Source organism: Advenella sp. RU8 (assembly GCF_048381675.1).
Taxonomy (GTDB): Bacteria; Pseudomonadota; Gammaproteobacteria; order Burkholderiales; family Burkholderiaceae_B; genus Advenella.
On record NZ_JBLWIS010000003.1, the window covers coordinates 1 to 56,547 of the forward strand.

Consider the following 56,547-nt stretch of genomic DNA (forward strand, 5'->3'; position numbering starts at 1 on the left):
TAGCGTGGGAACGAGTAGACTAGCTTGCTGGCCCATTCCGGTGGTTGAGCGAAATAGTACTTATAGCAGGAAGATACTGGCTAATCCCAGAAAGATGAAAAAACCCAGGGAGTCGGTTACAAAAGTTAGCAAGACAGAAGAACCCATGGCTGGATCTTTGCCGAATTTATCCCTGATAATCGGAATAAGTACGCCAAGGGTGGCACCAATCAGCATATTGCTGACCATGGCTGCGGCCATGACAAGGGCGATTTTGAATGAGCCAGAAATGGCCCAGGCAAAGCCGGCAGCCACAAGGCTGCCAATGAAGCCGACCAAAATGGTCACAATACATTCCCGTTTAAGCAGGGCCGTAAAGTTTTTGGAGGTAATGCGTCCGACGGCCAAGGCCCGGATGACCAGCGTCATGGTTTGGTTGCCTGAATTGCCGCCAATCCCCGCAACAATCGACATCAGGAAAGCCAGAATGACAATCTGGCTGACCGTTCCTTCAAACTGTGAGGCGATAACGGCGGCAATAGATGCCGTACATAAATTGATCAGCAACCACGGAGAGCGGTTTTTAAGGGCTTTTATGACCGGGGCGAAAATATCTTCTTCATGCAGACCGGCACGTGATAAATCCTGTTCCTGAGAGTCTTCACGAATCACATCTACCACATCGGCAATGGTGACCCGGCCAATCAGGCGGTTTTGCTTGTCGACAACCGGTGCGGAAACCAGGTCATAGCGTTCAAAGGCAGAGGCTGCCTCGTTGTCGTTATCATTGGGTTTGAGGGAAAGATAGTCGGTTTTCATGACATCTTTCACGACAATTTCAGGATCATTGACCAGTAGTTGGGAAATGCTTAAAACACCCAGGATGCGATCCTGGCGATCCACGACAAAGATCTGGTCGGTATGGTCGGGCAGTTCTTCAAGGCGCCTGAGGTAACGTAAGACCACCTCCAGGCTGACATCTTCCCGTACCCGCACCATTTCGAAATCCATGATGGCACCGACGGAGCCGTCAGGGTAGCCCATGGCCTCGAGCAGTTGTGCCCGTTCTTCACTGGTCAGGCCTTTCTGGACCTCGGCAACAATATCGGCGGGAAGGTCCGGGGCCAGGTCGGCCAGTTCGTCCGCATCAAGATCTTCGGTGGCAGCTAGGAGATCTTCACGGTTCATGGATGAAATCAGGTCTTCACGAACCCAGTCATCCACCTCAAGAAGAATATCCCCATCATACTTGGCATTGACCAGGCCCCAGATCAGGCGGCGCTGTTCGGAAGGCAATGAACCGAGAATAAAGGCAATATCAGCCGGGTGCATCTGGTTAAGCGTGTGTTCCAGCTCAACCTCATGCTGCCGTTTCAGCAGTCCTTCAATAATGGATGCCTGCTCGTCACCTTCCTCTTGCCGGCGTACAAGATTTTCTACCAGGGCATGTTTTTTCAGGAGCTCCTGTATTCTTTCAAGGGCGAGTTGGGCATCTTCGGTGTCCAGCCTTCGGGGAATGTTGACCATAATGGCTTCGGGTGTTTCTGTCTCTTTTGCTTCATTCTTCATGTTTTATTCTTTTTTAAGGGTGGGGGCGGTCAGGTGTGGCTTGAGCATGGCCATGAGTTCGGGAAAAACCTGTCGGTTGGCAGCGGCTACATAGCCTTTGACCGGCCATGGGTCAATTCCGTACATATCTTCGGCTTGTCCGCCTGCTTCACGAACCAGCAGGGTACCGGCCGCAACATCCCAGGGTGCCAGGCCCATTTCCCAGTAAGCATCGAAACGGCCGCAGGCAATCCATGCCAGGTCAAGGGCAGCGGCCCCTAGGCGGCGGATCCCACGGGTGGTGTGTATTGCGGCATCAAAGGTGGGCATGTATTGGTCGGCAAAAGAAAAATCCCGGAACGGGACACCGGTTCCCAGGATAGAGTCGGCCAATGATTGTGACGCAGAACAGTAGATGCGTTCGCCATTAAGACGTGCGCCTTCTTGGTAAATGGCCGTGAACAGTTCTTCCCTGCAAGGATCATACACCACCGCAACGATTGGCGTGTCACGGGTCAGGACCGGAGTACCGGGTTGGAGTTGGGTGCCGGCATGGGCGATCAGCCCCAGTGAAACAGCGTAATGGGGAATTCCGTGCAGGAAATTGGTCGTGCCATCAAGGGGGTCAATATACCAGGTGGCTGCCCCTGTGGGTTTGCCGCCGGTTTCTTCGGCCACAATGCCAAATTCAGGCGTAAGTTTTGTAAGGTGTTCCAGAATGGCTTCTTCTGCTTCGCGGTCGGCTTGGGAAACCAGGTCGTTGCTGGATTTATGATCGATAATCAGATCTGATCTGTTATGGGCGTATGCCTGTAAAATTGCTGCTGCGGCATGTGCTGCGGTAATGCCGGCTTCCAATGCTCTGCTAAAATCCAGATAATTTTTTGTTAACATCGTAATTCGCCCATTCAGTCCTTATAAACAGGAATTATACACAGGAGTAGCACTATGGTCTTTGGCTCCTGAAACTTAAATTTTGATTTGCCCAAACGCTTTCTTTCATGTCCTCCACTTATCCTGTTTTACGTCCTGCCAGTCTTGTCATACAAGCAAATGGCTGCCATTTGCCTGATGCAGATAATCCCGTCTCGGCCACAATGAAAAGTTTTTTCGAGCTTGATGCATGGTATTCAAGTTTCGTGTCACCTTGTTTGCAATGGCAGGGCAAGGCGCGCCACACGATTGCCCTGAACGGTACGCGATTTGCCATGCATCTGGTCTTGTTGCGTAAATACTGGCAACAGGAACCATCACGTTGCAAGCGTTTGCACCTGATTGTGTTTGAAGAGCAGCCACTCTCACGGCAGGATTTCATGCAAATGGGCGCGAGTCTGTTTCCCGAGGGTATGCAAGCGCAAATCAATGAATTGGCCAGTCACTGGCCTTGTGTACTGCCGGGTCTGCATCGGATTGACCTGGACCAGGGAAGCCTGACCATCACGCTGGCGTATGGCGAAAAAAGGCGGATGCTAAAAAACATCCATGCCTCTATTGATACCTATATTCTGGCTGATAATTGCAGTCCTGCCGTGCTGGCACAGGAAAGCTATGGTGACTGGTTGCGTTATGCTTCGCCCCAGGTTTGCGTCATTAGCCGGATGCAGGATGAAGATCTTTTGGGTCAGGCCCTGAAAACAGAAGGTTTGGTGACAGGAAAAACCAAGACCAGCCAGGACGGACGTTATTTGGCCGTGCAGGCGCGCTCTGGCCGGCCAATGCCGGTTTATATGGCCGATCAGGAAAAAACCGCCTTGGTCATCGGGGGAGGCCTTGCCGGATCAGGGGTGGCACATGCTTTGGCCCTTCGTGGCTGGCAGGTCAAGGTGATGGATCTGGCATTTGCCCATGGTAAGTCGGCGGGGCAGCAGGGGCATATTGCCGCTGCACTGACACCGTTGGTTTCGATTGATGATAATTTTCGTTCACGCTTGAGCCGTGCCGGCACTTTACGGGCGCATGCCCGTTGGCATGGGTTTCCGGCATCGGCTATCCCCGCCTGGTGTGGTACCCTCGAATTGAGCCGTAGTAAAGGCCATGCCAAAGATTTGATCGAGGCTGTCAAGGCCCTGCAATTTCCGGAAGCGTGGGTGCGGCATGTCGAACCGGCAGAGGCCTCGGCGTTGGCAGGCATCCCCATAGACAGGGACGGCGCCTATTTCTCGGCCGGAATTCTGGTTAATCCTGAAGGACTGATTCGTAGGTTGCTGGATAATGAAGCAATTGAGTGCATGGCTGCCCGGGTGGCATTCTTGCTGCGTAATGAGCAAACCCGGCAGTGGGAGTTGCTGGGGGCCGATGGCAATGTGCTGGCGCGTGGGCATACGGTTATTGTGGCATGTGGTTTGCAAACCCTTTCGATCCTGAAAGAAAGCGGCCTAATGCAGCAGACACGGCGTTCCGGTGAGGTGGTGCCGGCCATTCCCAAGCTGCATTCGCTTCATCCCATGGGGGGTGAGGTCATGCATGTGCCAGCCGGGCTTGTTAACGGCGGGCCGCGTTGCATCATTGGTGGCGAAGGTTATTTTTTACCGCCGGTTAACAACCTTTGTGTCATGGGCAGTACTTATATGCATAACCAATTGGTGCCCTGTACAAGCAAAAAAGGGCAAGAAGCCATTTTATCCAAAATGCCAGTCATGTTTTCTGCGAATCTTAACCAGGCTGTGCAGAACAATGAAATAAGCGGATGGGCGGGTATGCGTGCGGTTTTGCAGGGGCGCTTGCCGGTGATCGGGCAGCTTGATCATGCCAAAGGAATCTGGATTGCCGCTGCTTATGCTTCCCATGGGCTGACATGGTCCAGCCTTGCAGGAGACGTGATTGCTGCCCGGCTTGAAGGCGAGCCGGTGCCACTGGAACGTGATTTGCTGAAGGCGATTTCCCCCCGTTAATCTTGTCATTTCTTTTGAATTGGCTGCTTTAAAAGGGGAATAAGCCATATTTAGGGTGAATTTTCTGTTAAATCCGTGTTTTGATTTTAATTTTGGTGTAAATGAGTCAAAATAATACGTTTTATAGTGTGGGTATTTTGCGCCACACTAAGTGCAACACTTAAAAAGAACTGACGTGATCCAGCTTGATAATCTAGAATTTGTATCCGCACATTCAGCACATGCCGTTTTTGAAATGGATTCGGGCCTGAGCCTTCGCATAGAGGCACATGCCCCGGGCGTATTTCGTTTGCGATGTGGTCCAGCCGCCAAGTTGGATGATGAAAAAATGAATGCACGGGCACGGGCTCGTCAGGAGCTGCTGCTGGCCAGGCCCGAAGCAATCGGTGAAATGAGCACCGAGGCGCTCTTACCGGAAAGTGGCTGGCGCTTTGTCCAGGGGGATATTACGCTGGAACTGCATGCCAAGCCATTTCGTCTGGCCCTGTTTCGCAATGACCAGCTTCTATTAAGTACCGACAGTCAATTTATCAGCCCTTTTGTGGCCGACGTCCAGAACGGACAGCCAGAAAGCTGGGGCCTCATGCTGAGCCTGCCAGAAAATGCGCCGGTATATGGTTTGGGTGAAACCCTTGGCGACTTCAATCGTCGTGGTCAGGAAGTCGTTTCCGACTTGCCCGGCTTCAACTATTTGCCGTTGGCCTGGAACCCTCAGGGCTGGGGTCTTTATGTCAACTCACTGAATCGTGTCTTGCATGCGCCCGGTACACCCGATGAACCGGATACTTACCAACTGTATGTTGAAGACAGTGTGTTCGACCTGTTTTTGTTTGCCAGTGAACCTGCCGAAATATTCAATCAATATTCCGCATTGGCCGGTCGTGCCGGACAACCTCCGTTATGGGCCATGGGAACCTGGTTAATCCAGCAAACAGGCCAGGATATCAACGAATTAACCAGTTTGGCCAAAGCCCTGCGTGAGGACGGTATTCCGCTAGATGTCTTAAGGCTGGGCAATCCGTCCCTGATACAGTTTCAGCAGGACAAGCAGGCCCTTGAGTGGGATGTTTCACGGCTTGAAGATCCAAGGCGTTATTTTGCCCAACTGGCTGATGACCAGGGACATGCTTGTGTAACGACCTTTCCGGGTGTGCTGGCCCATACCCCCTTGTTTGCCGATCTCGAGGACCGTGGCTGGCTGCTTTGCAATGAAGAAGGGCTGGCGCAGGTGTTTGATGGTGTTCCGGCAACCGGTGGGCAGCCTTTTGGTCTGCTCGACCTGACTTATAAAGACGCCTTCCTTTTCTGGCAGGAACGTCATGCGCAACTTATTGAAGAGGGCGCCAGTGCCATTGAATGCAAACTGCCGATGGAGTTGCCCGATACAATCAGTGCCCGTAACGGAGAATCCGGTCCGCTGTTGCGTACGCTTTACCCGTTGTTGCTGAAAAAAGCCTTGTTTGAAGCGGTGTCATGTAACAAAACACCTGCGGAAGGCGTGGTATTAAGTGACAGCCTTGGCCTGGCGGCCCAGCGAACGCCCTGGAAACAGCTGGAATGCCCTGGCAATGACTGGGATGCCATGCATCAACTACTACGCAGTGCCTTGTCGGTCCAGGCCAGTGGCATAGTGACGCAGGTACATGATATTGGCAATCCTCAAGGGGTGTCGGGTCCTGTCGATCCTGAATGGTATTTGCGTTGTTTGGGACTATCGGTTTTTTCTGCCGGGTTTGCCTTGCATGCCAATCCTGCCTTGTTGCCAACCGCATTCGATGAAAATATCCAGGCAAAAATCAAAACCCTGTTCGAGTTGCGTTATCGGCTGATTCCTTATGTGCTTGGCATCATCGAAGATTCGGTAAGAACAGGCCTGCCGGTGCAGCGCATGATGCCCCTGGCTTTTCCTGATGATGTCCGGGCGCAAGAATACGATACCCAATTCATGTTCGGTCCGGCCTTATTGGTGGCGCCGGTACTTGAGCCAGGGGGTAAGGTTATTGTTTATTTACCCGAAGGCGAGTCCTGGTGGGACCTGAATACCGGCTGGCGTTATGAAGGCGGACAGTCCATCAGTCTTGAATGTGCACTGGATTCTGTGCCGGTTTTCGGGCGTGAAGGACATATGCTGTGCCTTGGCCCTGTGCTTAAACATTTGGGCGAATTCAATACGGCCCGGATACTGGATGAAGTATGGATGTTTGGCATGCCGTTGCATAACCCGGTCGTGATGCGCAATAAAATTCGTGTCATGCAAATGCAAGGGTCCAGTTATATCAAAGGCCTTGAGGGCTTGCGTATTTTGCAATCCGAAGGGCTTGAAGTAAAGCGTCGTGGTGCCGAGGTGCGCATCTCCCGGGAGCGATAAGATGGGTTTGAAAAATGCCGGTTCTGTACCGGTACTGATGTATCACCATATCACGCCGTCTTCGGGACAAATCACCACCAGCCCCGAAAATTTTGACTCACAAATGGCGGCTCTGGCTGCCAATGGCTATACAAGCCTTACTGCAGACCAGTTTGCGGGCTATCTTCGGGGTGAAAAAGTACCTGAAAAATCGGTGCTTATCACGTTTGATGACGGCTATCTGGATAACTGGGTGTATGCCCACCCGGTTTTGCAAAAACATGGCATGCATGCCGTTATGTTTCTGGTGACTGGTTGGGCAGGACAGGGTGGACTTCGTCCTGTCAACGGGTCAGGCAAGCCTTTGCCTGCCTGTCCGTCGCATCATGAATGCATGGAAATTGTCGATGTAGGCAAGGCCCATGAGATTGCCGTTCGCTGGTCCGAAGTGCGTGCCATGGAAGCGGCGGGTACGTTTGAAATTCATTGCCATACCCATACCCATACCCGTTGGGATTTGACGCAGGACGAGGCCGGAAAATGCGCCGGTATCGCTAGCGATTTACAGCAATCAAGAGCAGCCCTGCTTGAACAGTTGAACAAGAACACCCCGCATTTATGCTGGCCACAGGGCTATTTTGACGATGATTATATTCAGGCCGCCAAGGCGTTGGACTTTACCGTCTTTTATACCACTGATGCCTACGGTTTCAATGTGGCTGGCGGCAATCCGCAATATGTTTACCGGATTGCGGTTAGAAACAGGTCCGGTTCTTGGTTGATGCACAGAATTGGCATTGCCAGGAATCCGTATTGGGGCCCTTTGTATAATCGCTGGAAAAAATTCCGCAAGCAATGTCGCAGGGCCAGGGAAGCCAGGCTTGCTAACAAGGCATAAGCATCATTTTCCGCATTACCTGTTTTACATATAAGTAAAGAAAAGTAAGCTCTATATTACCAAAAGAAATATAGAGCTTACTATAATTTTGTTTGCCAAAACCGGCAAGCAGATCACAATATCGCATCATGATTCATATTAAAGATTTAAGAAAAACATATAAAACGCCCAAAGGGCTTTTTGAAGCCATAAAAAAAATAGACCTGCAGATAGAGCAGGGTGAAATTTTTGGGATTATTGGCCCCAGTGGGGCTGGTAAAAGTACACTGGTGCAGTGTATCAATTTACTGGAAAAGCCGGATTCCGGCTCTATTACCCTTAACGGACAAGTGTTGACCGGGTTGTCGGAAATCGAGTTGCGTGCACAACGCCGGCGAATTGGCATGGTGTTTCAAAGCTTCAATTTATTGTCACGTCGCACGGTTTTTAATAATGTGGCCCTGCCACTTGAAATTGCCGGTGTCAATAAGGAAGAAATCAAAAGCAGGGTAGATGAGTTGTTGAATCTGGTGGGCTTGTCTCATTTAAGCGACCGCTACCCGGCGCAGATTAGCGGAGGACAAAAGCAGCGGGTGGGGATTGCCCGTGCGCTGGCTTGCCATCCTGATGTCCTGTTAAGTGATGAGGCTACTTCTGCTTTGGACCCTGAAACAACGGCGAACATCCTGGACTTGTTGCGTGATATTAACCGCAAGACAGGCATTACGATTGTCATGATCACGCACCAGATGGAAGTGGTCAAGCAAATCTGTGATCGGGTGGCGGTATTAAGCCATGGGGCCGTTGTTGAAGTGGGGGCGACCGCCGATGTTTTTGCCAACCCCCAACATGACGTTACCCGCGCCATGGTATCTGCCGCAACAGAATCTACCTTGTCTGAAGACTCGCAGGAGATTCTGGTGGGACGCCTGAAACAATGGGTTCAGGAAAATCCGGGGCAGGATGCCGCTATTTGGGAGTTGCATTTGCATGACTCCCGGGTATCGACCGGCTTGTTTTCCGGTAAGGCCAAGGATTTGGGCGTCAGCCTTTCCTTGCTGCAGGCCAAGGTGGAAGATATCAAAGGGGTCGCTGTCGGTAAATTATATGTTCAGGTACAGGGTAGTGCGCAAGCGATCCTGAATGCCCGGCAGGCCTTGAACAACGAGGCCGGTGTTCAAATACAAGAGGTGGTGTATGAATCCGCAAATGGTTAATTTATTAATTGATGCCACACTCGAAACCCTGCTCATGGTTGGGGTTTCGGGGCTGGCGGCACTTTTTTTGGGTGTTCCCCTTGGTGTTGCCCTGATTGTCACCGACAAAGGTGGCTTGCTGCAAAACATGGCGGTTAACCGGGTATTGGGGGCAGTTATCAATGCAACCCGTTCGGTGCCCTTTATTATTTTGATGGTGGCGATTATTCCGCTTACCCGCCTGATTGCCGGTACATCGATTGGCACCGCAGCGGCGATTGTGCCCCTGGCCATTGCGGCCATTCCATTCATGGCCCGGGTGGCTGAAACCGCCATGCGTGAAGTTGACCGTGGCCTGATTACCGCTGCCAAGGCGATGGGGGCATCACCCATGCAAATTATTGTCAAGGTTTTATTGCCTGAGGCTTTGCCCGGACTGATTTCAGCCATGGTTATTACCCTGGTCAGCCTGATTGGTTATTCGGCCATGGCCGGTGCCATTGGTGGTGGTGGCCTGGGAGATCTGGGTATCCGGTATGGTTACCAGCGTTTCTTGCCTGAAGTCATGCTGATCGTGGTGGTGGTATTAATTGTTATGGTCCAGTTGATCCAAAGTGTGGGTGACTGGATATCCCGACGTTTGTCACATAAATAATCCTGAAGGATTCGAAATGAAAAAAACATTTGTTCGTCATGTCTTGGCCTTGGCATTAGGTGCAGGTCTTGTCTCAACCTCATTGGCCGCTGATAAAACACTGAAAGTGGGGGTGACAGCCGGCCCACACGCGCAGATTATGGAAGTGGTGAAGGAAGAAGCAGCCAAAAAAGGTTATAACATTGAAATCATTGAGTTCTCCGACTACGTGCAGCCTAATGTGGCCTTGGCGGCGGGCGACCTGGATGCCAATAGCTACCAACACTTGCCCTATCTGGAAAACGCAAACGCTGATCGCAATTACGGTATAGTCAGCCTGGCCAAAACGGTTGTTTTCCCAATTGGCATTTACAGTAAAAAAATCAAAAACCTGAGTGAAGTTCAGGAAGGTTCACGTTTCGCCCTGCCCAATGATCCTACCAATGGCGGACGTGCCCTGTTGTTGCTTGAGTCGCAAGGCTTGATCAAACTTGATCCTAAAGCGGGTATCAAGGCAACCCCGATTGATATAATTGAAAATCCTAAAAAACTGCGTTTCATCGAATTGGACGCCGCCCAGTTGCCACGTTCCCTGGATGATGTTGATTTTGCCGCCGTAAATACCAATTTTGCGATTGAAGCAGGCCTGACCCCCAAGAAAGATGCCATCGTATTGGAAGACGGTAATTCACCCTATGCCAATATCATTGCCGTCCGTGAAAAAGACCAGGATCGTGCCGACCTGAAGGAGTTCGTGCAGATTTATCAGTCACAGCCGGTAAAGGATTTTGTTGTGAAAAAGTACCAAGACTCTATTTTAGTTGCTTGGTAATAAAAAAATATTGACAGGCTGGAGCATATCAGTCATAATTTTATTCTTTCAGGGGCTGGTAGCTCAGTTGGTAGAGCAGCGGACTTTTAATCCGTTGGTCCCGGGTTCGAGTCCCGGCCAGCCCACCACCTGAAAGTTAAAGCTCATAATTTGTAGTTCATATTATTAGCCGCTTTATCCAAGCGGCTTTTTCATTCAGGGCTGGTAGCTCAGTTGGTAGAGCAGCGGACTTTTAATCCGTTGGTCCCGGGTTCGAGTCCCGGCCAGCCCACCAAAATTATTTTGCTTAATAAAATAAGTCGCTAACAAAAGTTAAGCGGCTTTTTTTTTGCATAAAAAATATGCGCTATGCTTTATGTGCTGAATTAAAAATTTAGGATTTTAAGGATGTGCGTGTGGCATAAGATTGTTAGCTACAAGGGGTCGGGTGGTGGGTTATTACTCTGTCTGTTCAGGGTTTTAGTCTCTGCTGACCCGCCACAAAAATCATTAAATAATGCCCTGCATAATCTACATGCGGGGCATTTTTTTATTGCCTGTTGATTTGGTGGATTAATCGTGCTCAGCAGCTAAATTTATTCCTGTGGTAGGTGCGCCAATTCCGCCTAGTATATTAGAGGCGATCGTTTGAATAATGGCTTCCTGGTTTTCCAGATTTATCCATGTGATATCTGGGTTGAGCATTTTTAATCGTGTGGGTCCTGGTTCAATGTTACTCAATAGATGGAGCAAGGCGCCTCTCGCAAACTCATAACGCCATGCTATTTCGCCAATGCTTAAGTGTGGCAGGGTTCTTTTGAGTTCATCAATGATTAGTTTGGCGTACTGATGAAAGTTTTCATAAACAAACATGGCATAAGGGCTTAAGGGATTTGTTTGTAAGTAGTGCTCAACCCGGATGAAAAGACGGCTTTGATCCGTGCCTTTTTCGGATTTGACCAATGGCCTGATCATGACATCCAGAATAACGGGTAATGGAAGCGGTGTTGAACCATATTGTTTTTTTGCCTGCAAAATCATTTCTTTTCTAGCTATGTTGGTGGGTCCCAAGATGGCTAGCAAGGCTTCGTTGATGAGGCCATCTTTAGAGCCGAAATGATAATTTATGGATGCAACGTTGGCGTTGCTATTTTCTGCAATATCCCTGACGGTTACCCCCTCTGGGCCCTTAGAGGCCAATAATATTTTTGCACTTTCCAAAATCCGTTCTTTAGTATTTTGGGTGATGCTATTTTGGTTTTTTAGTTCAAGTTTCATCTCTACTCCTTTTATTTAAAATAAACAATTGTTTAAATATTTTGTTTATTTTAACATTAAAAATATAATAAAAGCACCATAATGGTGATTTTATTTGCACCAAAATAAATCAATTTGCACCAACTTGATTAAAATTTATCTTTTAAAAACAACATATTATAAATTTTATTGAAAGATTGAATTTTATATTGACCTCCTGATTTTCAAACAATAGAATTAAACAAATGTTTATATTTTTGTTTTTTTTAGGTGTTGCCTGTCAAGAAATTGACGCGGTAATTTTTTTCAGGAGTACTTATGATTCGTCCGTTTTCTAATAGAGCTATTCGTTATAAATCCATGGTTTCAGTGTTGATATCCGTTGGATTTATGATGTCACCGGGTTTATCTCATGCGGAAACTGCTTTGCGCATTGCGACAACGATGGCTGATATTCCGCTAACAACCGGACAGCCCAGTCAAGGGGCCGAGGGGCAGCGCTTTATTGGCAATACCTTGTATGATGGTTTGGTGGGATGGGACCTGAGTAAGGCCGATGAGCCTGCTGTCCTGGTGCCCGGACTGGCGACAGACTGGTCGATTGATGATGACACCAAAACCCGCTGGACATTTAAATTGCGTGATGGTGTCAAGTTTCATGATGGATCCGATTTCACCGCGCAGGCTGTGGTATGGAACCTGGACAAGCTGTTGAACTCATCCTCACCACAATTTGACCAAGCCCAGGCTGCCCAGGCAGCAACTTATGTTGCGCCCATCAAGTCATACAAGCTCATTGATGATAAAACGGTTGAAATTGAAACTAAAGAGCCTGATGCCGTATTACCGTATTTACTTTCGCAAGTCTATATGTCCAGTCCTGCTCGTTGGAACGAGGTAGGTGGAAGCTGGGCGGAATTTGCCAAGAAGCCATCAGGTACCGGTCCATGGATGCTTGAAAAACTGGTTCCCCGCGAACGGGCTGAACTGGTTAAAAACCCCAATTATTGGAATGAAGCGCGTATTCCCAAATCAGACCGGCTTGTCATGTTCACCATGCCGGATCCAACCACACGGGTTGCCGCTTTGTTGTCCGGCAAGGTTGACTGGGTGGAAGCACCGCCTCCCGATACGGTGCCTCGTCTTGAAAAACAGGGTATGAAGATCGTGAAAAACATTTATCCGCATGTTTGGCCTTACCAGCTGAGTCATTTGGATAACTCTCCCTTTGCCGATATCAATGTACGCAAAGCAGCCAACCTGGCGATTGACCGGGAGGGGTTGGCGAGTTTTCTGGGTGGGTTGGCCCAGCCCGCTACAGGTATGGTTTATGAAGGCCATCCATGGTATGGCAATCCGACGTTCAAGATCAAGTATGACCCCGAGGAAGCCAAACGATTGCTTGCCGCTTCGGGTTATGGCCCCAAGAATCCGGTCAAGGTAAAAGTGGCCATTTCTACCGCAGGATCCGGTCAGATGCAGCCTTTGCCGATGAATGAATTCATTCAGGCCAACTGGAAGGATGTGGGTATTGATGCCGAGTTTGAGGTGATGGAGTGGGAGTCTTTGCGCGCGCACCGTCGTGCGGGAGCCGCCGCCAAGGAAAATGAAGGCATACATACCATTAACAATAGCTGGGGATTCTGGGATCCGGATATTGCTTTATTGAATACATCCTGGTCTGCCAAACCCCCTCCAGGTGGCTATAACTGGGGTCTGTTCCAAAGGGCTAATACGGATGAATTGGCCGCAAAAGCCAAGGCCGAGTTTGATCCCGCCAAGCAGGATGAGTTGCTGGCCAAGTTGCATGCTGCCATCGTTGACGAAGCGATGTGGGTCTGGGTTGTTCATGACTTGAACCCTCGGGCGCTCTCGCCCAAGGTGAAAGGTTTTGTACAGGCACAAAGCTGGTTCCAGGACTTGAGCCCGGTCTACGTTGAGTAAGTTTGTGACAGATTTTTCCGGGGGAGATAACCCTACCCCGGAAAACCTGATTTTGAATTCGGATTTTCAAAAAAGAGGTGAGGTATGTGGCGCTATCTACTGAGTCGTTTGTTTTATTTCGTGCCTATAGCAATTGGTGTTTCCCTGGTTTGTTTCGCCTTGGTGCATGTTGCTCCGGGTGATCCTATTGATGCCATTTTGCCTGACAACGCCACACCGGAACTGGTTGAACAGGTCAAGGCTGAGTACGGCTTTGATAAACCATTGCCAATGCAATATTTGATTTGGGTCGGCAATGTCATGACAGGAGACTTTGGCCGTTCCATCACCACGAATCGACCAGTACTTCAGGAGCTGATGCCCGCCATGTTCAACTCTTTGGTATTGGCGGTGGTGGCCATCTTTTTGGCCATGGTTGCCGGTGTATTGCTGGGCTGGATTGCCGGAAAAACCCAAAATCGTTTGCTTGACCGGTTTGTAAGCAGTATTGCGATTACCGGTGTTTCAGTACCCCATTACTGGCTTGGCATGGTGCTGATTATTTTCTTTTCCGTTGAGCTTGGCTGGTTACCTTCAGTGGGGATGGGATCGGGCGGATCTACAGAGTTCAATTTCAGTATGGATAGCTTTGCTCACATGATTCTTCCGGTGATTACGTTAACGGTTATTCCTACCGGCATTATCGCCCGTTCTGTCAGGGCAGCGGTTTCCGAGGTGTATCAGAAAGAATTCGTGCAGGCATTGTATGCCAAAGGTTTGAATCAACGTCGCATCATTTTGCATGTGGCCAAGAACGTGGCTCCCGTCGTGATGTCGATTATGGGCTTGCAGTTTGCGCAGTTAATGGGTGGTTCCATTCTGGTTGAGACCGTCTTTTCATGGCCGGGAACTGGATTCTTGCTCAATTCGGCCATTTTCACCAGGGATCTTCCTGTTCTGCAAGGAACGATACTGGTGCTGTCCATGTTTTTTGTAGTGGTTAATCTGCTGGTCGATCTGCTTCAGATGTCAGTAGATCCACGTGTTAAACGTAAATGAGAGGAGTGGTAATGATGAGCCAATCTATTCCATTGAATTCTGTCGCCGAACCGGCGACCAGCAGTTCGACGATTGCCAGTCCCAAGGTACCACGCAGTCCAAAAAAAGTATCACGCAGCTTCTGGGTGTCCACCCTGCGTCGCCTGAAACGGGATCCGGTGGCAATGGTCTGTGCCTTCATCCTGCTCGTATTGGTGGCACTTGCCATATTTGCGCCCTGGTTGGGACTGGATGATCCCAACAAGATGAGCATTGTAAAAAGGCTTAAACCCATCGGTACACCAGGCCATTTGCTGGGAACCGATGAGCTGGGCAGGGATATGCTTTCCCGGCTCATCTATGGTGCCCGTCTTTCCCTGTTTACGGGATTTGCACCCGTCGTGATTGCAACGCTTATTGGTGGAATGATCGGCATGATTGCGGGCTTTGCGGGTGGGCGCGTGAATATGATCATCATGCGTACGGTAGATGTTTTTTATGCCTTCCCTTCTGTTTTGCTTGCCGTGGCTATTTCCACCATCATGGGGGCCGGTATTCTGAACACGCTGGTTGCGCTGACACTGGTCTTCATTCCTTCCATCGCCAGGGTATCTGAAAGTGTGACTACGCAGATCCGCAATCAGGATTTTGTCGAGGCGGCAAGAGCGACTGGAGCACGTGGCTGGATGATCATGCGTCATCATGTATTGAATAACGTGACCGGGCCGGTCCTGATTTATGCATCAAGCCTGATCAGCGTCAGCATTGTGATGGCCTCCGGTTTGAGTTTCCTGGGGTTGGGTGTGAGTCCGCCCGATGCGGAATGGGGCTTAATGCTCAATACGCTCAGGTCTTCAATTTATGTGGCACCGATGCAGGCCATTCTTCCCGGCATCATGATTTTCGTGACGTCAATGTGTTTCAACTTGTTGAGTGACGGTTTACGTAGCGCAATGGATGTCAAGGCATAAGGAATTAACCATGAATACGATGCTGGATTATGAATATTTGGTTGACAAGGATGATCGTGGCGGGCCCGCCCAGCCATTGCTGATTGTCAATGAGTTGAAGAAATACTTTCCGATTGGTGGTCGCACGGAGTCGGGTGAGCCACAAGTTATTCATGCTGTTGATGGTGTGAGTTTCAAGGTGGCCAAAGGTGAGACGCTCGGTATCGTTGGCGAGTCCGGTTGCGGCAAATCCACGACAGCCCGCTTGCTGATGCATCTGATGAACCCGGATGACGGCGAAGTGATCTTTGATGGTGAGGAGGTGGGGGCTCCCAGCGGGATCAGTGTCCGGGAAATGCGCAAGCATGTACAAATGGTTTTTCAGGACAGCTATGCATCCCTGAATCCGCGCTTGACCATTCGGGACAGTATCGCTTTTGGTCCACAGGTCATGGGTGTATCTGCCGCAGAAGCCAAAAAAAGAGCCAGCTCAGTGCTCAAACTGGTGGGGCTGGCACCTGAAATGTTTGCCGAACGGTATCCCCATGAGCTATCAGGCGGACAGCGCCAGCGCGTCAATATTGCACGGGCATTGGCCATGGGACCACGGCTGCTCATATTGGACGAGTCTGTGTCTGCGCTGGATAAATCCGTGGAGGCACAGGTACTGAATCTGTTGCAGTCATTGAAAGAAACGCTTGGCCTGACTTATCTGTTCATTTCCCATGATTTGAATGTCATTCAGTTTTTAAGTGACCGGGTCATGGTGATGTATTTGGGGCAGGTGGTGGAAGCGGGGCCGGTTGATGAGATTTATAACACGCCACGTCATCCCTATACGGCAGCCTTGTTGTCATCCAGGCCATCCATGGATCCCCAAAAACGGGTCGTGGATCCTCCGTTAAGCGGAGATCCACCCAATCCCATTAATCCGCCCAAAGGATGTCGATTCCGTGCACGTTGCAATAAGGCGCAATTGTTATGTGAGCATGTTTCACCTGTGTTGTCCGCAGAGTCCAGTACATCCGCTCACCAGGTGGCTTGTCACTTCCCTTTGTGATCAGTCGTTATTGAATAAACCGTATTAACAAAATTAAGGGGTATTACATGAGTCATCAGCCACTGGTAAAAGTGCAGGATTTGCACGTTAGATTTGTATCTCATGAAACCGATGTTTCTGTTGTAAACGGCGTATCTTTTGATTTGAAGGCAGGTGAAGTGCTGTGTCTGCTGGGTGAATCCGGTTCAGGCAAATCCGTCACCATGCGTTCCCTGATGCGCTTATTGCCACGATCAGCCCAATTGCAGGGCGAAGTCACGATTGACGGTATTGATGTTGTCAACCTGCCGGACGATCAACTGCATACGATCCGTGGCTCTGTTATTTCAATGATTTTTCAGGAGCCGTTGACGGCATTTGATCCCGTTTTTACGATCGGGCAGCAGATTTCTGAGGCCATTCAGATCAATTTTGGCGTTGATAAGGTAGAGGCCAGAAGCAGGGCACTTGAGCTGCTGGAACTGGTGCAAATTCCTTCCGCCGCCAGAAGGCTGGATGCGTATCCGCATGAGTTGTCCGGTGGTTTACGTCAGCGTGCGATGATTGCCCTGGCTTTATCGTGTCGGCCCAAGCTGTTGCTGGCCGATGAGCCTACTACCGCACTGGATGCGACCGTACAGATCCAGGTCTTGCTCTTGCTGCGTGAGTTGCAACAGAAAATGGGTATGGCAACCATTTTTGTAACCCACGACTTGGGCGTTGCCTGCGAGGTGGCTGACAAGATAGCTGTTATGTATGGTGGTCGTTTCGTGGAAACGGGTAGCGTCGAGGACGTCTTGCTTAACCCGCAACATCCTTACACCAAAGGGCTGATGCGCTCGACCGTTCATGGTGGAAAACGTGGGGAACTGCTCAAGCCTATCGAAGGCTCACCGCCGGACTTATCCGATTTGCCGCCCGGATGCAGTTTTGCACCCCGTTGCACGCAAGCGCAAGCAGCCTGTAGTGCGCGGATACCTGACATGGTTCAGGTAGGGTCACAGCATTTTTCCCGTTGTATCCATTCATCCCAAATGCTTGCTGAAGAAACGGTGTGAATATGATATCCCAGTCTCCTGTCCCTCTCATACTGGCTTATCCATTGGCCATTGTATCCGGTTATGTTTTTTATCGTGTTGGTGTGCCTTTGCCATGGATGGTGGGGTCCATTTTCTGTATCGCGGGATTATCCATTTTTGTCGGACCTGTGCGGGTTTGGTCCTGGGGGCGACGGTTGGGACTGGGGATTGTCGGGACCTGTCTTGGGCTTTATTTTACGCCCAGCGCCCTTGAACGGCTATTGGATAACATGGGCTGGATTCTTTTGGCTGTTGTGATCAGTTATTTGTTTGCTGCAGCCGCATCTCTTTTGCTGGCAAAGATGGCCAAACTGGATCGAAGCACCGCTTTCCTGTCAAGCATACCGGGTGGTGCCGCAGAAATGAGCATGCTTGGACAGCGCTTTGGCGCCATCCCGGAAGTGATCGCTGTTTCGCAACTTTTGCGGATTGTGTTGCTGGTGTCGGTCTTGCCGTCCTTGTTGCTGGTTGATGGTTCGGTGGTCGTGAAATCTGCACATATTGTGACAGGCAAGGAATGGTTTGTTCTGGGCCTGCTGTTGTGCAGTTCGATTCTGGTTACTGCCTGGCTGGCAAGAATGGGCATGATGAATGCGTGGTTGCTCGTGCCCTTGGCCATTGGCATGGTGGTTTCTGTCTCCGGGCTTTATACATCGCCACCTCCCGGATTTCTGACGGCCGTGGCCCAGGTATTAATTGGCGTTCACATGGGGGCGATGTTCAGGCGAGACTCTTTGTTAATGGTTCGTCGGACACTGCCGAACTTGTTGCTCAATGTTTTTCTTATTACCGGTATGTGTGCATTGATCGGTGCCGCGATTGCTTTGGGTACCGGTACCACGGTTCCGACCATGATTCTGGCAACAGCGCCCGGTGGTATTGCCGACATGAGTCTTTCGGCCAAAACCCTGGGTCTGGATGTGCCCACAGTTGTGGGTTTTCATGTGGTGCGGGTCTTTGTCTTTCTTTCCATTACCCCTTATCTCTTCTTTTTTCTACAACGACTTGGGGTGCTTAAGCTAGTACCCTCAGGGCGATAACTTTGGAGTTATATATGAGCACGGAACTTTTAAATCTTACCGCTGGTGAAGCAAGCAAAATGCTTGCGGCGAAAAAAGTGTCGCCAGTCGAATTATTGGATGCCTTTCTTGGAAGAATCGATGAGGTCGATGAGAAGATTCACAGTTATATTCTGGTGACAGCGGAGCAGGCACGTGAGCATGCCCAGACAGCGGAAAAAGAGATTCTTGCGGGTGACTATAAAGGTCTTTTGCATGGTATCCCCTATGCGGTCAAGGACAACTATTTTACGAAAGGCATCCGGACATGTGTGGCTTCAAGGGTTTTGATGGATCATGTGCCAGATTTCGATTCAACCGTTATTGGCAAGCTGGATCAGGCTGGTGCCGTGATGTTGGGCAAACTGAATACCTGGGAGTATGGTACGGGAACCGGTTCCGTGCATTTTGACTTGCCCTTTGAGCCGGCACGTAACCCCTGGAATACAGACTACATCACGGGCGGCTCATCCAGCGGTTCAGGTGCTTCAGTGGCCGGCCGCACAGCCATGGTATCAATGGGATCGGATACGGGGGGGTCTGTACGTTTGCCTGCGGCAGCCTGCGGATTGCAGGGCCTGAAGCCGACCTATGGTCGTATTAGCAAGTATGGAATATTGCCTAACTGCTGGTCGCTTGATGTGGCCGGACCTTTGTGCTGGACAGTCGAGGACTGTGCGATCATGCTGCAGGCGGTTGCTGGCTATGATCCCAAGGATTCTGCATCTCTGGACGTAGCTGTGCCTGATTATATGGCAGAACTGGGCAAAGGCGTCAAAGGCCTGAAAATAGCCTACGTCAGTGATCTGGGTAACAGTAATGACTTGTTGGATATGGCCAACCGCGTGGCATTTGAACACATGATTCAGGTGTTGCGTAGCGAAGGTGCTGAATTGGTAGAAGTGAAATTGCCAACCTCGTTATCTGACTATCGTGATGCCAATGGCATTATCGGGCAGGTAGAGTCTTACTCTTTGCATGAGAAAGAGTTTCTGCAAAGTGCCCATTTGATGGGTCAGGCACTTCGTGACAAATTGACCAGTGGCTTCATGTACCGTGCCGTCGATTATGTGAATGCACAAAGAAGAAGAAAAGCATTGGCTATGGCGACCGATGAACTTATCCAAAACTATGATGCATTGATCATGCCATGTGCATTACATACGGCACCTAAATATGGTAACGATGCACATGTCAAGGCTTTTACGACCGATACGGCTTGCCCTGTTTTCAATATTTCAGGTCATCCTGCCATGAGTATTTGTACCGGATTTGATGGAAATGGATTGCCAACCAACGCGCAGATTGTTGGTAAGTGGTTGGATGAAGCCATGGTTTTGCGTGTTGGCCATGCTTTTGAACGCGCGACGGACTTTCGTAAAACACGTCCAGCGCTTTGATCTTAAATGAATCAGGAGAAAAAAATGTCTGCTTCTAACCTTGACACCCAATGGACCCCACAAGAGGTTGATGCCTATTTCAAACGATATGGTGTGGCTGTGCCAGCGGAACAACTTGAACATGTCGTGGGCTTGAGCAATGCGGCTGCACAGCTCGGACAAAGAATTGTTCGCATGCCATCCAAATTTGAGGAACCCGCCAGTATTTTCTGCCTCCCATTAATTCAAGCCAAAAGGAACGCATAATGGAACCCTATGAACTGACCGCGACACAGGCTGCCAGCCTGATTTCAAAACGTTTGTTATCTTGTGAAGAACTGGCACGTTCCACGCTTTCACGGATCATTGAGCGCGAGCCGATCATCAAGGCCTTCAGGTTTTTTGATCCTGACCAGGTCATTCGTAATGCCCGTGAGTTGGACCAGACCGCGCCAAAGAGTGAGCTGCATGGTTTGACGTTCGGTGTGAAGGACATGATTGATACCAAAGACATGCCCACCACACATAATTCACCTTTGTATTATGGTCATGAGACAAACAAGGATGCTGCCTGCGTGGCCGTTGTCCGGCACCGGGGGGCACTGATTGTCGGCAAAACAGATACGGTTGAATTCGCGTCAGGTGGACGAATGGCGGCAACGCGCAATCCCTATAACCTGGCTCATACACCGGGCGGTTCTTCATCGGGTTCGGGTGCCGCAGTCGGTGACAGGCAACTGCAATTGGCTTTTGGCACACAAACGGGCGGTTCGCATATTCGGCCGGCAGCGTTCAACGGTATTTATGGTATCAAGCCAACGCATGGGCTCGTGAGCCGGGAAGGGGCCAAACAATACTCCTATTCTCTTGACACCATCGGCTGGTATGGGCGTTGCGTCGATGATTTGATGCTGGTGGGACGCAATTTCCGGATTATGGATCTTGATGAACCTGCTCCAACCACATTGAAGGGTCTCAGGGTTGGTTTGTGTCGTAGTCCGAACTGGGCGAAGGCAGATCAATGGGGGCGCGCTGCCTTGATGCAGGCCGCCCGCTTACTGGAGGCCGAAGGCGCCATCGTTTTTGATCTTGATTTTGATGAGCGGTTCAGCAAATTGAACCACGCCCAGGAAGTGATCATGAAGAGCGAAGGCCGTGCCGCTTTCCTGCCTGAATACTATGCCGGAAATCCAGCTTTCAATGGGTATTTTGTTGATATCGTCATGAACTGCCAGGGCTTCACGAAAAAAGATCTGTTGCATTCCTATGACCTGGCGGCTGAATGCAGGGTGGCATTTGACAATTTGTTTGGTCCAGAGCTGGATGTGGTGCTGACACTGCCGGCACCCGGACAGGCACCAGAAGGATTGCATACATCTGGGGACCATGTTTTCAATGCGATGTGGACTTTACTGCATGCACCATGCGTGGCGATTCCTGTTGGTTTGGGTGATCTCGGTCTACCATTGGGTATCCAGCTGGTAGGTCCCCGCATGTCAGATGCCCGATTGCTGGAAATTGCCAAACTGTGTGCACCTGTTCTTGATCCGGAACCAGGAAAACTGAAACTGGTGAAACAGGAGGAAGCGGTCACTTTCAGTTAAGTTGCACATAGTTCATTGCGCGTAAATTCATGAATATTTAGGATGTATGATGAGTGATTTGGATATTTTTAAAATACAGAATTTTGGAAGCCGGTTGGGCTTTGGCAAAAAATCCGCCTTGCTGATTATTGACTTTCAGGTCGGTTTTTCAAAAAGCGATGTGCTGGGTGGCTACAACATTAATGATGCGATTGCCAATACCGCCCTATTATTGAAAACAGCCCGTGAAAATCAGGTGCCGGTTGCCCACGTGAGAGTGGCTACCGAATGTGATGGCAGCGACTTTCTGACGTTTGCCTTGAAGGTACCTGCCATGAAAGCGCTCACGCCGGATGCGCCTGATGCCCAGTTTGTTGAAAGTGTCAAACCGGCACCGGGCGAATTTGTTACGCTGAAAAAACACAGCTCTGCGTTTTTTGGCACCAATCTGGCCTCCTGGTTGGCCTTCAAGGGCGTAGATACGCTGTTTATCACCGGTTGTACAACAAGCGGATGCGTGCGAGCCAGTGTCAATGATGCTTCGGCCTATGGTTTGCGGCCGATGGTTGTCGTTGACTGCGTGGGTGATCGTGCACAGGGGCCGCATGAGTCGAGTTTGTTTGATATGGGGCAGAAATATGCCGATTTGCTCAGCCTGGAGGAGGCGATAGCGCACTTTGCCAGGGAAACTGAGTGCATGGAGGCCTAATGCGGTGTTAGGGAATGCAAGGCGCCCGTTTTTATATGCTGCTTGCATTCCCGTTTTTTATGTATATGCCGGTATTGAAACCTTTGTTTTTCAGTGCAGCTCCTGATCTTTTTTCAGGTGCAGGAACGCAGCGTGCACACTTAAAAATATTTTGCTTTTCATCCGCTTGCCCAAGGGGGTATTTTTCAGTCTATCCATGATAGGCCCTTTGATTTCGGCAAAATACAATTGGATGTCGCGAGTACTCAGGCTTTTTTCAAGTTGATCCAGCATTTCCAGTGCGGTGGCATCAATTTGATTGACGGCCGAGCAAACCAGCAGTACGTTTTTTACATCAGGGTCGGCATTAACAAGCCCCATGACTTTTTGTTCTACTACTGCGGCATTGGCAAAGAACAGGCTTTCATCCACTCTTAGTGCCACCAGGCCTGGTACGGTCTGCACCTCATGGCGCTGTACATTGCGGTAGTGTTCGGTATTGGGAACGCGGCCCAATACTGCCATATGTGGACGACTGCTGCGCCATACCAGCACGGCAAGAGAAAGGGCAATGCCTAACAGGATGCCTGCTTCCACGCCCAGCAAAACCACCCCTAGCAGGGTTGTCAATAAAGAAAAAGCATCGGCGCGATCATATTGCCAGGCAGTCTTAAGGCTATGCCAGTCGATAAGTGCGGTAACGGCCGAGATAATGGTAGCGGCCAATACAGCCTGGGGCAAGAAATAAAACAGCTTGGTAAAAAAGGCAATCACCACCGCCATTAGCAAGGCACTGATGATGCCGGCTAGCGGGGTATTGGCACCGGCTGAAAAGTTGACAACCGAACGCGCAAATCCGCCGGTTACCGGATAGCCACCGGAGAAAGCGCTGGCGATGTTGGCAGCACCAAGACCTATCAACTCACGGTTTGGCTTGATGCGTTGCTTGCGTTTTAGGGCCAGTGACTGTGCGACAGACACGCTTTCCACAAAGCCAACCAGGGAAACCAGCAGTGCGGGCAACCATAATGCGCTTATTGCATCCAGTCCTGGCAGGTTAAGGCTTAACGTAGGCAAGCCTTGTGGAACATGGCCGGCAATGCTGATGCCATACCGTTCATCCAATTGAAATAGATAAACGATTGATGTGAAGCCGATCACGCTGATCATGGGGGCCAGCTTTGAAAGCATGCCGGCCAGTTTGGATGAGACCCCTGCTTTTTCAAGGAATGTACTTAAGTAACGCCGTGACCACCATAAAAACAGCAGGCAGCTACTGCCTATGAGCAGGGTAGCCAGGTTGGTTTGGGGTAGATGGCGGGCAAGATCAATCAGGGTGCTAATGATGTTATTGCCCGAGACCTGGATACCTAGCAGGTGCTTGAGCTGTCCGATACTGATTAGGATGGCCGAACCGCTGATAAAGCCACTAATGACCGGATGGCTTAAAAGATGCGCCAGAAACCCCAGTCGCAATAGCCCGAACACCAGCAGCATGACACCTGAGATGAGTGCCATTTGCGTGGCCAGTTCCACATACTGTACAGAACCCTGCTGGGCAAGCGGAGCCAGCGCACTGGCTGTCATCAGGGAAACAACCGCGACCGGGCCGGTTGCCAGTGTCATGCTTGAGCCCAGCAGGGCGTAGGCAATAATGGGCAGGATACTTGCATACAGCCCCATTTCTGGCGGTAGTCCTGCCAGCATGGCATAGGCCAGGCTTTGTGGGATAAGCATGACGGTCACAATCAGTCCTGCAATCAGGTCACCTGAAAACAGGTTTCTTTTGTAGGCAGACATCCAGTCAGGCAGAAAGTCAGGCAATTTGCGGTGGGTCACGGTATGGGCGCCTTGCGGTATTAACGGGTTTTGCGGTTTTCAAAAGCAGTAAAAATAGCCATCCCTGCGATCATGGCAATCACAAACAGCAATGCCTTCCATTGGCCTGCAGCCATTGAAACCAAAGCAGGTCCAGGGCAGATGCCAGCCAGGCCCCAGCCAATGCCAAATAGCAGGCTGCCAATAACCAGACGCGGTGTAATGCTGCGGTTGGTGGGCAGGTTCATGGGATCACCCAGGCAGGCAGTCTGGCGTTTTTTGGCCGCTGTAAATGCAAACAGGCCCACCAGTACGCCACCGCCCATGACAAATGCCAGGGAAGGATCCCAAGTGCCGGTAATATCCAGGAAGCCGAGGACTTTTTCAGGGTTGGCCATGCCTGAAATGATGAGGCCCATGCCAAAGAGGAGGCCGACGATATATTCGGTGATGCGTTTCACGATGTTGATATCCTTTAATACGATGAAAACAGGGGCTTAGCCAATAATATGGCGAACCAGGTAGACCGTTGTAATGCCGCTTGCCATGAAGGCAAGGGTAGCCATGAGCGAGCGCCCGGAAAGCCGTGACAGGCCACAAATACCGTGACCACTGCTACAGCCCGAACCCATACGGGTACCAAAGCCCACCAGCAAGCCAGCCAGAATGATCAGCGGCCAGCCAGTATTGATTTCGATGGGAATGGAGCCCACGACCAGCAGATAAATTAACGGTGCTGAAAAAAGTCCAAGCAGAAAAGCGATACGCCAGTTGGTATCGCCTTTGCTGGGCTTGAGCAGGCCACCAAGTATGCCGCTTATGCCTAAAATGCGTCCATTGGCCAGAATGAAAATGGCGGCAGCAATCCCCAATAAAATGCCACCGCCCAATGAGGCCCAAGGGGTGAAATTTTGCCAGTCGATAGTCATGTGATAATTCCCATGGTAAATATTATATAAAATTATATTATATATAAAAATATAATAAAAATACAGATCAGACAGGTCGAAAATCCAAAGATCATGGATTACACTTGATCATCAATTTATAAAAAACTGAAAATTCCAGTGATAAGGAGAAGAAGCAATGTCCGTTTTACTTACCTGCGATGTGATGGATGCATTTCCTGAAAGTGCCTCTTGTGATCTTCAGTTCCAGCAATGGGGCAAGCGTAAGGCAATCAGCGGGTGGATCAGAACCCTTAAGGTTTATGAAGACAATTCCCTGGTCAGGCAGGTTCTGTCCGAAAAGTCATCAGGCGAGATTCTGGTGGTGGATGGAGGGGCTTCTTTGCATCGGGCCTTGGTCGGGGATATGATTGCCACATTGGCCATGGAAAACGGTTGGGGTGGCATTATTGTGTATGGCGCTATTCGTGACAGCGCGCAAATCAACGAGATGGATTTTTCCGTCAAGGCCCTGGGTACCAATCCTCGCAAGAGTCACAAGGCCGGGCAGGGTGTGCTGGATATTCCTGTCATGTTTGGTGGCGTTACTTTTCGGTCTGGCTGGTATGTATATAGTGATGCCGATGGTATCGTCGTAACCGAAAATCCGGTCATTATTTAGTATTTTTTTACGCCAAAGGTTTTGTGCAAACTTCATTTACTTACGGTAGCCGTAAAGGGTTTTGCATCATTCTGTTGTTATCATGATCAAGGAAATTGTTAAATGAAATTGTTTTATAAACCGGGTGCATGTTCTTTGGCACCGCACATTGTTCTGGAAGAGCTGGGCATTGGCTATGAATCTGAAAAGGTCGACCTCAAAACCAAGGTTACCGAGTCAGGAAGTGATTTTTTAACCATTAATCCAAAAGGCTATGTGCCTGCACTGCAAATGGATAATGGCGAGGTCCTGACAGAGTGCCAGGTGATTCTGGAATATTTGGGTGACCAGAACCCATCCAAAGGATTGATGCCTGAATTTGGATCTGCGGCCCGCTATCAAACCCAGGCCTGGCTGAATTTTGTGGCAACCGAGGTTCACAAGCCGTTCAGTCCTTTTTTCAACCCGGCTGCGCCACAAGCGTGGAAAGATATTTCTCTTGCCAATATTGAGAAGCGCTTGTCTTACGTTGAAACCGAGTTATCGGGTAAAGATTATTTAATGGGTGACACCTTTACCGTTGCCGATGCTTACCTGTTTACGGTACTGGGCTGGGGCAAATACATTCAACTGGATTTGGCTAAATGGCCTAACCTGACAGCCTATCAGGCAAGGGTGGCCCAGCGCCCTGCGATTATTGCAGCGCTTAAAGCAGAAGGCCTGATTTAATCCTGACAGTCAAATAAAAATGCCTGCCCGGCGAATATGCCAGGCAGGCATTTTTTTTACCTTGTCATGAAAAACAAGATCAATACATGTGCTGGCCACCGTTCATGGCAATGTTGGCACCGGTCATGAAACCGCCCAAATCACTGCAAATGAACACGATCAATGCCGCCAGTTCGGCGGGTTCACCCAAACGACCTAAGGGAATCTGGGGCAGGATCTGGCTGTCCATCACTTCTTTGGGGACCGCAGCCACCATTTCAGTATTCAGGTAGCCCGGAGAAACCGCATTAACCGTTACACCTTTGCGGGCAAACTCCAGCGCCAGGGTTTTGGTAAAACCATAAATGCCCGATTTTGCCGAAGAATAGTTGGCCTGGCCGAAAGAACCCTTGCTGCCGTTCACGGAAGAAATATTGACAATACGTCCCCATCCTGCTGACAGCATGTCTTCGCACAGGGGTTTAGTCATGTTGAACATGGAGTCCAGGTTGGTGTTCATGACTTCGTCCCATTTTTTCTTGTCCATTTTACGGAAGCTTGCGTCACGGGTAATACCGGCATTATTGATCAGGATATCAATGTGATAGCCATCATCGTGCATTTGTTTGGCACCGGCAATGCATGAGTCATAGTCGGCGACATCAACCGTATAGGCCTTGAAGTCATAGCCTTCTTCGCTTTGTTTTTTCAACCAATCAGAGTAGTCGTTGCCAGGACGCATGGTAATAAGAACGGTATGGCCTGCATCATGCAGGGCACGTGCCACGGCAGTACCCAAGCCACCGGTGCCACCGGTAACCAATGCCGTACGTTTGACTGATTTATTCACTGCTGTCATTTAAATTAACTCCAATTGATATCATTTTTCAAATACATAAACGCCGGGGGCGTCACAAAGCGATGGATAACCTTTTTCGGCATTACCCACAGGAGGAGGGGGGACCGGTTCAGTAGAGCGCTCTTTCAGCCAGTCGAACCAGCAGTTCCACCAGGAGCCTTCCTGTAACGGTGCGGTTTCATACCATTCATCCGGTCCCAGATAGGTTTGGTCTTTGGTTCGGGTCAGGACACGGAAGTGGCGGTTTTTATGGCCGGGCTCGCTGACGACACCGGCATTATGGCCTTTGTTGGTCAGGGCAAAGGTAATGTCGGTACTACACAAATGATGAATTTTGTATACCGAGCGCCATGGGGCAATATGGTCTGTCTCGGTGCCCAGACAGAAAATCGGCAGGTGAATATCGGTCAGTGAAACGGGGCGGCCATTAACGGGGTAACGGGCTTCTGACAGGTCATCATCCAGGAATAGCCTGCGCAGGTATTGTGAATGCATTTTGGCGGGCATTCGGGTACTGTCCGTATTCCAGGCCATCAGGTCATTCATGGTTGATTCTTCTCCCATCAGGAATTCCTTGATGTAGCGGGACCAGATCAGCAGGTCGGAGCGCAGCAGCAGGAATGCTCCTGCCATTTGGTCACCGGTTAAATAGCCGATATCCGCCATTTCTGCCTCTAGAATGGCTAGCTGGCTGTTATCAATAAACAGGGAAAGTTCACCAGGTTCGCTGAAATCGGTTTGGGCAGCCAGCATGGTGAGTGAAAGCAGGCGGTCATCTTTATCCCGTCCCATGGCGGCAGCGGCAATCGACAGCAGGGTTCCGCCCAGGCAATAACCGGCGGCATGCACTTTGTGTTGACCGGTAATTTGGTTGATGGCATCAAGTGCGGCAAAAAAGCCCATGGAAAGATAATCATCCATGCCCATGTTGCGCTCTTCAACCCCGGGGTTTTTCCAGGAAATGCAAAAAACGGTATAACCCTGGTCCAGCAGGTGGCGAATCATGGAGTTATGACGGGAAAGATCAAGAATATAGTATTTCATGATCCAGGCAGGGATGATCAGTATGGGTTCAGGGTGAACTTTGTCGGTTGTGGGCGTGTATTGAATCAGCTCCATGAGCTGGTTACGTAATACCACTTTACCGGGAGTGGTGGCCAATTGTTGTCCTACCTTGAAGTTTTCCAGCTTGGGATCGGGACGGCCCGTAAATTGCTGTATTGCTTGTTGCCAGGCATTCATGGCACCACGCAGCAGGTTTGCGCCTTGCTCTTCCAGTGTTTTTTGCAATACTTCGGGGTTGCTCGCCATAAAGTTTTTGGGGGAAAGCGCATCCATGATTTGTTGTGTTGACATGCGCACAATATCCAGGTGATGGGGAGTAACCCCGCGGATATCGCTGGTTGCTTCTTTCCACCACTGCTCTGTCATCAGGTAAGACAGTTGCAGCATGTTGAATGGCCAGGCTTTCCATTGTGGATGACTGAAGCGTTTGTCAATGATGGGTGGCTCGATATTCAGGTTGGTGTTGTGGCTAGGCGTTCCGGGGATGCCAACCGTTTGTGTGCGCTGTGCATATTGCGCCAGGGCCAAGCCTTGGCCGATGGCAAGGTTGATCAATTCAAGCTGTTTGCCCGGCGAGATGGCCAAGTGCCTGGACCAATCGATATAGCTAAGCAACCCTTGTACCGGTGACATGGACAGCGTGCTTCTGGCGATGGACGCCTGAAAGCGCTGGTCAAGTTGATCCATCGCGGTTTGAGGATTATAGGTGCTTTTTACCATTCAAGAGTCCTTTGGAGCAGAGGTGCTTTCGTGAGCATTTGATGACGTGTCATGAAAGCGGGATATACCTAAGTATAGGGTATTGCATTTTTATTGCGATTGCATGAATAGCGGTCATTTTATATTTTTAAATTGATCTGCATCAAAAATGTTGACATTAATAGTGATACAAATGATAATGATTCTCGTTTATTATTAAGAATAAAAAAGGAAGTCGCAAAAATGAAGTATTCAATTCGACCCCGTTACCAAGGGGTGCTGATGCTGGCCGGCTTGGTAGCCACCAGTCCATTGTTTGCACAAGTGGCAACGCAAAAGGAAAAAATCGTTACTTTGCCACAGGTAAAGGCAATAGCCACTGAATCTGAAACGCCCCGTGTGGAAAGGGTGGACCGGGAAGAATTGCAGGATGCCGATGTTGAAAGCTGGACCGATTTGGGGCAACGCTTGTCGCCAAGTGTTAATTTTAACCGTCAGAACAATAGTGTAAATATTCGGGGCCTTGATGCAAACCGCATCCGGCTTACCGAAGATGGGGTGCCATTACCCTGGTTAAGCGATGGCAGTCGTGGGGTGCAAGGAGGGCTGGAGGCGATTAACTTTGATTCCCTGTCGGCGGTTGATATTGTCAAAGGGCCGGGGGCCAATCAAACCAACGCCATGACCGCTGCGGTGGCCTTGACCAGCCTGTCTCCCAGGGATTTGCTGCCAGAAGGGCAAGATCTTGGTTTCCTGGCGAAAACCAGGTATTCGGGCTTTGATGACAGTGCGGGTGGGGATGTGGCACTGGCTGCCCGTTTAGGTGAAAAAACCCGGATGCTGTTCCAGTATGCCTATAAAAAAGGGCATGAAATTAAAAACCATGGCAGCACCGGAGGTTATGGTGACGGTAGAACCAAGGAAGATCCGGCTGATTATCACCGCAATTCGGCCTTGTTCCGGATTGAGCATGACCTGGCGCCGGGGCATCAGCTTGGCCTGGGGGCAAGCCTGTTTCGCCTTGACAGGGACATTGACAAGCTAAGCGAGCAAAATACATCTACTTATAAAATTGGCGATAACCAATATAAAGAAGAAATCAAGCGCGACCGTATCTGGCTGGATTATGAGTATCGCTCAACACAGGAATGGGCTACGCTTGACCAACTTTCCATGCTGGCTTACTGGCATAAAACCGATCTGCTTAATGAGCAAAATGCTTACCGTCAAAAAGATGCCAGGGCCAATATCATTCCCCGCGATCCGTTCAAATACGGTTTCCCGTCAGGGGAGTATTCCCGACATAATAGTGTGGCGCAAAAAGGCTGGGGTGTAAACCTGGATGCGTCGGGTTATTTGGGCGACGAGCAGTTGCGTTCACACTGGAAGGCGGGCGTCGGGTTTAACAGCGACCGTTATCGCCAGCATTCAGGCGGTGTGGATAATTGCCCAGTGGTGTCACCTACATTACCAGCACCGTTTGGTCCCCGTTCATGCGATTTTTTGCATACCAATCAGGCTGACGTGCCCAAAGTGAAAAGCAATGACTGGTTTGCATACGTCAACAATACGTTCTCGTGGGGTAATCAGCAATACAACCTGACACCGGGTCTGCGTTATGACCATTATGAGCGCAATCCATCGGCGGCCGGTGATTTTTTGAATAATTCCAACGCTGGCCTGGAACAAATAGGTAAACGAAGCGGCGGGCATTTTTCACCATCCTTGGCATTTAGCTGGAACCCCAATGACACAGTTGGTTTGTTTGCCCGTTATGCGCATGGCTTCAGGGCGCCGACCGCTTCTGAGTTATACCTGCAGTTCGGTTCTTCGTCTAATTACCTGCGCAAGGGTGAGGCTTCCCTGAAGCCCGAAACCAGCCGGGGATGGGAATTGGGTGTTGCCGTGAACACGGAGACCGCGGGTGGATCGCTTACCTTCTTTGACCAGCGCTATACAAACTTTATTGAATCGGGCGTGCCGGTTGCTGCCGATTCCATGTATGGGCAAATGATGCAAAACGGCCTGTATCCATTTGGTGTGTTTACGCATGCCAACCTTGATCGCGTTCGCATCTATGGACTGGAGGCAAGTGCTTACTGGAACATTAACAATAACTGGTATACCCGCGGTTCTGTCGCATGGACGGTGGGTAAAGACCGCAGCACGGGCGATTACCTGAATTCGGTTGCTCCGCTCAAGGCTATTCTGACCCTTGGCTACCAAAGCCAGGAATGGGGGGCTGAAGCAATTTGGACCATGGCTGCCAAACGCAATAAGGTCAAGTATCCCGATGCCAGCCCCGCGGTGGCCTATCCCGATTTCAAGGCACCCGGTTATGGCACGCTTGATCTGACGGCGCACTGGACGCCTTCTGCCGTTAAAGGTTTGCGCATTCAGGCCGGCCTGATGAATATGTTTGATAAAAAATACTGGAATGCCCTGAATGTGCCTACGGCTGGCAGCAGCCGGATTTCCCGTGACATTGACTTTTACACTGAACCGGGACGTCATGCCACGATCTCGATCAGCTACCAATACTAATAACAACGCTAACGTTAATTATTTTAAGGTGAAAATACATGAACCCGTCATTTGAATCTTTGCGCCAGCAATGTGACCGCCTGCTGGAGCAGGAACCTAAGTTGAGAATCCGTAATGTGGCGGAACGTTTGGGTGTCAGTGAAATGGAGTTGCTGGCCGCCCAATGCTGCGATGTCAATGCGGTTTATTTGGGAACCGATGTCAAGGAAATCTTCAGGCAGCTGAATACGCTTGGAGAAGTCATGGTCTTGACGCGTAATGAATGGTGCGTGCATGAACGGCACGGTTTTTTTGAGGATGTTCAGGTGGGCAAGGCTTCAATTGGCATTGTACTCGGACCGGATATCGATTTGCGGATGTTTTTTGCATGCTGGAAAACGGCATGGGCAGTCACACAGAGTGGGCGTTTGAGCATCCAGTTTTTTGATGAAACCGGTACAGCCATTCACAAGGTTTATTGCACTGAAAAAACAGACCGGCAGGCCTATGAGGCGCTGGTAGCGCGCTTTATGACGGATAGGGCAGAAATGCCGGCAGTGATGGCGCCAGAACCTACCGATAATACGCTTGCCGAACAGGCACCTATCGAGTTACGGGACAACTGGTTGAACATGAAAGATACCCATGCGTTTTTTCCTTTGCTGAAAAAATGGAATGTTTCCCGAATGACCGCCTTGCAGGCGGCGGGCGATGATTTGGCCCAGCAGGTGGATCACGATGCCGTCGAACGGATGTTGCAACTCAGTGTAGAACGGGAAATCCCGATCATGTGCTTTACCGGCAACCGGGGAATGGTGCAGATCCATTCCGGCGTGGTCCATAAATTGTTGCGTACGGGCCCTTGGTTCAATATTCTGGATGAGAAATTCAATTTGCATTTAAATACATCCGCCATCGATTCCGTGTGGGTGGTGAACAAGCCTACCACTGATGGCTGGGTGACCTCTCTGGAAGTTTATGAACAATCCGGTGAGTTGATTGTGCAGTTTTTTGGTGTACGCAAACCGGGTGTACCCGAGTTGCCAGCCTGGCGAAATCTGCTTGAATCCTTATGCAAGGAGCCCCTTGCGGCCTGATATCATGATGAAAAAAACATGCTTGTTTTTGCTGGGTCTATTATTGCTGCCCACGGCTTTTGCCAGCAATAAAGAGCGGGTCATTACCCTGGGGGGATCAGTGACTGAAATCGTGTATGAACTGGGCCTGGGTGAGCGCCTGATTGCTGATGATATTTCCAGCCTGTACCCAGAGGAAGCCACCCGCTTGCCCCGGGTGGGTTACTATCGTGCCGTACCGGTGGAAGGGGTGGTTGCCATGAAACCGGATCTTGTCCTTGCCTCTGAAAATGCAGGCCCCGCCCAGGCACTGAACAGTATCGGCAAACTGGGGGTTGAGGTTGTCAGGGTTTCCGACCATTCCAGTCTGGAATCCCTGTATGAAAGGGTGCAGCAAATTGCCCGTGTGTTATCTGTCGATGACAAAGGAGTCGCTTTGGTGGCGCGAATCAAGGCGGATGTGGCCCGGGCGCAGGCCCAGCCAGGAAAAAACCTGAAAACGGCCCTTATCATTAATCGAACCGGTAACATTCAGGCAGCTGGCAGCCAAACTGCCGCTTCTACCCTGATGTCGCTGGCCGGATTGACCAACGTGCTGGAGCAGGTACAAAAAGGTTATAAGCCAGTCTCAGCGGAAAGCTTGGTAAATTTCGGACCTGAGCTTATCATTGTCACTGAGGGTTCTGTGCAGGCCAGTGGTGGCCTGGACAAATTCATCAAGCATCCTGCCATTGCCACAACACCGGCAGCCATCAATAACCGGATAGTCGTCATGGATGATCTTCTCGCGCTGGGCCTTGGGCCGCGTGTCGCCCAGGCTATTGAACAACTTAAACTGGCATCAAATGCAGCACCGTAGTCTTTACCGAAAAAACCTGTTTTCAGTCCGTATTATTTTTGTTTTGGCCATACTGGTGCTAATCAGCCTGATCGGGTCTGGCAGCAGCGGCGCGGTTGACATCCCGTTGGCGGATATTCCCGCTTTCTTGTGGGGGCAGGTACCTGAAAGCCAGCATATGATGCAGGCCGTTTTGCTTGACATCCGCATCCCGCGGGTACTGTTCGGGCTGGTAGCGGGGGCCGCGCTGGCCTTGTCAGGCGTGGTCATGCAGGCCCTGTTCAGGAACCCGCTGGCGGAACCCGGGCTAATTGGCGTCTCGTCTGGGGCGGCCCTGGGGGCGGTATTAGTGATCGTGCTGACCAGCACCGGTTTCTGGGGGATTGCCATGGCCGCATTCATGGGCAGCCTGCTTTGTACTTGGCTGGCCTATTGGGTGGGTTGCCGTTTTCCCGGGGTGGCGGGCCTGTTACTGGCGGGCATTGCCATCAATGCCATTACCGGTAGCCTGATCGGCTTGCTTAGTTATATAGCCACCGATAACGAACTTCGCGACCTGACATTCTGGAGCATGGGGAGCCTGGCAGCCGCGTCCTGGTCAACGCTGGGCTTTATGCTGCCATGGACACTCATTCTTTCGGTTTATGCGGCCCGGCAATGGAAAGCCCTGAATGCCTTGCTGCTTGGGGAGCGGGAAGTGGAGCATCTGGGCTTTTCCATGCGGGTTTTGCGCCGTCGGCTGATTGTTTGTGTGGCCCTGTTGATTGGTCCGCTGGTGGCGGTAACGGGCGGCATTGGTTTTGTGGGGCTGGTCGTGCCGCATATCATGCGGATGGTGATTGGTGCCAACCATCGCTACTTGTTGCCAGCCTCATTTTTGGGGGGCGGCCTGGCCCTGATTTGGGCTGACTGGGTGGCCCGTACGATTATCCTGCCTTCAGAATTGCCTATCGGGTTGGTCACCAGCCTGATTGGGGGGCCGTTTTTTCTCTGGTTATTGATTCGCCAGATCAAGAGGTAATAATAATGACAAATGCCATGAAAGGCGAGTCGCTACATGTACATCGCCAGCAACGGTGTATTCTTGACGATGTTTCCATTACCATTGAAAGCGGGCAGGTGCTGGCTTTGCTGGGTGCCAACGGTGCCGGCAAGTCAACACTGCTTGCGGTGCTGGCCGGTGAAATGAAACAGGGTTTGTCTGTGCATGACCGGATTGCTGTTTCGATTAACGGTACGGATATGGCTGGCTTGAGTGCAATTGAATGTGCGCAACGACGCGCTGTATTGCCGCAGAATGCTTCGCTGGCCTTCGACATGAACGTGCTGGAAATCATTGAGATGGGCATGTATCCTTTTTCAGGAATCACGCAGGAGCAGGCTGCTGCCTTGCTTGACCGGGCCCTGGCCTGGGCCGATGTGCAAGGCCTGAAAGCGCGTAACTATCAGACCTTGTCTGGCGGAGAGAAGCAGCGGGTTCAGTTTGCCCGCGTGCTGGTGCAGTTGCTGGCCCAGCGTGAACAAGACCCCGATGCCCGTTATATTTTGCTTGATGAACCAACATCAAGCCTTGACCCAAAATACCAGCAACAATTACTAAGCACCTTGGGCAAGTTGGCTCGGCAGGAAAACGTCGGCGTGCTGATTATCTTGCATGACCTGAACCTTGCCGCGCGTTATTGCGACAGGCTTGCCTTGTTGTGCGATGGCAGGCTCATTGCCTGTGACACACCCGAAAAAGTGTTGACACGGGATAACCTGCACGCGGTGTACGGGATCTACGGTCAGGCTATCCCTCATCCGCTGGTCCCTGAAAAGCTGCTGGTAATCTGGGAATAAAACGCGCTTTACGGTTTGCCGTCATGGCAATGGTGTAATATTTCACTTTTTTTCTCGAAGCAAACCAAAAAGCAATCATTACAATGAGTCAGTTGAAATATTTTGGCCGGGGCCTGCGTGCGGGGCTACCCATCATGCTGGGCTATATTCCGGTTGCCATGGCGTTTGGCATAGCAGGTGCCAGCCTGGGTTTGAGTGCATGGGAATTGATTGCCACCTCATTGATTGTTTATGCCGGAGCCGGGCAATTTTTCATTTTGGCTTCGCTGCAATTGGGTACGCCTTTTGTAACCATGGTTTTGCTGGTTACCCTGCTGAATGCCCGCCATCTTTTATATGGTCCCATTATTGAAAAGTATTTGCCGCAAGGTCTTAAAAATCGCCTGGTCAAGGCGTTTTACCTGACCGATGAGGTGTTTGCCACCTGCTATGTGGGCATGAACAAGGTGGAAACCCCTGCCCGTGGCAGTTGGTATATGGGTCTGGGCATATTGGCCTGGCTATCCTGGGCAACCGGGACGGCGATTGGGGTTTTTGCCGGTGATGAATTATTAAAGGCTTTTCCGGTGGTTGAAAAGACCTTGGGGTTTGCCTTGCCGGCCATGTTTGTGGCGGTAACGGTCCAAAGTATTCAGCAGCATATGCTGAAGGCCATGGCCGCAGGCATTGTGATTACCATTGCGGTGGTATCGCTGGGATTCCCCACCCTGGCTATTCTGGTGGGGGCATTTGGTGCCTGCCTGTTTTACACCCCTGGAGAGCAAGATGGAGAAGTATGAATATGTCATTGCCATGGTCGCCATGGGGGTGCTTACTTACCTGATGAGGGCCTTGCCTTTTGTCTTGATGCAGCGTAGCCGGTTGCTCTCACGCCTGAATTCAGGCCGGTTTGCCATCATGGGCCCGGCTTTGCTGGTGTCAACCACTACGGTGGTGTTGTATTCGGGGTTGGGTGAAACCGGCTCATGGCAGGAAGTAGGGGCCTATGTCTTGGCGGTGCTGATTCTGGTTGGCGTACTGAAGGTGGCCAAAAATACCGGGCTGGCCATGCTGGTGGGCATGGTGGCTTATGGATTCCTGATGTGGCTGGTGTAGTGACCGACAGGGCAGAATATGCCCTGCCGGTTTTAGCAGCGGTTGGTATTACAGCAGGAACGGCCTGCCTGTAACGGGTGTGGTGGGCGTGGCCATGTCTTGTCTGGCCATGATGCCTGCTTCATAGGCCAGTCGACCAGACTGAATGGCCAGTTTGAATGCTTGTGCCATTTTGACCGGGTCATGTGATTGCGCAACAGCGGAATTCAACAATACGGCATCAAACCCCAGTTCCATGGCTTTCACGGCATCTACCGGTGAACCAATGCCCGCATCCACCACCAGCGGAACGTCTGGCAGGCGGGCCCGCAGGGTTCTTAGCGCAAAGGGGTTAACCAGGCCCTGGCCTGATCCAATCGGTGCACCCCATGGCATTAAGATGCGGCAGCCTGCATCAAGCAGGCGGTTGCAGGTAACCAGGTCATCGGTGCAATAAGGAAATACTTCAAAGCCATCCTTGACCAGTTGTGTGGCGGCCGTGATCAGCTCAATCGGGTCGGGCTGCAGGGTGTAGTCATCACCAATCACTTCAAGCTTGATCCAGTTGGTATTAAAAATTTCCCGTGCCATATGTGACAGGGTAATGGCCTCACGGGCGGTTTTGCAACCAGCCGTGTTGGGCAGCAGCCGGGCACCATTTTGCTTGAGCATTTGGAAAAAAGCGTTGGACACCCCGTCGGTCGTGCTTTTGCTTAAGGGGTTTTGCCCCGGCGCAAGCTGGCGTTTAAGGCCAACGGTAACCACCTGTGCGCCCGAAGCGGCGATGGCATCCTGTAAAACCTTGGGAGAAGGGTAGCCGGCTGTACCAAGAAAAAAACGACTGGACAGCAGGGTATCTGCAATAGTGAATGACATATTATTCCTGCTTAGCCACCGGTAATGGGTGAAAAGGTGAAGACGGCATCGTTGGCTTGCAGTGTATAGGCTTCACGTGCCGAACGGGAAACGAAAATTTCATTGATGGCGGTGGCGATGGCGGTTGGGTCAGGTTCCTGACGGGCTTCGATTTGTAATTGTTCAACCAGGGCGGCCAGTGTGGTGCCCTGATTGACCGTGCGTTCAAGACCATTAACTGAAATTGAAATTGTTGTCATGCCTGCAATAAAGAATAATCAGCGGAAAATACCGATTTTAAGGCGTTTTCAACTACAGCGGGTGCGATTAGCCAGCCATGGCGAAACAAGCCGTTAATGCGGGTCAGGCCAGGCTCGGTTTCAATGCGTGGAAAGTTGTCGGCCAGGGCGGGGCGCAGATTAACTTCCGAGTGGATGATCCTGCCTTCTGCTATTTCCGGCAGAATACTGTGGGCAGCGGCCAGCAGTTCAACTGTGGTACGTACCGAAACGGGGGAACGGTCTTCGCTTTCGATTTCACTGGCACCGACCACGATGGTATCGGGTGCGCGCGGAACAATATAAACCCGGTAGCGGGGGTGAAGCAGGCGAATGGGACGGTGCAAACTGACGCCCGGTGCCTGGACCCAGAAAATTTCCCCACGCACGCCCCGTACATTCTGGCAGGAAAGTTCGGCATGGTTATGCATGGGTTTGTCACGGGCACCAACGCCACGGGTATCAAAAACCCAGTCGAAGGTATGTTTTTCGGTGCCGGTATGAATGGTATGCGGAGTCAGCAAGGTAACCGGCCGGTTCCAGTGCCATTGCACATTCTGGGCAGATGCCGCCAAAGCCTGCATGGCCTGTACAGTATGAATCTGGCCTTCGTTGGCCAGCAGCCAGGTGTGGGAGGGGCCCTGTATGGAGGGCTCCAGTCGGGCCAGCTCCTGGCGGGGCAGGGGTTGGGGCTGATCGTGTTCGGGGGCTTTGGCCCTAAGCAGGGATACCAGCCGGTCTGCGGCACCTTCATCACCGCGGTGCGCCACCAGCAGGCTTCCTTTAAAGTGCAATTCAACCGGCAAGGTCAGGCGAGGGACCAGGTTTGCCCATAAATCCAGGGATCGCTTGCCCAGCTGAAAAATGTTGTCATCACCGCTCTCCAGTTCGGCAATCGGGCTTAGCATCCCGGCAGCGGTCCAGCCGGCGGCAACCGGGCTGTTCATGGACGGGGCAGGATCAAATACGCTTACCTGGTGACCTTGCGATGACAAAACAAAAGCGAGCAAACGGCCTGACAGGCCGGCTCCGGCGATAGCGATTTTCATGTTTTTTTCTTTGCCTGTTGAATGATTTTTATGAAACAAGGCAACATTATAAACAGGCCGGCTTTTGCCGGTAACAACATAAACGGCCTGTTTCGGGTTTTATGATGCAGATCAAATCTTACCGGCCCAGTTTTTGTTGCAATTGTGGCCCGTATTGCCTGGCCACTGTTTCAAGGTCGGTATAAATTTGCTGGGTACAGGTTTCGCTGGATTCTGACAGGCAGATGCGGATATGTTGCTGGATATTCAGCCAGGCTGCATGGGGAGCAGGCACATTGACGATATCCACGTTTTCAGCCAGTGCGGTAAAGCGGCCGTCACGGTTAGGATCTGCACCAATAATTCTTACCCGGGCCACTGCCTGGTCGGGGTGGTTCACCAGTTGCAGCACAGGAGACAACATGACCCGGTTTTGCAGTTGCGCAACGATATGGGTGCCGATGGGATCATTGGGTGTGTTGCCACTGATGTAAACGGGAATTTTTGCCAGGGCGGTGGTGGCACAGGTACTGGCCAATACACCCGCCAGCAGTTTGTAAAAAACGGTTTTTTTCATTTCTGTTGATCAGCATTGACTATAATGTCAACATCATACGACTTTTCTGGTTCAGAATTGTTTTAATAACGGTTAAATCAACTACAGCATATTTCAGCAGTGTCACTATCATCAGCCAGCCAGGTTTTACAAACGGTCTTTGGCTACGAATCTTTCCGGGGCGAACAGCAGGCCATTGTCGAACATCTTGTTTCTGGCGGGGATGCGCTTGTCCTGATGCCCACCGGTGCCGGCAAGTCCTTGTGTTACCAGGTGCCTGCCTTGGTCAGGGAAGGGTGCGCCATTGTGGTGTCCCCCTTGATTGCCTTAATGAAAGACCAGGTGGATGCCCTCAAAGAGCTGGGTGTGCAGGCGGCTTACCTGAATTCTACCCTGGATTGGTCGGAAATCCGCGCGGTAGAGCGAGACTTTTTGCGTGGTGAGCTGGATCTGCTTTATATTGCACCCGAACGCTTGCTGGGCGAACGATGCCTGCAATTGTTAAGCCAGGGGCAAATATCCCTGTTTGCGATTGATGAGGCGCATTGTGTGTCGCAGTGGGGGCATGACTTCCGCCCTGAATATATGGGGCTGTCCATTTTGCATGAGCGCTGGCCCCATGTGCCACGCATTGCCTTAACTGCCACCGCCACCACCCATACCCGCCAGGAAATCATCCAGCGCCTGGCGCTGGACGATGCCAAACAGTTTATTGCCAGTTTTGACCGGCCCAATATCACTTATCACATTGTTGAAAAACATGATGTGCGGCGCCAGTTGTTGAATTTCATTCGTGAAGAACATATGGGTGATTCAGGAATTGTGTATTGCCTGTCGCGTAATAAAACCGAGGACATTGCCGAGTTCCTCAGCAAGGAAGGGATTAAGGCCCTGCCGTATCATGCCGGGCTGGATACTGCCCGCAGGGCTGAGCACCAGGCCCGTTTCCAGCAGGAAGATGACCTGGTCATGGTGGCAACCATTGCCTTTGGCATGGGTATCAATAAACCTGACGTGCGTTTTGTGGCGCATATCGATTTGCCCAAATCGGTAGAAGGCTATTATCAGGAAACCGGCCGTGCCGGGCGCGATGGCCTGGCGGCTACCGCCTGGATGGCTTATGGCCTGCAAGATGTGGTACAGCAAAGAAAAATGATTGAAGATTCAAATGGTGATGAAATCTTCAAGCGTCGTTCGGCAGCCCAGCTTGATGCCATGTTGGGGCTTTGTGAAACCGCGCAGTGCCGGCGTGTTCGTTTGCTGGCTTATTTTGACCAGCATATTGAGCCGTGCGGCAATTGTGATGTTTGTTTGAATCCGCCCAAAATGTGGGATGGCACGGTGGCGGCACAAAAAATCCTGTCGGCCGTTTACCGCTTGTTCAAAGAACGCGACCAGCGTTTTGGGGCCGGTCATATTATTGATATTTTGCGCGGCAAGAAAACCGACAGGGTGATCCAGAACCAGCACGATACCTTAAGTGTTTTTGGGGTGGGGCAAGACTTAAGTGATTCAGCCTGGCGCAGCGTGTTGCGGCAGTTGCTGGCCAATCATTATCTGGCACTGGACATTGAAGGCTATGGTACCCTGGCCCTGACAGAAAAAAGCCGGGCGGTGCTTAAGGGAGAGGAAGTGCTTATGTTGCGCCAGGAGTCCGAGCGCATGGCATCTAAATCCCGCAATATCATGCCCAAAACCAAAAAGCCGGTCATTAGCCTGCCTCCTGAAGCCGAAGAGCGTTTCCTCGAGCTTAAGAAGTGGCGGCTTGCGATTGCCCGGGAGCATGAAGTGCCAGCCTATGTGATTTTCAATGATGCCACACTGCGGCAGATTGCCCTGAACAACCCGGAAACGCTTGAAGATTTAAGTTTTATCAGCGGGGTGGGGGCGCATAAGCTGGAGGCTTACGGCGAAGCGATTATTGAATTTCTTGAGGAAATGCAGGCTTAAAACAGTTTTCCGTCTTCACCTCGTGAAGGGGGCTGCAGCCCCAGGTGGCGCCAGGTGGTTAGGGTGGCAATTCGCCCGCGTGGGGTTCTTTGCAGGTAACCGTGCTGGATTAAATAAGGTTCAATCACATCTTCAATTGTGTCGCGCTCTTCGCCAATGGCAGCGGCCAGGTTATCAACCCCAACCGGGCCACCATCAAATTTATGAATAATCGTATCCAGCAATTTGCGATCCATCAGGTCAAGGCCTTGCGGATCAACCTCCAGCATGCTTAAGGCGGCACTGGCCGACTCAACGGTAACCACACCATCCGATTTGACATCGGCATAATCGCGTACCCGGCGCAGCAGGCGGTTGGCAATCCGGGGGGTACCCCGGGCACGACGGGCAATTTCCCGGGCCCCGTCTTCAGTCATGGTGGTGTTCAGCAAAGCGGCACTGCGGCTGACAATTTGAGTCAGGTCTTCGGTGTTGTAGAATTCGAGCCGGGAAACAATCCCGAAGCGGTCGCGCAAGGGGTTGGTCAGCATGCCTGCCCGGGTTGTGGCGCCTACCAGGGTAAAGGGTTGCAAATCTATCTTGACGCTGCGTGCGGCCGGGCCTTCTCCGATCAGGATATCAATCTGGAAGTCTTCCAGGGCAGGGTAAAGAATTTCTTCAACCACTGGAGACAGGCGATGAATTTCATCAATGAAAAGTACGTCGTTTTTTTCAAGGTTGGTTAGCATGGCAGCCAGGTCGCCGGGACGTTCAAGTACCGGCCCCGAGGTTTGCCTTAACTGGGAGCCCATTTCATGGGCAATAATATGGGCAAGCGTGGTTTTGCCCAGCCCCGGAGGGCCGAACAGCAGGACGTGATCCAGGGATTCCTGACGTTTGCGGGCCGCCGTGATGAAAATTTCAAGCTGTTCGCGAACCCGGTGCTGGCCGGTATATTCGGCCAGGGATTTGGGACGCAGGGCGCGTTCAACCGATTCCTCATTGGGTGAGGTGGCTTGTGGGGAAACAATCCTGGCGGGAGGACTGCTGGATAAGGAATCGTTGAAAATGGCCATGGTCGAGCTGCGCAATAATGGAAAAAGACATCGCTGTATTGTAATCTCTTTTGGAGACTGTATGTCCATACAGCGATGTCTTTTGTGCAGAGTTGGCCAAATGTTGCCATAAGGCCTTTCATCAAGGCTTAGCGATAGGCCAGGTCACGCAGCACCAGGGTAATCTCAGGTACATAAGTGATGATCATCAGGCACAATACCGTGACGCCCACAAAGGGTATCAGAGGTTTGATGAGCTTTTCAATGGGCAGTTTGGCCACCGTGCAGGCAGCAAACAGGTTCACGCCAAACGGCGGGGTAATCATGCCAAGGGCCAGGTTAACCACCATGATGATCCCGAAGTGGGTCGGGTCAACCCCAAACTTGATTGCAACCGGAAGCAGCAACGGGGCCAGCACCACGATAGAGGCTGAAGTTTCAATGAACATACCAATAAAGAACAGGGCAATGTTCACGCCCAGCAGGAAGCTGACTTTGTCGCTGAACAGCATGCCAAGCCATTCGCCCAGCGCATTGGGTACGCCGGCACGGTTAAGCAGGAAGCCGAAAAGGCCGGCATTGGCAATCACGAACATGATGACGGCCGTGGCAATCACGGTTTTGCGGAACGTTTCCGACAGCTGGCCAAAACCAATCGTGCGATAAATGAAAATACTTACGATCAGGGCATAAACTACGGCCACTACCGATGCTTCGGTAGGGGTAAAGATGCCGCCATAAATGCCGCCCAGAATAATCACAGGCATGAGTAGCGCCAGCCATGCCTGCTTGAAGGATTCCCAGATGCCCAGACGGCCTTCGCCATCATTCTTGCCATAGCCATGGCGTTTGGCATATAGCCATACATAAATAACCAGGGCAAAAGCAATTAGCATGCCTGGCAGGATACCGGCAATGAAGAGCTCACCCACATCGGTTTCGGTGGAAACTGCAAACAAAATCATGGGAACCGATGGTGGAATAATAACCCCCAGTTCGGCAGCGGTCGCCTGCAAAGAGGCGGCAAATGGCTTGGGATAGCCGTGCTTGACCATCGCGGGAATTAAAATGGCACCTACGGCAAAGGTGGTGGCCACACTTGAGCCGGCAACCGCGGCAAAGATCATGCAGGTAATCACGCAACTGCACGCCAGACCACCTTGCATATTGCCCACCAGGCTTTTGGCGAAATTGACCATCCTGGTGGATATGCCACCCGCTTCCATGAGGTTGCCGGCCAGAATGAAGAAGGGAATGGCCACCAGCGGGTAAGAGTCTAGCGAGGCGTAAATTTTCTGGGCGATAACCAGCCAGTTAATGCCCGCAACCTGGACGCCGATAAGGCTGGCAAGGCCGATGGAAATGGCTACTGGTACTGTCAGGGCAAAGAACAGTAGCATTGAAAGAATCATTAATTGAGACATAAAATTAACCTGAATATTAAGCGGTAACGAATGCAATGACCCTACAGGGGGGCGATTTCATCGTTGGATTCAGCAGACCCTTGTGACCAGTGAACAATCACGGCAATCAGGGCCAGAAATGAGCCGATGGGAATGGCGGCATAAATCCAGGCAATACTGAATTCCAGGCCTGCAATGGTCTGGAAGCGGAACCGATAGGCAGCCATGCAGCCAACCCAGGTCAGGATACCCAGGAAGGTGCTGGTAATAATCATTACCAGGGTGGACAGCCAGCGTTTGTGTTTTTCATTTAGGGCATTTTCAAGCATTTCCACTTTAAGCATGGCGCCTTGGCGGCAGGCCAGTACCAGTCCCAGCAATACCACCCAAATGATGGCGCAGCGCGTCCAGACTTCGGTCCAGTCGGCGGGTGATTCAAAGACAAAGCGGCTGACAACTTGATGGAATGAGGCAATTACGGCAGATAGAAGCAGCAATTGCGCCATTATGGACACCAGTCTGAAGACAGACTTGTCCAGTAATAGAGTGAGCGATTTCATGGCAATTTGAAGAGTTGGGGCTGAAAAAAAACATTCAGCCCCGCAGGAAAAGAAAAAACTTATTTTGTATTCTGGATAGATTCAATCAGTTCTTTCGAGAATTTCTTGTGGAATTCAGGATAGACAGTGTGAACAATTTTGGCAAATTCGGCACGGTCAACGTCCTGGGTAATTTCCATGCCTTCCTTGGTTAGTGTTTCAAGTCCTGATTTTTCCACATTGTCAACGAAATCGCGCATGGCCTGGGCAGCCGCCATGCCTGCTTCTTTAAGCTTTGCCTTGTCTTCGTCGGACATGCTGTCATAAACCATTGGGGATACGACAATCACGGCAGGACCATATACGTGTCCGGTCAGGGACAGGTATTTTTGTTGGGAAGACAGTTTGGCTGAGACAATCACGGAAAGCGGGTTTTCCTGGCCATCAATAGTGCCTTGCTGCAGGGCGGTTTGCACTTCAGGCCAAGCCATTGGCGTGGGCAGCATGCCCAGTTCCTTGAAGGCGGTAATATGGATCGGGTTTTCGGTGGTGCGGATTTTCAGGCCTTTCAGGTCTGCCGGTGTCTTGACCGCGTGTTTGCTGTTGGTCAAATGACGGAAGCCTTGTTCACCCCATGCCAGGGCAACCAAACCACGTTTGGGGAATTCGGCCAGCAGTTTGCTGCCAATCTCGCCATCCAGTACTTTGCGTGCATGCTCCAGGTCACGGAACAGGAAAGGAATATCAAATACACCGGTTTGTGGCACAAAGTTCAGGGTCGCACCGGTGGATAAAATCGCGGCATCTACGGTACCGATTTGCAGGCCTTCAATAACTTCACGCTCACCGCCCAAGGCGCTGTTGGCAAATTGTTCAATTTTGATTTCACCGTTGGTGCTTTTGCCAATGGCTTTTTCAAAAGCATTGGCACCGGCACCATAGTGGGAGTCTTTGGACAGGGCATAAGCCATTTTCAGGGTTTGCTCGGCCATGGCTGCGCTTGAAAAACACAGGCTGCCAATAGCGGTGGCTAGAAGAACTTTTTTAAACCATTGAGGACGCATATTATTTCCTTGAAACTTGATAATGTAAATTTAATAAATTATTTTGCTAATGATTTCAAAGCCATTCTGATGCCTTCTGAAACGGTAATTTCAACCGGCAAGGTTTTAAGCGCAGCTTGTGACTCCCGCTCTGAATATCCCAATGCGATCAGGGCATTGAGGATATCGGTTTGACTATGGTTGACTGGATTGGTTGGTGTGGAGTGAGTATCTCCCAGTTTGCCGCGCAGTTCAAGCAAAAGGCGCTCGGCGGTTTTTTTGCCGATGCCCGGGACCTTGAGCAGTAATGTGGCATCCTGGTTGGCGATACAGGATGCCAGGTCACTCACACTCATGCCCGAAAGCACAGCAAGGGCAGTGCGTGAACCGATGCCGCTGACTTTGATCAGGGCCCGGAAAGTACTTCTTTCTGTTGCATGCAGGAATCCAAACAGGGTATGGGCATCTTCCCGGACCGCCAAATGCGTGAACAGAGTCACTTTGGCACCCAGTTCAGGCAAGTCGTACAGGGTACTCATGGGAACATCTATATCATAGCCAACACCATTGACATCCAGGCAGACAGTGGGGGGCAGTTTTTCGATAAGGGTTCCGGTAAGACGTCCGATCATGATAATGCAATATAAAAAAAGGTTAACCAATCAGCCTGCCAGCCCGCATGCGGGACTTATGGCTTAGTTGCCCTGCTTCATGGGATTTGAGTTTTTGTGACAGGGGATTGGCATGGGCATGGCAGATGGCACAGGCCAGGGCGTCGGCCGAGTCAGGTGCAGGCAAGCCATTTAAGGATAATAAATACTGAACCATTAATTGCACCTGTTCTTTTTTGGCGTGTCCATTGCCCACCACCGCTTTCTTGATTTGCAGGGCCGTGTACTCGCTGACATTCAGGTTGCTGTCCGCCAGCGCGCACATGGCTGCCCCGCGTGCCTGTCCGAGCAAGAGCGTGGATACCGGGTTGGTATTGACAAACACTTTTTCCAGCGCGGAATCATCGGGCCGATGGGTCTGGATAATTTCACGGATATTATCCAGGATGGCCTTAAGGCGCTGGTGCAGGGGCAGTTCTGTGGGAACGACAATGGTCCCGCTGGCCACATAGTGAATGCGCATACCGCTGGCTTCAATCACACCGAAACCGGTGCGACGAAGGCCAGGATCAATGCCAAGTATGCGCATTGCGGATTAGTGGCGGAAGTGGCGGGTGCCGGTAAAGACCATGGCAATACCCTGCTCGTCAGCAGCGGCAATCACCTCATCGTCACGGATGCTGCCACCCGGTTGAATGATGCAGTCGGCTCCTGCGGCAACGATGACATCCAGGCCGTCACGGAACGGGAAGAAAGCATCTGAGGCGGCTGCGGAGTTTTTCAGGGACAGGCCGGCGTTTTCAGCCTTGATGGAGGCGATGCGGGCAGAGTCGATACGGCTCATCTGGCCAGCGCCTACGCCCATGGTCATGCCGTTGGCACAAAACACGATGGCGTTTGATTTCACGAATTTGGCGACATTCCAGGCAAACAGCAGGTCTTGCATTTGCTGCTCGGTAGGCTGTTTCTTGGTAACCACTTTCAGGGCACTGGTATCCAGGTCGAAGGCATCCGGGTCTTGAACCAGCCAGCCACCGCCCACGCGCTTGATGTCAAAGTCATTTTTACCATTGCCCATCGCAAGTTCAAGCACGCGCACGTTTTTCTTGGCGGCCAGCAATTCCAGTGCTTCGGCAGTGTAAGAAGGTGCCAGCAACACTTCCATGAATTGTTCGCTGACGGCTTGTGCTGTGGCCAGGTCTACCGGACGGTTGAAAGCAATGATGCCACCAAAGGCGGAAGTAGGATCTGTTTTGAAGGCTTTTTGGTAAGCGGCAACGGCTGACTCGGCAACCGCAACCCCACAAGGATTGGCGTGTTTGACAATCACGCAGGCGGGCGCCTCGAAGGAACGAACACATTCCCAGGCCGCATCGGAATCGGCAATGTTGTTATAGGACAGTTCTTTGCCTTGTAACTGGCGATAGCGTCCCAGCAAGCCTTCGGGCGCATTGGGGTCAATGTAGAAGGCAGCAGACTGGTGCGGGTTTTCGCCGTAACGCAATTCCTGATGTTGCTGGACCTGAACGGTCAGGATAGAAGGCCATTGTTTGCGGGCCGGTTCGGCTGTTTGTGCCGGTGCGGCATCGGCCAGGCTGCTCAGGTAGTTGGTAATGGCACCGTCGTAAGCCGCGGTGTGGGCATAAACTTTGCTGGCCAGTTTCAGGCGCAGGGCGTAAGAGGTTTGGCCGTTGGCATCAATTTCCTGCAAGACCTGCGGGTAATCGGCAGGGTCAATCACTACCGTTACGCCACCGGCTTCGGTGCCATGGTTTTTGGCGGCGGCACGCAGCATGGCAGGGCCACCAATGTCGATGTTTTCAATCGCGTCGGCAAAGTTGCAGCCTGGCTTGGCAATGGTTTCACGGAAAGGATACAGGTTGACCACCAGCAGATCGATAGGGTCAATATTGTGTTCTTTCATGGTGTTCAGGTGGATCTCGTCATCCCGGCGACCCAGCAGGCCCCCGTGAATCTTGGGATGCAGGGTTTTGACCCGGCCATCCAGGATCTCGGGAGAACCTGTGTGCTCGGCAACTTCGGTAACGGCAAGGCCTGCTTTTTTCAGCAGGGCGGCCGTGCCACCGGTGGACAGCAGCTTGATGCCACGTTGTGCAAGTGCTTGAGCAAATTCGACAATGCCGGTTTTATCTGAAACCGAAAGTAAGGCAGTTGAAAGTTTCATGGTGATTAGATTAAGTGATGTGTAATAAGTTTTTTACGCAGGGTATTGCGAGTGATGCCAAGCATTTCAGCCGCCTTGGATTGGTTGCTGTTGGCTTTTTGCATAACAACTTCAAGCAGGGGTTTTTCGACGCAACTGTTGACCATTTCCCAAAGATTGCTCGGATTGCTGTCACCGAGTTCCTTGAAATACAGTTCTAGGTTGGTACGGACACACTCTTGAAGATTTTGAGTATTATTCATGGCGTAACGAAATTAGTGGAATTATATTGTTGGAGACAAAAATACAAGGGTATTTTCAGTGCACCAGGCTGGTTGCCGGTTGCTGCCCTTGGCGGATAATCAACTGATCAAACCATTGCTCTACGGCCGTGTACTGATCATGACTGTTGTCGATTCGGTTCATCCTGTCACAAAAAGAGGCTGCTCCGGGCAGTTTGCTTATGTACCAGGCGATATGCTTGCGGGCCGATCGAACCCCGGTGTATTCACCATAGAAGGTGTAATGATGATGCAGGTGTTCAAGCAGGACGGCTTTCATATGCCCGTATCCGGGCTTTGGCAGCAATTGGCCGGTATCAAGGAAGTGATTGATTTCCCTGAAGATCCAGGGGTTTCCTTGTGCGGCACGGCCAATCATGATGGCATCTGCTTTGGTGTAGTCTAGTACGTATTTTGCTTTGTGGGGATCGGTGATATCCCCATTTGCAATTACGGGAATTGAAATTTCGGTCTTGACCTGGGCAATGGTGTCGTATTCTGCCTCTCCGGTGTACAAGTCGCATCTTGTGCGGCCATGCAGCGTCAAGGCGGCAATGCCCAGGTTTTCGGCCAGGCGGGCTACGCGTACCGCGTTTTTGTTTTCCCGGTCCCAACCGGTTCTTGTTTTAAGCGTAACCGGCACATTGTAAGGGGTACAAGCCTTGACAACGCTTTCGATGATGTGGGCAACCAGGGTTTCATTGCGCAGTAGCGCAGAGCCGGAGGCAACACTGCAGACTTTTTTGGCGGGGCAACCCATGTTGATGTCTATGATGCGGGCGCCTTTTTCGATGTTGAAAACGGCGGCTTCAGCCATCATTTCGGGGTCTGCACCGGCAATCTGGACGGCAATCGGATCTACCTCGCCTTCATGGTTAAGGCGTCTTGAGGTTTTGACACTGTTCCAGAGCTTTGGGTTGCTGGCGGCCATTTCCGATACGGCATAACCTGCTCCTAGCCGTTTGCAAAGCTGGCGGAAAGGACGATCGGTCACCCCCGCCATGGGGGCGACAAAAACAGGATTGGGAAGATGCCAGGGACCGATATGCATGCGCAGATTTTAACCAATTTGGCTGTCGCTGAGTAAAAAATGAGCGATTTGCCTGAAAATTCAGTTTCTGAAACCCTGTAATAGATGCAGGGCCAAGGGCTGACGCAGTGGTTTTAAAAGGTCCATGCCAAGCAGGCCAAGGCCGCAGCCATGTTCTATCAGCGGATTGCCGGTTGTGAAAACACGGGGCAGGAAATCAGTCAGTTCACAGGTTAGCCTACGGTCAAATTTACGGCTGTTGGCAAAATTATTTAAAAAAGGTGCTGCTGACTGGCTGGTATTGAGCATCCAGGGCTTGAGGCAATGGACCAGGGTGGCTACATCGCGAAGACCCAGGTTCAGACCCTGTCCGGCAACCGGATGAAGGGTTTGGGCTGCATTGCCAAGTGTGGCGATATGGCCGTTAACCGTGTTTTTGGTGGCACTTAAATGAAGCGGGAAAACAGTCCGTTTTTCCAGAACGGTTAGCTCGCCCAACCGTTCTCCAAAGTGTTGGGTAAGGGTGCGGGAGAATTCAGCATCATCAAGCCGGGTCAAGGCCTGGGCGCGTTCGGGTGAAGTGCACCAAACAATAGACTGGGCATTCTTGAAAATGGGATGCGGCAGGACGGCCAGTGGCCCTTCCTGGGTGAAGCGCTCCCAAGCCCAGCCCGGTTTGGGGAATTGGGCCCGTGCGGCGGTAATCAGCGCATGCTGGTTATATTCGCGATGGATGTCTTTGGGCTTGATGCCATCACACTGGACAGCGATGCGGGTGCGCCAGGTTTTTTCACCTTGCGTGACCATTACCGGGGCGTTGCTGTTTTCCTGGGCAGCACTGGCTAATTCACCGCTTAAGACGGTGACGGGCAATTCTTGCAGCCGTTCTTGCAGTTTGCGATACAATTCGGCGTAGGCAACCACACTGCCCAGCATGGGGACGTCAAAATCTTTGCTGGAAATCAGTGTGCGGCCCAGGCGGTTTTTTTGTGAAACGTGAACGGTTTCTATGATGGCACTATGGTCTGGCCAAAGACGGTGTTTTTCAAGAAATACCCGGCTGCCGTAGTTAAGGGCCAGTACCCGCGTGTCCTGGGTGGGGTCGTGCCGTTTGTTGATGCCCTGGAAAAGGGCAATGCGCAAAGCGCCTTGGCTGACAGACGCCAAGGTACAGGCAAGTGCGCAGCCGGCTGGACCTGCACCTAAAATCGCAATATCAAAATCAAATTCTTCCATGATGGGCATATTTTAGCGCTTCTTTTAAACGGTTCGACGGCAATTTCATTTTTTTGTGCTTTTAGCGATTGGCCCGAAAAGGGTTAAACAACGATTACAATAGGCTATCTGCATGATAATAATAGTTTAATTAATTTTTCTCTGATCGGTTGGTTTATGAATCTGGACCTGATGCATTGGCTGCAGCCATGGGAGTTTTCTCCCACCCTGGTCATCGCATTTCTCGTATGTGGTGTTTTGTTCATGCGCGGAACCGCTGTGCACAAGGTGACCCGTACCAGGCAATGGCTGTTCTGGACCGGTTTTTTCATGATTTACCTGTCTTTGCACACGCATATAGACTACTACGCCGAACGCATGTTTTTCATTCACCGCATACAGCATGTGGTGTTGCACCATTTGGGACCACTCATCGTGATGGCGGCTTATCCTGGCCAGGTCATGCGTGCGGGCCTGCCCTTGCGGACAAGAGTCTGGCTGAAAAATTTCCGCCATACCTTCGTGGGTCGCTTCCTTGAAGGCCTCCTGACCAACAAGATTTTTGTACCGGTCCTGTTTGTCATGCTGGTTTTGGTCTGGCTGGACCCCACTATTCAGTTTTATTCGATGCTCGACTGGAAGCTTTACCGGATCATGAACTGGTCGGTGGTTATCAGTGGATTTATGTACTGGAACCTGGTGCTTGACCGTCGTCCGTCCAATCCACCGATGCTTACGGCTAAAACGTGGTTGGGCCGGGCAGGGCAATGGTGCGTTAAAGGTGGATCGCCAGCCGTCATGTCTCCGGGTGCCCGGGTGTTGTCGCCCATCCTGACCATGTTGCCGCAAATGGTGGCGGGGGCTTATATAGCCTTTACCTCGGTTGATTTATATCCCCTGTTTGATCTTTGCGGCCGGGCATTGCCCATGAGTGCGCTAGAGGATCAAAGTATTGGTGGTCTTACCATGTGGATTCCGGCGGCACTGGTCGAGTCTTTTGGCTTGTTGGTGGCGCTGGCCAATATGATGCGCCTGTCGGCCAAGGGACGTTTGCGCTCTACATTCAGGGGCAAGGAAGTGGGCCGATTGCCTGCCGGCGTGGCCAAATCTGCGGGTTAGCTGCCCAGGCGGAAAAATTTTTCCAGCCGCTGTGGCAGCCAGTCAAAATGCGAAGGAAAAGGGCCGGTTGAAAACCCGGCGTGGCCACCTGTTGCGGGCTGGTGCAGGGTTACGTATGAGGAAATGTCCTTGACTCCGGGTAACGAGGCTTCAGGAATGAAAGGGTCATTTCTGGCGTTCAAGACCAGTGTGGGAATACGGATGTCTTTCAGGAAGGGCTTGCTTGCGCAGCGGGCCCAGTAGTCAAGGGCACCCTGGAAACCATGGATGGGGCCTGTATAGGCATCATCAAATTCAAACAGGGTTTTGGCCTGCAGGATTTTATCTGTATCCATCGCGTTGGGAAATTGCCGGTCTTTTTCGCGAATTTTCTTTTTCATGGTTTGCAAAAAATGCGGTGTATACACGAAACGCCCAAAAAAACCGGTTTCCAGATGTTTGCCGGTTGCCAGTAAATCAAGGGGTACCGATATGCCTGCCACCGCCTGCAGCCAGCTCAGGCTTTCTTGTTGTTCTCCGGTATATTTGAGTAGCGCATTGCCACCCATTGAAATCCCGCAGGCGTACCAGCGGGCATTGGGCATGCTTTGTTTAAGATGCTTGATAATGGCGTTGATGTCGGCAGAATCCCCAGAGAAGTAGGAACGGGGCAGTTTGTTGGGTTCGCCCGAGCAGCCACGAAAATGGGCAACGGCGACGACCCAGTTTTTTTGCCGGAAATAATGGCAAATGGCACGGGCATAATGGCTTTGGCTACTGCCTTCCAGGCCATGAAACAATACCAGGGCGGGTTGCGTATCCGGCATTTGATTAAGGTTGGGGTTTTGGCCTGCCTGAAAAACAGCCGGCGTGTTGTCAGGCGCTAGCGGGTGCAGGCCGGGAATGTTCCAGTCTATATCAATGAAGTCATTGTCTGCGGTAATTATTCTTTCCCGTGCATAGGCAATTTGTGGCCGGGGTACGAACAGGGAGGCAAAAATGGTTTGTGATTGCCCGTCAGGCAACCATTTCGGGCTAGGGCAGGGACTAAGATCCAGCTGGGTATTCAAGGGAAAGTAACGTTCTTGGGGTTAATGCAGCAGCATGCTGGTTGCCGGATGCAAGTCGTCCATGACCGTATCAGGGGGAGCGATGGAGGCATGGTGCAAAATGAGGTGCCAGCCACTACGGCTTTTCTGGAAAATATTGGTGACATGGCAAAGCATTTCTTTTTGCCCCATTGAGGTCGCAAAGTAATGCCTTTCAAGAATGGTATGTATCACAATCATGCCATGATGAAAAATGACCGGTATTTTTGCTTCGATGCTAAGCGGTCCTTTTGCCAGGATTTCTTTCCAGGAAGCCTGGATGGCCTGGGAGCCAACCAGGCGCTCGCCATTGGGGTGAATGCAGACGATGTCTTCATCATCTGCCCAGGTTCGCATGAGTTTGGTCAGGTCTGCCTCGCGAAGCGCCTCGTAAAAGGATTGCTCCACTTCGGCAGGGCTGGTGAAAACACTGCGTTTGGTGGTACCGGATGTTTTAGTGCCCATGCACTTTTTCGCCTTCTTTTAATTTGTAATGAGTACCACAGTAGGGACAGCTGGCTTCACCGGTTTTGCTGACATCCAGGAAAACACGGGGATGCAGGCTCCAGCGGGGCGCATTGGGGCCCGGGCAATGCAAAGGCAGGTCTTGTGCAGTAACAATAATAGGTTCTTGTGTTGCTTGAGATGACATTTTTTTCCTTCTGGGCATGCGATAGCCAAAACATTATATCGTGACAAATACAGGGCTTGGAGGCAAACTCTGTAAATAAAATAAGCCTGTTTCTGGATGAAACCTGGTTCCATTTTAAAGAAAACGTCCATGCTTTGCTAGAATTCAGACTTCTGTTAATAATTTCAATCATTGTACAAGGAAGTCGAATTGTCCGTGCAGTTATCAACGGGGGTAAAAGCGCTGCCCTCCCGGCTTTCAATAAAAAAAATGGCTTGGCTCATGGGCAGCAGACATATTGCGCCAAACCTGTTTGCCTTGTCTGTATGGGGATTTGTGACCGGAGTGGCGATGGTCAATTATGGGCTTGCCGCCTGGCAGGCCGTGCTCATGTCATTTCTGGTTTATGCCGGTTCCCTGCAACTGACAGTGGCTCCGCTGATGGCCTTGAATGCGCCTTTATGGGTTATCTTTTTTGCGGCAATGATTGTTAACCTGCGCTTTATCATTTTTGGCGCCAGCTTGTATCCTTATTTCAGGCATTTTTCGGTTGTACGGCGAATCGTGGCCGGTTACTTTTTAACCGATGTCGGCTTTGTCCTGTTCATGAACCGTTTTCGCCAGCAGCGGGTTGGCCGTATTGGCATGTATTATGGCTATTATATGTCGGGCTCTGTCCTGCTATGGCTCGTATGGCAAGTTTCTACGGTGTTGGGCATTTATGTCGGCAGTTATATTCCGGGATCCTGGTCGCTTGAGTATGCCGGTGTATTCACTTTGCTGGCCATCGTGATTCCCATGGTGCGGACCCACCCCATGTTGGTGACGGTGGTGGCCGCTGCGGTGGCCTCCTGGGTGGGGCAACAGTTGCCTTTCAGGCTTGGCTTGTTTGTGGCAATTATTGTCGGAGTGGCGGCGGGCGTCCTGGCCGAAAAGTATGGCAAACATGGCAGTAAAACAATAAAAGGGGGCGTTAAATGAGCGTTGAATATGTATTGAAAGCAACGGCCCTGATGGTGTTATGCGCTTTTATTACCCGGGTTGGTTACTTGCTGATTGGCGGGTATATCCCCTTGTCTGATAATGTAAAAAGCGGCTTGCGTTATGCGCCGGTAGCCGCACTGGTTGCCATTATTGTGCCAAGCCTGCTCCCTTGGGCCCAGGGTGAAATGCCTCGCATCGGGGCCGAGTTGTTTGCCGGCCTGGTGGCTGGTCTGGCGTTTTTCCGCTTCCGGAGCATTCTGGTGTTGATTGCCGCTGGCATGGGGACCTTGTGGTTATTGCGCTGGGTTTTTGCATAAATTCAGTCCAGACTTTCATGAATCGGCTAATATGGGATGCCAGAGTAGTAAAATAAGCAGTTAATTGTTATTTTTTTGCATATTTTTGCAAATACAGATATTTTATTTTATTGTTCAGGACCCAATGACGGATACCTCTAATGCCAATGCTGAAAGTGTGAAGTCTTTTAGTGAATTTGGTCTTCACCCCGATCTATTAACGGCCATTTCAGCCAGTGGCTATACAGTCGCTACACCTATTCAGGCCCAAGCCATACCAGCCATTATCGATGGCCGTGATGTCATGGGAGCGGCCCAAACCGGAACCGGTAAAACCGCGGCCTTTACATTACCCCTGTTGCATCGCTTAATGCCATATGCCAGCAACAGCACTTCGCCTGCCCGGCATCCGGTGCGTGCGCTAATTTTAGCTCCAACCCGGGAACTGGCCGACCAGGTTGCCGATAGTGTCAAGCGTTATAGCGAAAGTTGTCCCTTGCGTGTCGCGGTTGTGTTTGGCGGTGTGGATATCTCTGCGCAAAAAGAAGAGTTGCGTAAAGGGTGCGAACTGGTGATTGCAACGCCAGGCCGTTTGCTTGACCACATAGAACAGAAAACCATCAATTTGTCCCAGGTGAACACCCTGGTTCTTGATGAGGCAGACAGAATGCTTGATATGGGCTTTTTGCCCGATCTTGAGCGCATTGTAAAGCTGTTGCCCAAGTCCCGGCAAAGCCTGCTGTTTTCCGCCACTTTTAGCGGGGAAATCAGGAAGCTGGCACGAACTTTCCTTAAATCTCCTATCGAGATCAATGTGGCACCGCAAAATGCCACTGCCGAAAACGTGACACAGATAGCCTATCCGGTATCTGGCAACAACAAGCAAGCAGCCGTTTTGCATTTGCTCAAGTCGCGCAATCTTAGCCAGGTCATTATTTTTGTGAATACCAAAATTGGGGCCAGTCGTTTGACCCGTGAATTGGTAAAAGAAGGTATCAAGGCTGAATCCATTCACGGCGACAAATCCCAGATCGAGCGCATTAAGGCTTTGGATTCTTTCAAGTCGGGAGAAACCGCTGTGCTGGTGGCAACTGATGTGGCTGCCCGCGGGCTGGATGTTGCCGGTTTGCCTTGTGTGATCAACGTGGATCTTCCGTTTAACCCTGAAGATTACGTGCACCGAATTGGCCGTACTGGCAGGGCGGGCGCCTCTGGCGAGGCTATCGCCCTGTATACCGAGCACGAAGAAAAACTGCTTGAGGATATAGAAAAACTCATTAAGGTTAAAGTGCCGCGTGGGACGCTTAATATTGCGGATGTATTCCAGAATCGTAGCCAAGCCGCTAGTGATTCTCGTAGCCGTGGCAAGGGCGAGCGTTTCAAGCGAACTTTTCCCGGTTCACGGCCGGCACCTATTGACGATTTTTTCCTCAAGCCTTATGAGCCATCGGCAAAAGATCCTCAAAAAGAGGCCCAGCGGTTGCAGCAGGAGCAAAAGTGGATGGAACACCAGGCCACGGCCAAGCAGCCACAGTTGGCCATACTCTTGGGCGGACGCCCTAAAAAAAACATCAAGCCTGCTGAATCAAGCGACTGAACGCAGAAGGGCCATCCGGCTGGACAGGGCTATCGGGGCGGATATTTTGCAATATTCGCTCCAGGTGGCTGATGTAAGGTAGCATGGTGCCAAAAAAATGATTCTTTCCTTCAATCTGTATCAATAGCGTGGGAAAGTTTTCGATATCAATATCATCAAGCAGTTCAGGCTCGTCTTCTATGTCAACCCAAACAAACAGGTGTTGGGGAAACCGCTGGCTGAGCTCCACAAATGAATCAAAGTATTCTTTGCAGGTGTCGCACCACTGTGCGCAATAACATGCGATGAGCCAGACGTTGGGATTATGCAGTTTGTTGACGATAGCGGAAGCGTGTTGCCTTGGATTTTGAATTAACATAATCAATAATAGTCGTAAAAAGGCGGCAGACGTAAAAAACAATGCCGGCAAGGCGCCAGAGGCTGTTTTTCCGCTGCCGATTGGCTTATCATCATAAAGCAATAATTGTTTTCAAGTCAAAATTTATGTGCTGTGCATAATCTATCAATTATGCCGTAATCTGGTATTTGGGCAATGCCGCCCA

General features: G+C 51.0%; 56 protein-coding genes and 2 tRNA genes. 32 read left to right on the plus strand and 26 right to left on the minus strand.

The genetic code is table 11. The features are described 5' to 3' along the window. Positions 1-60 precede the first annotated feature (60 nt). Positions 61-1,548 (minus strand): magnesium transporter, encoded by a 1,488-nt coding sequence (gene mgtE / locus ACM5Q9_RS04980; protein WP_418143643.1) that lies wholly within the window; start codon positions 1,546-1,548, stop codon positions 61-63. A gap of 3 nt (positions 1,549-1,551) precedes the next feature. Further along, positions 1,552-2,421 carry an inositol monophosphatase family protein gene (locus ACM5Q9_RS04985; protein WP_418143645.1) on the minus strand — a complete coding sequence of 290 codons (870 nt, stop codon included), beginning with the start codon at positions 2,419-2,421 and terminating at the stop codon, positions 1,552-1,554. A 107-nt stretch (positions 2,422-2,528) separates the two neighbouring features. On the opposite strand from ACM5Q9_RS04985, the gene ACM5Q9_RS04990 reads away from it, so the two are divergent. The 8 genes from ACM5Q9_RS04990 (at position 2,529) to ACM5Q9_RS05025 (ending at position 10,578) form a co-directional block, all read left to right on the plus strand. Continuing rightward, positions 2,529-4,418, plus strand: coding sequence for an FAD-dependent oxidoreductase (locus tag ACM5Q9_RS04990; protein WP_418143646.1), 1,890 nt, complete (start codon positions 2,529-2,531; stop codon positions 4,416-4,418). 235 nt (positions 4,419-4,653) lie between these two features. After that, positions 4,654-6,786 (plus strand): glycoside hydrolase family 31 protein, encoded by a 2,133-nt coding sequence (locus ACM5Q9_RS04995; RefSeq protein ID WP_418143913.1) that lies wholly within the window; start codon positions 4,654-4,656, stop codon positions 6,784-6,786. 7 nt (positions 6,787-6,793) lie between these two features. Next, on the plus strand, positions 6,794-7,663 hold the full coding sequence (locus ACM5Q9_RS05000) for a polysaccharide deacetylase family protein (protein ID WP_418143914.1): 870 nt from the start codon (positions 6,794-6,796) through the stop codon (positions 7,661-7,663). A 128-nt stretch (positions 7,664-7,791) separates the two neighbouring features. After that, positions 7,792-8,859 carry a methionine ABC transporter ATP-binding protein gene (locus ACM5Q9_RS05005; protein ID WP_418143647.1) on the plus strand — a complete coding sequence of 356 codons (1,068 nt, stop codon included), beginning with the start codon at positions 7,792-7,794 and terminating at the stop codon, positions 8,857-8,859. After that, positions 8,840-9,493, plus strand: a complete 654-nt coding sequence (locus tag ACM5Q9_RS05010) for a methionine ABC transporter permease (protein WP_418143648.1) — start codon at positions 8,840-8,842, stop codon at positions 9,491-9,493. The genes ACM5Q9_RS05005 and ACM5Q9_RS05010 overlap by 20 nt, the downstream gene beginning before the upstream one ends. A 16-nt stretch (positions 9,494-9,509) precedes the next feature. Further along, positions 9,510-10,304, plus strand: coding sequence for a MetQ/NlpA family ABC transporter substrate-binding protein (locus tag ACM5Q9_RS05015; RefSeq protein ID WP_418143649.1), 795 nt, complete (start codon positions 9,510-9,512; stop codon positions 10,302-10,304). A 52-nt stretch (positions 10,305-10,356) separates the two neighbouring features. Next, positions 10,357-10,432 (plus strand) — tRNA-Lys (locus ACM5Q9_RS05020). A 70-nt stretch (positions 10,433-10,502) separates the two neighbouring features. Beyond that, positions 10,503-10,578: transfer RNA gene (locus ACM5Q9_RS05025), tRNA-Lys, on the plus strand. Positions 10,579-10,856: 278 nt separating this feature from the next. On the opposite strand, the gene ACM5Q9_RS05030 is transcribed toward ACM5Q9_RS05025, so the two are convergent. Continuing rightward, on the minus strand, positions 10,857-11,561 hold the full coding sequence (locus tag ACM5Q9_RS05030) for a TetR/AcrR family transcriptional regulator (RefSeq protein ID WP_418143650.1): 705 nt from the start codon (positions 11,559-11,561) through the stop codon (positions 10,857-10,859). Between the two features lie 372 nt (positions 11,562-11,933). On the opposite strand from ACM5Q9_RS05030, the gene ACM5Q9_RS05035 reads away from it, so the two are divergent. From ACM5Q9_RS05035 to ACM5Q9_RS05080, 10 genes are all read left to right on the plus strand, one after another. Beyond that, positions 11,934-13,484, plus strand: coding sequence for an ABC transporter substrate-binding protein (locus ACM5Q9_RS05035; protein WP_418143651.1), 1,551 nt, complete (start codon positions 11,934-11,936; stop codon positions 13,482-13,484). Positions 13,485-13,568: 84 nt separating this feature from the next. Then, positions 13,569-14,522 (plus strand): ABC transporter permease, encoded by a 954-nt coding sequence (locus ACM5Q9_RS05040; RefSeq protein ID WP_418143652.1) that lies wholly within the window; start codon positions 13,569-13,571, stop codon positions 14,520-14,522. Between the two features lie 11 nt (positions 14,523-14,533). Continuing rightward, the gene (locus tag ACM5Q9_RS05045; RefSeq protein WP_418143653.1) at positions 14,534-15,472 is read left to right on the plus strand and encodes an ABC transporter permease; all 939 of its coding nucleotides are present in this window, start codon (positions 14,534-14,536) and stop codon (positions 15,470-15,472) included. Positions 15,473-15,482: 10 nt separating this feature from the next. Beyond that, positions 15,483-16,511 (plus strand): ABC transporter ATP-binding protein, encoded by a 1,029-nt coding sequence (locus ACM5Q9_RS05050; protein WP_418143654.1) that lies wholly within the window; start codon positions 15,483-15,485, stop codon positions 16,509-16,511. 47 nt (positions 16,512-16,558) lie between these two features. Next, positions 16,559-17,548 (plus strand): ABC transporter ATP-binding protein, encoded by a 990-nt coding sequence (locus ACM5Q9_RS05055; RefSeq protein ID WP_169295346.1) that lies wholly within the window; start codon positions 16,559-16,561, stop codon positions 17,546-17,548. 2 nt (positions 17,549-17,550) lie between these two features. After that, positions 17,551-18,609, plus strand: coding sequence for an AbrB family transcriptional regulator (locus ACM5Q9_RS05060; RefSeq protein ID WP_217735374.1), 1,059 nt, complete (start codon positions 17,551-17,553; stop codon positions 18,607-18,609). Between the two features lie 14 nt (positions 18,610-18,623). Further along, a complete protein-coding gene (locus tag ACM5Q9_RS05065) occupies positions 18,624-20,027 on the plus strand; it encodes an amidase (RefSeq protein ID WP_418143655.1) in 1,404 nt (467 codons plus the stop codon). A 24-nt stretch (positions 20,028-20,051) separates the two neighbouring features. Next, complete coding sequence (locus tag ACM5Q9_RS05070) at positions 20,052-20,273, plus strand: hypothetical protein (protein WP_418143656.1); 222 nt, start codon at positions 20,052-20,054, stop codon at positions 20,271-20,273. Continuing rightward, positions 20,273-21,610, plus strand: a complete 1,338-nt coding sequence (locus tag ACM5Q9_RS05075) for an amidase (protein WP_418143657.1) — start codon at positions 20,273-20,275, stop codon at positions 21,608-21,610. The genes ACM5Q9_RS05070 and ACM5Q9_RS05075 overlap by 1 nt, the downstream gene beginning before the upstream one ends. 46 nt (positions 21,611-21,656) lie before the next feature. Then, positions 21,657-22,298, plus strand: a complete 642-nt coding sequence (locus ACM5Q9_RS05080) for an isochorismatase family protein (protein WP_418143658.1) — start codon at positions 21,657-21,659, stop codon at positions 22,296-22,298. A gap of 90 nt (positions 22,299-22,388) precedes the next feature. Here ACM5Q9_RS05080 and ACM5Q9_RS05085 read toward each other — a convergent pair whose 3' ends face one another. From ACM5Q9_RS05085 to ACM5Q9_RS05095, 3 genes are read right to left on the minus strand one after another with little or no spacing between them, the layout of a single operon-like run. After that, positions 22,389-24,116 carry a SulP family inorganic anion transporter gene (locus ACM5Q9_RS05085; RefSeq protein ID WP_418143659.1) on the minus strand — a complete coding sequence of 576 codons (1,728 nt, stop codon included), beginning with the start codon at positions 24,114-24,116 and terminating at the stop codon, positions 22,389-22,391. 20 nt (positions 24,117-24,136) lie between these two features. Then, positions 24,137-24,556 (minus strand): DUF6691 family protein, encoded by a 420-nt coding sequence (locus ACM5Q9_RS05090; RefSeq protein WP_418143660.1) that lies wholly within the window; start codon positions 24,554-24,556, stop codon positions 24,137-24,139. A 36-nt stretch (positions 24,557-24,592) separates the two neighbouring features. After that, complete coding sequence (locus ACM5Q9_RS05095; protein ID WP_418143661.1) at positions 24,593-25,024, minus strand: YeeE/YedE family protein; 432 nt, start codon at positions 25,022-25,024, stop codon at positions 24,593-24,595. A 157-nt stretch (positions 25,025-25,181) separates the two neighbouring features. Between ACM5Q9_RS05095 and rraA the strand changes: the two genes are divergently transcribed. Beyond that, on the plus strand, positions 25,182-25,664 hold the full coding sequence (gene rraA / locus ACM5Q9_RS05100; RefSeq protein ID WP_418143662.1) for a ribonuclease E activity regulator RraA: 483 nt from the start codon (positions 25,182-25,184) through the stop codon (positions 25,662-25,664). 102 nt (positions 25,665-25,766) lie between these two features. Then, positions 25,767-26,372: a glutathione transferase GstA gene (gene gstA, locus ACM5Q9_RS05105; protein ID WP_418143663.1), complete on the plus strand. Its 606-nt coding sequence runs from the start codon at positions 25,767-25,769 to the stop codon at positions 26,370-26,372. A gap of 79 nt (positions 26,373-26,451) precedes the next feature. Here gstA and phbB read toward each other — a convergent pair whose 3' ends face one another. After that, on the minus strand, positions 26,452-27,210 hold the full coding sequence (gene phbB / locus ACM5Q9_RS05110; protein ID WP_418143664.1) for an acetoacetyl-CoA reductase: 759 nt from the start codon (positions 27,208-27,210) through the stop codon (positions 26,452-26,454). 21 nt (positions 27,211-27,231) lie between these two features. Continuing rightward, entirely contained in the window at positions 27,232-28,995 is a 1,764-nt protein-coding gene (locus ACM5Q9_RS05115; RefSeq protein ID WP_418143665.1) for a PHA/PHB synthase family protein, read from the minus strand. 222 nt (positions 28,996-29,217) lie between these two features. Here ACM5Q9_RS05115 and ACM5Q9_RS05120 point away from each other — a divergent pair, with 222 nt between their 5' ends. From ACM5Q9_RS05120 to ACM5Q9_RS05150, 7 genes are all read left to right on the plus strand, one after another. Continuing rightward, the gene (locus ACM5Q9_RS05120; protein WP_418143666.1) at positions 29,218-31,518 is read left to right on the plus strand and encodes a TonB-dependent hemoglobin/transferrin/lactoferrin family receptor; all 2,301 of its coding nucleotides are present in this window, start codon (positions 29,218-29,220) and stop codon (positions 31,516-31,518) included. A 38-nt stretch (positions 31,519-31,556) separates the two neighbouring features. After that, entirely contained in the window at positions 31,557-32,594 is a 1,038-nt protein-coding gene (locus ACM5Q9_RS05125) for a hemin-degrading factor (RefSeq protein WP_418143667.1), read from the plus strand. Between the two features lie 7 nt (positions 32,595-32,601). After that, positions 32,602-33,432, plus strand: coding sequence for a heme/hemin ABC transporter substrate-binding protein (locus ACM5Q9_RS05130; protein WP_418143915.1), 831 nt, complete (start codon positions 32,602-32,604; stop codon positions 33,430-33,432). Further along, positions 33,419-34,432 (plus strand): FecCD family ABC transporter permease, encoded by a 1,014-nt coding sequence (locus ACM5Q9_RS05135; protein WP_418143668.1) that lies wholly within the window; start codon positions 33,419-33,421, stop codon positions 34,430-34,432. Before ACM5Q9_RS05130 ends, ACM5Q9_RS05135 begins: the two co-directional genes overlap by 14 nt. 5 nt (positions 34,433-34,437) lie before the next feature. After that, a complete protein-coding gene (locus tag ACM5Q9_RS05140) occupies positions 34,438-35,250 on the plus strand; it encodes a heme ABC transporter ATP-binding protein (RefSeq protein ID WP_418143669.1) in 813 nt (270 codons plus the stop codon). Positions 35,251-35,333: 83 nt separating this feature from the next. Beyond that, the gene (locus ACM5Q9_RS05145) at positions 35,334-36,029 is read left to right on the plus strand and encodes an AzlC family ABC transporter permease (protein ID WP_418143670.1); all 696 of its coding nucleotides are present in this window, start codon (positions 35,334-35,336) and stop codon (positions 36,027-36,029) included. Beyond that, positions 36,016-36,345: an AzlD domain-containing protein gene (locus tag ACM5Q9_RS05150; RefSeq protein WP_418143671.1), complete on the plus strand. Its 330-nt coding sequence runs from the start codon at positions 36,016-36,018 to the stop codon at positions 36,343-36,345. Before ACM5Q9_RS05145 ends, ACM5Q9_RS05150 begins: the two co-directional genes overlap by 14 nt. Before the next feature lie 48 nt (positions 36,346-36,393). Here ACM5Q9_RS05150 and ACM5Q9_RS05155 read toward each other — a convergent pair whose 3' ends face one another. The 4 genes from ACM5Q9_RS05155 to ACM5Q9_RS05170 all read right to left on the minus strand — a co-directional run bounded on the left by ACM5Q9_RS05155 (position 36,394) and on the right by ACM5Q9_RS05170 (position 39,062). Then, entirely contained in the window at positions 36,394-37,200 is an 807-nt protein-coding gene (locus ACM5Q9_RS05155; protein WP_418143672.1) for a thiazole synthase, read from the minus strand. A gap of 11 nt (positions 37,201-37,211) precedes the next feature. Continuing rightward, a complete protein-coding gene (gene thiS, locus ACM5Q9_RS05160; protein WP_418143673.1) occupies positions 37,212-37,439 on the minus strand; it encodes a sulfur carrier protein ThiS in 228 nt (75 codons plus the stop codon). Further along, the gene (locus ACM5Q9_RS05165) at positions 37,436-38,506 is read right to left on the minus strand and encodes an FAD-dependent oxidoreductase (protein WP_418143674.1); all 1,071 of its coding nucleotides are present in this window, start codon (positions 38,504-38,506) and stop codon (positions 37,436-37,438) included. The genes thiS and ACM5Q9_RS05165 overlap by 4 nt, the downstream gene beginning before the upstream one ends. A 118-nt stretch (positions 38,507-38,624) precedes the next feature. Continuing rightward, positions 38,625-39,062, minus strand: coding sequence for a hypothetical protein (locus ACM5Q9_RS05170; RefSeq protein WP_418143675.1), 438 nt, complete (start codon positions 39,060-39,062; stop codon positions 38,625-38,627). A 99-nt stretch (positions 39,063-39,161) separates the two neighbouring features. Here ACM5Q9_RS05170 and recQ point away from each other — a divergent pair, with 99 nt between their 5' ends. Next, complete coding sequence (recQ, locus tag ACM5Q9_RS05175) at positions 39,162-40,991, plus strand: DNA helicase RecQ (protein ID WP_418143676.1); 1,830 nt, start codon at positions 39,162-39,164, stop codon at positions 40,989-40,991. On the opposite strand, the gene ruvB is transcribed toward recQ, so the two are convergent. From ruvB to ACM5Q9_RS05225, 10 genes are all read right to left on the minus strand, one after another. Beyond that, a complete protein-coding gene (gene ruvB / locus ACM5Q9_RS05180) occupies positions 40,988-42,046 on the minus strand; it encodes a Holliday junction branch migration DNA helicase RuvB (protein WP_418143677.1) in 1,059 nt (352 codons plus the stop codon). The genes recQ and ruvB overlap by 4 nt on opposite strands. 128 nt (positions 42,047-42,174) lie before the next feature. Further along, entirely contained in the window at positions 42,175-43,449 is a 1,275-nt protein-coding gene (locus ACM5Q9_RS05185; protein WP_418143678.1) for a TRAP transporter large permease, read from the minus strand. Between the two features lie 41 nt (positions 43,450-43,490). Further along, positions 43,491-43,988, minus strand: coding sequence for a TRAP transporter small permease (locus ACM5Q9_RS05190; RefSeq protein ID WP_418143679.1), 498 nt, complete (start codon positions 43,986-43,988; stop codon positions 43,491-43,493). Between the two features lie 59 nt (positions 43,989-44,047). Then, positions 44,048-45,031 carry a TRAP transporter substrate-binding protein gene (locus tag ACM5Q9_RS05195; RefSeq protein ID WP_418143680.1) on the minus strand — a complete coding sequence of 328 codons (984 nt, stop codon included), beginning with the start codon at positions 45,029-45,031 and terminating at the stop codon, positions 44,048-44,050. Positions 45,032-45,069: 38 nt separating this feature from the next. Continuing rightward, entirely contained in the window at positions 45,070-45,642 is a 573-nt protein-coding gene (gene ruvA, locus ACM5Q9_RS05200; RefSeq protein WP_418143681.1) for a Holliday junction branch migration protein RuvA, read from the minus strand. Between the two features lie 22 nt (positions 45,643-45,664). Further along, positions 45,665-46,210, minus strand: coding sequence for a crossover junction endodeoxyribonuclease RuvC (gene ruvC, locus ACM5Q9_RS05205; protein WP_418143682.1), 546 nt, complete (start codon positions 46,208-46,210; stop codon positions 45,665-45,667). A 6-nt stretch (positions 46,211-46,216) separates the two neighbouring features. Further along, positions 46,217-47,806 carry a bifunctional phosphoribosylaminoimidazolecarboxamide formyltransferase/IMP cyclohydrolase gene (gene purH, locus ACM5Q9_RS05210; RefSeq protein WP_418143683.1) on the minus strand — a complete coding sequence of 530 codons (1,590 nt, stop codon included), beginning with the start codon at positions 47,804-47,806 and terminating at the stop codon, positions 46,217-46,219. A gap of 5 nt (positions 47,807-47,811) precedes the next feature. Further along, the gene (locus ACM5Q9_RS05215; protein WP_418143685.1) at positions 47,812-48,048 is read right to left on the minus strand and encodes a helix-turn-helix domain-containing protein; all 237 of its coding nucleotides are present in this window, start codon (positions 48,046-48,048) and stop codon (positions 47,812-47,814) included. 55 nt (positions 48,049-48,103) lie between these two features. Beyond that, entirely contained in the window at positions 48,104-49,117 is a 1,014-nt protein-coding gene (dusB, locus tag ACM5Q9_RS05220) for a tRNA dihydrouridine synthase DusB (RefSeq protein ID WP_418143686.1), read from the minus strand. 60 nt (positions 49,118-49,177) lie between these two features. After that, positions 49,178-50,341, minus strand: coding sequence for an FAD-dependent monooxygenase (locus ACM5Q9_RS05225; protein WP_418143687.1), 1,164 nt, complete (start codon positions 50,339-50,341; stop codon positions 49,178-49,180). 147 nt (positions 50,342-50,488) lie between these two features. Here ACM5Q9_RS05225 and ACM5Q9_RS05230 point away from each other — a divergent pair, with 147 nt between their 5' ends. After that, the gene (locus ACM5Q9_RS05230) at positions 50,489-51,430 is read left to right on the plus strand and encodes a cytochrome c oxidase assembly protein (RefSeq protein ID WP_418143688.1); all 942 of its coding nucleotides are present in this window, start codon (positions 50,489-50,491) and stop codon (positions 51,428-51,430) included. On the opposite strand, the gene ACM5Q9_RS05235 is transcribed toward ACM5Q9_RS05230, so the two are convergent. The 3 genes from ACM5Q9_RS05235 to ACM5Q9_RS05245 are packed head-to-tail and all read right to left on the minus strand — an operon-like array spanning position 51,427 to position 53,149. Beyond that, complete coding sequence (locus tag ACM5Q9_RS05235) at positions 51,427-52,479, minus strand: YheT family hydrolase (RefSeq protein ID WP_418143689.1); 1,053 nt, start codon at positions 52,477-52,479, stop codon at positions 51,427-51,429. The genes ACM5Q9_RS05230 and ACM5Q9_RS05235 overlap by 4 nt on opposite strands. Positions 52,480-52,500: 21 nt before the next feature. After that, the gene (locus tag ACM5Q9_RS05240) at positions 52,501-52,962 is read right to left on the minus strand and encodes a YybH family protein (RefSeq protein ID WP_418143690.1); all 462 of its coding nucleotides are present in this window, start codon (positions 52,960-52,962) and stop codon (positions 52,501-52,503) included. Further along, complete coding sequence (locus ACM5Q9_RS05245; RefSeq protein ID WP_418143691.1) at positions 52,952-53,149, minus strand: zinc-finger domain-containing protein; 198 nt, start codon at positions 53,147-53,149, stop codon at positions 52,952-52,954. The genes ACM5Q9_RS05240 and ACM5Q9_RS05245 overlap by 11 nt, the downstream gene beginning before the upstream one ends. Positions 53,150-53,410: 261 nt before the next feature. Here ACM5Q9_RS05245 and ACM5Q9_RS05250 point away from each other — a divergent pair, with 261 nt between their 5' ends. From ACM5Q9_RS05250 to ACM5Q9_RS05260, 3 genes are all read left to right on the plus strand, one after another. Further along, positions 53,411-54,109, plus strand: coding sequence for an AzlC family ABC transporter permease (locus ACM5Q9_RS05250; RefSeq protein WP_418143692.1), 699 nt, complete (start codon positions 53,411-53,413; stop codon positions 54,107-54,109). Further along, a complete protein-coding gene (locus tag ACM5Q9_RS05255) occupies positions 54,106-54,429 on the plus strand; it encodes an AzlD domain-containing protein (RefSeq protein WP_418143694.1) in 324 nt (107 codons plus the stop codon). The genes ACM5Q9_RS05250 and ACM5Q9_RS05255 overlap by 4 nt, the downstream gene beginning before the upstream one ends. A 124-nt stretch (positions 54,430-54,553) precedes the next feature. Beyond that, positions 54,554-56,005 (plus strand): DEAD/DEAH box helicase, encoded by a 1,452-nt coding sequence (locus tag ACM5Q9_RS05260; RefSeq protein WP_418143695.1) that lies wholly within the window; start codon positions 54,554-54,556, stop codon positions 56,003-56,005. On the opposite strand, the gene ACM5Q9_RS05265 is transcribed toward ACM5Q9_RS05260, so the two are convergent. Beyond that, complete coding sequence (locus ACM5Q9_RS05265) at positions 55,980-56,363, minus strand: thioredoxin family protein (protein ID WP_418143696.1); 384 nt, start codon at positions 56,361-56,363, stop codon at positions 55,980-55,982. The two genes, ACM5Q9_RS05260 and ACM5Q9_RS05265, sit on opposite strands and share 26 nt — an antisense overlap. Positions 56,364-56,547: the final 184 nt, after the last annotated feature.

Coding starts and splice junctions, on each gene's coding strand:
- mgtE (WP_418143643.1), bottom strand. CDS start 1,548: ATGAAGAATGAAGCAAAAGAGACAGAAACACCCGAAGCCATTATGGTC.
- ACM5Q9_RS04985 (WP_418143645.1), bottom strand. CDS start 2,421: ATGTTAACAAAAAATTATCTGGATTTTAGCAGAGCATTGGAAGCCGGC.
- ACM5Q9_RS04990 (WP_418143646.1), top strand. CDS start 2,529: ATGTCCTCCACTTATCCTGTTTTACGTCCTGCCAGTCTTGTCATACAA.
- ACM5Q9_RS04995 (WP_418143913.1), top strand. CDS start 4,654: ATGGATTCGGGCCTGAGCCTTCGCATAGAGGCACATGCCCCGGGCGTA.
- ACM5Q9_RS05005 (WP_418143647.1), top strand. CDS start 7,792: ATGATTCATATTAAAGATTTAAGAAAAACATATAAAACGCCCAAAGGG.
- ACM5Q9_RS05010 (WP_418143648.1), top strand. CDS start 8,840: ATGAATCCGCAAATGGTTAATTTATTAATTGATGCCACACTCGAAACC.
- ACM5Q9_RS05015 (WP_418143649.1), top strand. CDS start 9,510: ATGAAAAAAACATTTGTTCGTCATGTCTTGGCCTTGGCATTAGGTGCA.
- ACM5Q9_RS05030 (WP_418143650.1), bottom strand. CDS start 11,561: ATGAAACTTGAACTAAAAAACCAAAATAGCATCACCCAAAATACTAAA.
- ACM5Q9_RS05035 (WP_418143651.1), top strand. CDS start 11,934: ATGTCACCGGGTTTATCTCATGCGGAAACTGCTTTGCGCATTGCGACA.
- ACM5Q9_RS05040 (WP_418143652.1), top strand. CDS start 13,569: ATGTGGCGCTATCTACTGAGTCGTTTGTTTTATTTCGTGCCTATAGCA.
- ACM5Q9_RS05045 (WP_418143653.1), top strand. CDS start 14,534: ATGATGAGCCAATCTATTCCATTGAATTCTGTCGCCGAACCGGCGACC.
- ACM5Q9_RS05050 (WP_418143654.1), top strand. CDS start 15,483: ATGAATACGATGCTGGATTATGAATATTTGGTTGACAAGGATGATCGT.
- ACM5Q9_RS05055 (WP_169295346.1), top strand. CDS start 16,559: ATGAGTCATCAGCCACTGGTAAAAGTGCAGGATTTGCACGTTAGATTT.
- ACM5Q9_RS05060 (WP_217735374.1), top strand. CDS start 17,551: ATGATATCCCAGTCTCCTGTCCCTCTCATACTGGCTTATCCATTGGCC.
- ACM5Q9_RS05065 (WP_418143655.1), top strand. CDS start 18,624: ATGAGCACGGAACTTTTAAATCTTACCGCTGGTGAAGCAAGCAAAATG.
- ACM5Q9_RS05070 (WP_418143656.1), top strand. CDS start 20,052: ATGTCTGCTTCTAACCTTGACACCCAATGGACCCCACAAGAGGTTGAT.
- ACM5Q9_RS05075 (WP_418143657.1), top strand. CDS start 20,273: ATGGAACCCTATGAACTGACCGCGACACAGGCTGCCAGCCTGATTTCA.
- ACM5Q9_RS05080 (WP_418143658.1), top strand. CDS start 21,657: ATGATGAGTGATTTGGATATTTTTAAAATACAGAATTTTGGAAGCCGG.
- ACM5Q9_RS05095 (WP_418143661.1), bottom strand. CDS start 25,024: ATGACTATCGACTGGCAAAATTTCACCCCTTGGGCCTCATTGGGCGGT.
- rraA (WP_418143662.1), top strand. CDS start 25,182: ATGTCCGTTTTACTTACCTGCGATGTGATGGATGCATTTCCTGAAAGT.
- gstA (WP_418143663.1), top strand. CDS start 25,767: ATGAAATTGTTTTATAAACCGGGTGCATGTTCTTTGGCACCGCACATT.
- phbB (WP_418143664.1), bottom strand. CDS start 27,210: ATGACAGCAGTGAATAAATCAGTCAAACGTACGGCATTGGTTACCGGT.
- ACM5Q9_RS05115 (WP_418143665.1), bottom strand. CDS start 28,995: ATGGTAAAAAGCACCTATAATCCTCAAACCGCGATGGATCAACTTGAC.
- ACM5Q9_RS05120 (WP_418143666.1), top strand. CDS start 29,218: ATGAAGTATTCAATTCGACCCCGTTACCAAGGGGTGCTGATGCTGGCC.
- ACM5Q9_RS05125 (WP_418143667.1), top strand. CDS start 31,557: ATGAACCCGTCATTTGAATCTTTGCGCCAGCAATGTGACCGCCTGCTG.
- ACM5Q9_RS05130 (WP_418143915.1), top strand. CDS start 32,602: ATGAAAAAAACATGCTTGTTTTTGCTGGGTCTATTATTGCTGCCCACG.
- ACM5Q9_RS05135 (WP_418143668.1), top strand. CDS start 33,419: ATGCAGCACCGTAGTCTTTACCGAAAAAACCTGTTTTCAGTCCGTATT.
- ACM5Q9_RS05140 (WP_418143669.1), top strand. CDS start 34,438: ATGACAAATGCCATGAAAGGCGAGTCGCTACATGTACATCGCCAGCAA.
- ACM5Q9_RS05145 (WP_418143670.1), top strand. CDS start 35,334: ATGAGTCAGTTGAAATATTTTGGCCGGGGCCTGCGTGCGGGGCTACCC.
- ACM5Q9_RS05150 (WP_418143671.1), top strand. CDS start 36,016: ATGGAGAAGTATGAATATGTCATTGCCATGGTCGCCATGGGGGTGCTT.
- ACM5Q9_RS05155 (WP_418143672.1), bottom strand. CDS start 37,200: ATGTCATTCACTATTGCAGATACCCTGCTGTCCAGTCGTTTTTTTCTT.
- thiS (WP_418143673.1), bottom strand. CDS start 37,439: ATGACAACAATTTCAATTTCAGTTAATGGTCTTGAACGCACGGTCAAT.
- ACM5Q9_RS05165 (WP_418143674.1), bottom strand. CDS start 38,506: ATGAAAATCGCTATCGCCGGAGCCGGCCTGTCAGGCCGTTTGCTCGCT.
- ACM5Q9_RS05170 (WP_418143675.1), bottom strand. CDS start 39,062: ATGAAAAAAACCGTTTTTTACAAACTGCTGGCGGGTGTATTGGCCAGT.
- ruvB (WP_418143677.1), bottom strand. CDS start 42,046: ATGGCCATTTTCAACGATTCCTTATCCAGCAGTCCTCCCGCCAGGATT.
- ACM5Q9_RS05185 (WP_418143678.1), bottom strand. CDS start 43,449: ATGTCTCAATTAATGATTCTTTCAATGCTACTGTTCTTTGCCCTGACA.
- ACM5Q9_RS05190 (WP_418143679.1), bottom strand. CDS start 43,988: ATGAAATCGCTCACTCTATTACTGGACAAGTCTGTCTTCAGACTGGTG.
- ACM5Q9_RS05195 (WP_418143680.1), bottom strand. CDS start 45,031: ATGCGTCCTCAATGGTTTAAAAAAGTTCTTCTAGCCACCGCTATTGGC.
- ruvA (WP_418143681.1), bottom strand. CDS start 45,642: ATGATCGGACGTCTTACCGGAACCCTTATCGAAAAACTGCCCCCCACT.
- ruvC (WP_418143682.1), bottom strand. CDS start 46,210: ATGCGCATACTTGGCATTGATCCTGGCCTTCGTCGCACCGGTTTCGGT.
- purH (WP_418143683.1), bottom strand. CDS start 47,806: ATGAAACTTTCAACTGCCTTACTTTCGGTTTCAGATAAAACCGGCATT.
- ACM5Q9_RS05215 (WP_418143685.1), bottom strand. CDS start 48,048: ATGAATAATACTCAAAATCTTCAAGAGTGTGTCCGTACCAACCTAGAA.
- dusB (WP_418143686.1), bottom strand. CDS start 49,117: ATGCATATCGGTCCCTGGCATCTTCCCAATCCTGTTTTTGTCGCCCCC.
- ACM5Q9_RS05225 (WP_418143687.1), bottom strand. CDS start 50,341: ATGCCCATCATGGAAGAATTTGATTTTGATATTGCGATTTTAGGTGCA.
- ACM5Q9_RS05230 (WP_418143688.1), top strand. CDS start 50,489: ATGAATCTGGACCTGATGCATTGGCTGCAGCCATGGGAGTTTTCTCCC.
- ACM5Q9_RS05240 (WP_418143690.1), bottom strand. CDS start 52,962: ATGGGCACTAAAACATCCGGTACCACCAAACGCAGTGTTTTCACCAGC.
- ACM5Q9_RS05245 (WP_418143691.1), bottom strand. CDS start 53,149: ATGTCATCTCAAGCAACACAAGAACCTATTATTGTTACTGCACAAGAC.
- ACM5Q9_RS05250 (WP_418143692.1), top strand. CDS start 53,411: ATGGGCAGCAGACATATTGCGCCAAACCTGTTTGCCTTGTCTGTATGG.
- ACM5Q9_RS05255 (WP_418143694.1), top strand. CDS start 54,106: ATGAGCGTTGAATATGTATTGAAAGCAACGGCCCTGATGGTGTTATGC.
- ACM5Q9_RS05260 (WP_418143695.1), top strand. CDS start 54,554: ATGACGGATACCTCTAATGCCAATGCTGAAAGTGTGAAGTCTTTTAGT.
- ACM5Q9_RS05265 (WP_418143696.1), bottom strand. CDS start 56,363: ATGTTAATTCAAAATCCAAGGCAACACGCTTCCGCTATCGTCAACAAA.